A 57,671-nucleotide genomic window follows, 5' to 3' on the forward strand; every position below is an offset into this window, starting at 1 on the left:
TTTTATTACTCTACAATAGCGAGAATATCGTCTTCTCTTAATACGATAAGCTCCTCACCATCAACAACAAACTCATTTCCGGCATACTTACTGTATATAACTTTATCACCAACCTTGACTTTTAATGGTGCTATCTCACCATTTTCAAGAAGTCTTCCTTCACCAACAGCCACAACTTCTCCTTCTGATGGTTTTTCCTTTGCTGTATCAGGGATTATGATTCCTGAGGGTGTTTTTTCCTCAGCTTCTTCAGCTGGTTTTACAACGACTCTATCGTAGAGGGGTTTGATCTTTGCCATCCTCTTTACCTCCTTTGTTATTTATTTATTAAATATTATATAGCTCCAGACAAAAAAATGCAATAAGCTCGCATATAAAATATTAGCGTATCTCAGTCATATTTCTAAAACTCTTCCTGTCTCAGAACTTTGAGAAGCTCCTCCTTAACTTCCTTTATTATCAGCTCATCTGTCAGCTTTTCCTTATCAAAGGTCCTGACATAAAAGGCATCCCTTATTCTCTCACCCTGTGTTACAACCTTTGCTATATGGACAAACAGGTTGAACCTTGTGAAAACCCTGAATATATCAAACAGAAGACCTATCCTGTCCTCACCTGAAACATCAAATATTGTGTATATGTCTGATGTCTCGTTGTCCACCTTAACAAATGTAGGTGGTGGGACAGCTGCAGCTTTGAACCCCCTTTCAGACTTTCTTGACAGATCATCAAGTGTTATCTCTCCCTTTATATAACTGTTAAAAAGATCCTTAAACTGCTCAAATTTCTGGTCCTCAACAACCTCAAGTGTTGATGTTGATATCTGGAGATCAACGATAGTAGCTCCATCCTTCCTTCTGTAACTGTAAACGGAAAGTATGTTTATATTCATATAACTGAGTATCCCAGTGACAACGAGGAGAGGATTTTCAACGGATCTGTCAACAGCTATAATAAGCTCTGAAGCTCCAATCCCATACTTTTTCTCAAAGTAAAACTGAGGTTTTTTTGTTCTGAACATTATCTCTTCCATCTTTATATGTCTGATAATATCATCAATCGGTGTTGATATAAGGTAATACTCTGAGAATCTGTTCATATGGAATCTTGCCCTGTCCTCACCAAGATCTATCTCAAGCATAGCAAAAAGTCTTCTCTTCTTCTCCTCAAGTCTTCTCTTCTGGATCTCCTCAGCTGAGAGACCCTTTTCAAGAACCTCAAGTGCTTTAAAGTAAAGCTCCCACAGAAGAGCATTCTTCCACTCATTCCATATGTTTGGTCCTACAGCGTTTGCATCACACCATGTGAGAACTGTAAGCATCTTTAAAAGCTCTTTATTCTTTATAACCTTAACAAAATCATTTATAACCTTGGGCTCATTCATATTTCTTCTCTGTGATATCTTTGCCATCTCAAGATGGTAAAGGACGAGATAACTGACTATATTTGCATCCCTCTGTGAGTATCCAAATCTTAGCATTATCTCCTTTGCCATTTTTGAACCTAAAACAGAATGGTCAGATTTATGACCTTTTCCTATATCGTGAAGAAAAACAGCCCATATAAGCAGATCCTTTCTTTCAATCTCCTTATAAAGCTCGTACATCATCTTTTTGTGTGGATGGTCAAGCTTTTTAAGGTTCTCAAGCTCCTCAACAGCCTTTATAGCGTGAGCATCAGTTGTGTACTTATGGTATGCATCGTACTGGAAATGGCATCTCTGGTATCCAAACTCAGGTATAAGATCGTCTATAACGTAAAACTCCTGCATCTTCCTTATCGTTTTTGCGAGGTTGTTAACATCACTGAATATTGTTCTCATAAGCTTTTTAACTTCCGGATCGTCCCTGTGTTCCCTCAGTTTTGACTCATTTTTCCTCAGGAGATACTCAAGCTGTGGCGAGAAATCAAGGTTGTACTGCTTAAAGTAAAGGAATGCCCTCAAAACATTCGTATGGTTTCTCTCAAACCTCTCTCTGTTCAGAACATCTATCTCAGTAGCTGTTCTTGAGAAAACAGCATCAATAGGCTCAAAAAGCTGGAACCCATCCTCTTCTGTGATGCCTTTAAGAATCCTTTTTGTTATAGTGTTTATAGACTTAGCATACAGATAGTAAAGTCTCATAAGCTTCTCAACGCTTTCCCTGAGTTTCTCTGAGTCGTAAGGCTTCTCAAGATAACCGAGCCTTTTAACAACCTCTTCCTGAAGAGGTCTCACAAGAACATCACATCTTTTGTTACATATAAGATGCATCTCATTTCTTATCTTGAGTAAGAAATCGTAAGCTCTCATAAGCTCCTGGTACTCTTCCTCAAGTATGATATTTTTCTCAACGAAGTAATGGTAGTTCGGGACATCATCCAGGACCCTTGCTATCCAGTAAACCTCATGGAAATCTCTCAGACCCCCCTCACCTTCCTTTATGTGAGGTTCCATCATGTATATCGTTGATCCTGTCCTCTGATATCTCATCTTTCTTGCTCTTAATGTTGCATTTATATATGCTGTTCTCTTTCCCCTTATAAGCTTCTTAAACTTTTTAATAAGATCATCGTATATATCCCTGTTACCTGTTATAAATCTTCCCTGAAGGAGAGATGTTGCCACAGTTAGATCTTCCTCTGAAAGCTCAAGGAACGTTTTTATATCCCTTGGAGAAAAACCTATATCAACCTTAAGATCAAGTAATGAGTAGTAAAAGCTCTCAATACCCGCTTTAAGTGACTCAAAGTTATCAGACTTGAAAACAAGTGATATATCTATATCTGATTTGAAACATAGCTCCCTTCTTCCGTAACCACCTAAAACGACTATACTGACCTCCTCAAGATCCGGAAATGAGATCTTTGCAAGATCCTTGATAGTCTCATCTGTTATATCTGAAAGCTCCCTTACAGTATCAAGACCTTTTGCACCTGCCCTGTGCTTGTTAATTATCTCCTCCTTTTTTGAGAAGTATCTCTCAAGTATTCTCTTTTTCTCATCAATATAGAGCTTGTCCATACCCCTAACCTCTTCCTATAGCTTTTTTTACATCATCTATTGAGACCTTATAGTAAACAGGTCTTCCATGTGGACATAAGTTAGGACTGTCCGTCTCAAACCATCTTTTAAGTATCAGTTTTGCCTTTTCATCAGATAGAATATCCCCTGACTTTACAGAAAGCTTACATGCTATCTCTCCTATCACATAATCAACAGTTTCTGCATCTTCATCCATCAGTATCCTGAAAAATATATCCAGAGCCTGATCTTCAGAAACAAATACAGGTATCTCCTTTATAACAAGATTGTAACCGTCTATATCAAATGAAAAACCTGATCTCTCAAGTGTACCCTTTTTGTCCTCAATTAATGCCTTCTCAAGTTCGGATATACTGTGTGTTATATTCCTGTTTAAGATCTTTCTTTTTATAAAACCATCCTCCCTCAGATCTTCCATAAGTATCTCATAGTTTATCCTTTCATGGACAACATGCTGATCTATCAGGTAGATATCCCCATCGTAATAAACCACAATAAATGTGTTCTCAACCTGTCCAAGCAGATCAAACACTTTTTCTTTTCCGTAACTACCTTTTCTCTGGGAGACTGTGTAGTCAAATGTAACACCTTTCTTAAATGGAGTTTCTAAAGCCTTCAGTCCTTCTCTAACAAGATTTTTAACAGCCGTATCATTTTTGAACTTTACCTCTATCTTTGCAGGATGAACATTGTGGTCAACAAAGTATGGTGGAAGCTCTATAAAGAGAACATAAAACTTCTCAGAAATTAAAGATTTAATGATCTTTCTCAGCTCCCTGTTTTTTACAGGTCTTTTATTAACATAAACGATACCTTCCTTTTTAAATCTCTCATCTGTGGATATATAACCGTAGATCCTTCCTGTTTCATCTGTATAATCAAGCTCAAGAAGTCTGCCTGAAAGCTCAGGATATATATATGTAATCCTTTTTTTAAGATCAGAAGGGGGAAGATTCATAAGCTCCCTTCCGTTGTGGTAAAGTCTAAAATGTATATCTGTGTTTACAACAGCGTAGTTTATGAAAGTTTTAAGACAGTGAACAAACTCCGTTCTCTCACTTTTTAAAAACTTTTTCCTAACAGGTGTGTTAAAGAATATATCCTTAACCCTTACCTTTGTTCCTACAGGAGCTCCTGTCTCAGTGAAAGATCTGAAAACACCACCTTCTATATAGAGCTCCTTCCCTACAGAAAGATCCTCAGGTCTTGATACAATACTGAACTTGGATACAGAAGAGATACTGTACAAAGCCTCTCCTCTAAAACCGTAGGAGCTTATACTGTAAAGATCATCTTCAGATGATATCTTACTTGTTGTGTACCTTTTTACACAGTCAAGCATATCATCAGGATGTATCCCTTCCCCATTATCAACAACCTGTATCAATCTTTTTCCACCTTTTTCAATAAATATATCTATCCTGTCTGAGCCTGCATCTATTGCGTTCTCAATAAGCTCCTTTAAAACATTTGCAGGTCTTTCTACAACCTCACCTGCAGCGATTTTTCTTATCAGATCTTCAGAAAGGGGCTTTATTCTCCTCATCTACACTTGTCAACCTTTTTTATAAAAATAAATTAAATAATGCATATATAAGATACAGAAAAAAGAAAAAACTACAAGGAGGGTTCAGATGGCTATCAGAAAGTTAGAAAGATCAGAATGGGAAAGTTATTTTGACCAGCTGTCAAAAAAATTAGGTGCGAAGGAAGTCCAGATCGAGATTATCAATGAGGATATAGGCGATCAGGTTGAGACATGGTGGCAGCCATTAACAGGTTTATCTTACGATCCAAAGGATGATGAGTTTGAGGTTGCAGCTGAAAGACATGATCATCTCATACATAAACCTGTTGAGATATACGTTGATGAGGATGTTGATGGTGTCAAGACTGTTGAGGTTATTCAGGAAGATGGAACAAAGCATATAATAAAGTTAAGATCTCCTGAAGCTTTACCTGAGAAGTAAGGGTCTTCCCTTACTTCAGGTATTTTTTAGCCTTCTTAACTTCCTTATCAATAATACTTTTCATTATCTCCTTCATAACCCTGTTAACAACAGGCTTCATCCTTTCCTTAACGGACTCATCCATAACAGCAAGCTCAGGCCACTCCCTCTGGTAACCTTCACCTTTCCATTTTGTGGTTGCATCAATACCCATCTTTCCACCAAAACCAACAAGATCTGTTGAGTGGTCAAGAACATCTATAACACCTTTTTTAATAACAACATCCCTTGCAGGATCAACATTATTTCCCCATATCCAGAGAACATCATCTATACTCTGGACATCAACCCATTCATCAAACACAACTATATTCTTTGTGAACATCATCTGACCCATTCCCCAGAGTGCATCCATAACCTTGTATGCATGTCCGGGATACTGTTTTTTTATTGATACAAAACAGAAGTTGTGGAAGCATCCTGAAACAGGGAGGTTATAATCAACAACCTCAGGAAGATTGAACTTTATAAGAGGCAGGAATATCCTCTCTGTTGCCTTTCCCATCCAACCATCTTCCATAGGCGGTCTTCCAACTATCGTTGTCAGGTAAACAGGATCCTTTCTGTGTGTTACAGCTGTAACATGCATCATAGGATACTTCTCAACAGGTGTGTAAAAACCTGTGTGGTCTCCAAAAGGTCCCTCATCAACAAGAGGCTCTTCAGGATCTATATAACCTTCAATAATAATCTCAGCATCTGCAGGAACTTCAAGATCAACAGTTTCACACCTCACAAGCTCAACACCTTTACCTCTTATTATTCCAGCAAAAAGATACTCATCAACATCCTCAGGTAGAGGAGCAGAGGCGACATATGTAAGAACAGGATCTCCACCTATAGCGATAGCTACAGGTATCTTCTGTCCAAGCTTTTTATACTTCCAGTAATGTTTTGCTCCACCTTTATGTATCTGCCAGTGAACAGCAACTTTATCTCTGTCAAGGATCTGTATCCTGTACATACCAACATTTCTCAGACCATTCTCAGGGTCTTTTGAGATCACCTGTGGGAGAGTTATAAACCTTCCCCCATCTTTAGGCCAGCATTTTAAAACAGGTATCTCAAAAAGATCTATATCATCACCTTTTTTTATGACTTCCTTTACACTGCCTGTTTTTACAGTTTTAGGAAGAGCATCATTCAGTTTCTTAAGTTCAGGTATCCTTTTAAGCTTATCTAAGAATGTGTGTGGAACTTCAGGTTTCAGTATCCTGTAAAGCTTCCAGCCAATATCTTCAAATCTTTCAACACCAAGTGCCATCTTCATTCTTTTTTCACTTCCAAAGGCATTTATAAGAACCGGCATATCAGATCCTTCAACATTCTCAAATAAAAGAGCCTTTCCGCCATCAGGCAGCTTCATAACATTGTCTGCTATCTCTGTTATCTCAAGGACAGGACTGACCCTGTCTTTTATCCTGATGAGCTCTCCATTTTTATCAAGATCCTTTATAAACTCCCTTAAATCTCTGTAAGCCATAACTACCTCTCAATCTTTTATCTATAAAACTTTATAATACACCAAAAAGTTATCCACATTCCAAAAAGATATCCACAGAGCTATCCACATTGTAAGTTATTGATTTTTAAAGATTAATTGAGTTATCCACAGGTGGTTGTGGATAAGTTGTGGATAACTTCCATTTTCCTGTGGATAACTCAGGTAAAATTGTGGATAACTTGGAAAAAGCTGTGGATAACTCGGCAGGTGTCAAAAAGTTATCCACAGGTTTTCAGCCTTTAATATCAACGTTTTTGCATTTTTAAGAATCGTAAGTGTTCTAAATAAAGGATTTTTTCATTTTTGAGTTATCCACATACTATCCACAGGTTATCCACATTTTTTTCACGGTGTAAGTTATTGAAAAATATAAAAATTTTTGAGTTATCCACATATCCACAGCCTATTATTATTTTTATTATCTTTTATTCTGATAAAATATAAAGACAAAAAATAAAGATAAAGAGATAAAGATGGAAAAGGATAAGAATATTCAGAAGCTGGAATCAAAAGATCTATCTGAAAAGGTTGTGTACTATGAGGAAGATGAGATAGACCTTTATGAACTCTGGCTTACCTTAAAGAAAAGGTATAAACTGGTTTTATCTGTAACAGTTTTCTTTATATTATTATCAGCAGTTTATCTATTTTTAACAAAGCCTGTTTACAGGGCAGAATTTATTGTTAAACTTCCCCAGGGATTGACCTCACCGCAGGAGACTAAAAATATTATTGATAATCTTGAAAATCTTAGAAAAGAAAAACGTTATATGGAACTGTCTAACTTGTTAGGTATATCTCAAGAGAAAATTATGGATATTGACTCATTTTCAGCATCAGAAATTAGAAAGAACAAGAATCTAATAAAAGTAATACTGGATGTTTATGATCCAAATATTATAAGCAAGCTGAGTGTTTCTATACTTGAGCATCTAAACAATAACAGATTTGTAAAAGAGAGAATAGAGATAAGAAAAGAAACTCTAAGATTCTCTATAGAAGAAACAAATGAAAAGATAAAAGAGATAGAATCAATTAAAGATCGTATATTGAATGATCTTAAAAATGGGAGGATTAAGGATTTAGGTTTTAATCCTGTTGATATGGACAGAACTGTTTTATCTCTTAAAGAGAAGGTCAAAAATCTTGAGAATCAGTTAAAACTGTTGAGAGGTTATGAGATAGCTGTGGATCCTGTTGTTCCTGAGAAACCTTCAAAACCAAAGAAGGCTCTGATTCTGGCTGTTGCTTCTGTTTCAGGTCTGTTCTTGGGAGTTTTTCTTGCATTTTTTGCTGAATGGATTGAGAACGCCAGAAAAAGAAGGGAAGAGATTTTGTAGTACTATTTCTTCCCTTTTGATACCTTTTCGTAAAACTGTACAAGTTCCTCTTTTACCTTCTGGTGGAACTCAAGGGGTTTCATCTCCGAGACAATCTGAATAACATCATCTATATGGTCAACCGTGTATATATGAAAATCACCTTTTCCAATGCTTTCCAGTACATCATCATCAAGTATGATGTTGTCAAAATTTCTTGATGGAACTATAACACCCTGTCTTCCTGTAAGTCCTATAACTTTACATACCTTGTAAAATCCCTCTATCTTCTCTTTTATCCCACCAACAGGCTGTATATTTCCGTGCTGGTCAATAGATCCTGTTATGGCAAGATCCTGTCTGATCTGTATATCACCTATACTTGACAGGACAGCTATAAGCTCGGCTGCTGATGCACTATCACCCTCAACCTCTCCATACGACTGTTCAAATGTTATGCTACAAGAAAGAGTTAAAGGTGTATCTTTACCATATCTGCTTCCTATATATCCTGATAGAATAAGAACACCTTTATCGTATATAGGACCGCTAAGTTCAACCTCCCTTTCTATAGAGATGATCCCTTTCTCACCGATATATGAACTTGCAGTTATTCTGCTGGGCTTTCCAAATCTGAAACTACCAAGATCGTAAACTGTGAGACCGTTTACCTGACCAACCTTTTTACCTTCTATATCTATTATCAGTATCCCTTCCTTGAAAAGCTCTCTTATCTTCTCCTCTATAAGATTCTCCCTGAATATCTTTTCCTTTATTGTCCTTTTTATGTCATCACCTGTTATAAGATTTCCATCTGATGTGGAGTCTGCCTCCCTTATAATATCGTTTATATGGGAGAAAATAACATTTATCTTTTTCCTGTTACCTGAGAGCTGGATACTGTACTTTATGAGCTGGGAGAGGGCATCTGCTGTAAGATCTTTCATACCTTCTTCTGTTATTATCTTTTTTACTATTTTTGGGAAGGATTCTATAACCTTATCTGTTAGCTTTATAACAGGATCAAACTCAGCCTTAACCTTGAAAAGTCTGTTAAACTCATAATCGTAAACTGAAAGAATGTTGTAAAGTCTGTTATCTCCAACAAGTATTATTGTCACATCAAAGGGAACTGGCTCAGGGAATATACCTACCTGAAATGGGAATACCTCTTCAACAGGATGCTGGGATATATAAACCTTTTTATGAAGTATGCTTCTTTTTAAAGCTTCCCACAGGAATGGGTTTTTTAGGATATCAACAGCTCTAAGGAGAAGATATCCGCCTCTCACTTTTAACAGACTTCCAGCTGTTATACTCATATGGTCAGCATAAAGAATACCCATTTCTGCCTTGTATGCTATATGACCGAAAACGGTCTTGAATGTTGGTATCTCTTCATACTTGTAAGGTGCCCCTTCCGTTTTTGAGTTGTCAACGATAACATTCAGTCTGAAAAGGTTAAACTCCCTCTCAACAGTTCTCTGAAGGAAGAAATCACCTTCAAGTATCTTCCATCTGATAAAAAGATCTATCCTCTCTGCTATCTTCTCTTTTATGTATCTTATAAATCTTAATGCCTGTTTTATATCCCTGTACTTTTCCTCTATTCTGTAAAAAACATTTTCAACTATATACTCAGATACCTTTTTCTTAAGCTCGTTAAGACTGTCTATCAGTGTATGGTCTATCTCCCTCAGCTCTCTGAGATATTTTCTGAATGTCTCATCAAAAAGCTCAACCTTCTTCTCAAACTCTGATTTTATCTCCGGTATTTTAAGGAATTCAGGTGATACCTTTCCCTGGACTATAGGAAGGAACTGGATACCTGCAGGTGTTATCACAAGTGCAAGCCCGTAGCTTTCAGCTTCCTTTTTCAGCTGTTCAAGAATACTTTTTCTCTTTTCCTCAGCTTCCTTTATAAGCTTTACCCTTTCATCCTCAAACTCTTTACTCTCAAACTGTTTTACAACAGCCTCTTTTAGAGTGTCTATACTTCTGTCTAAATCCCTTGAAAGCTTCTTTCCGTATCCTGCAGGAAGAAGGAGGTATTTTGGTCTGTAAGGTTCTTCAAAGTTGTTGTAGTAACAGATATCTTCCGGTGTTTTTTTCTTTTTTGATACCTGCTTTATCTTGTGAAGAGAGTACGTTACCTTTCCTATTCCGTCCGGTCCTGCAACGTAAATGTTGTATCCTTCCTTTTCTGTGGATAGACCTATATTGAAAGCCTTTTCTACCCTTTCCTGTCCAGGAAATAGAGTTTCAGGCTTTACACCTTCTGTCCCTTCTTTTATGGAGACCGTTATCTTTATCTGGTCTGCTTTTATATGTTTTACAGCCATTACTGCTTAATCTCAAATGTTTTTTCGTAAATGTTGTTTCCTTCCTCATCCTGTACAACGACCTTCCATTCTCCTGTCCACTGGGGAAGAATCGTTTTGTAGCTCCATGTTCTGAATACCGGATACCTTATCTCAAGTTCAACCTTTGCCATCTCTTTCTCATTGTAATACCAGACATGGTATATCTTTGTTGGGACTGTATCGGCCTTTATCTTTGTCCAGCAGTAAACCCTTCCAATGTCTGGTGGAAATCTGTCTGATACATCAACAGGCTCTCTGTTTACAACATCTCTGGCGAATTTCATATCTATAACTTCTATCTGTGATGCTTTTGAGATTGTTATTATCATCAAAATTGAAAAAATCAGGGATGGTATCAGTCTCATCTCTCTCCTCTGGGTATTAATTTTCTTTATTAAACTACTGATTTTTTATTATTAATTCAAGAATCAAGGATAAGTGATTTTAAAAATCCTCAAGTTCTGGATTTACAGGTAAACCACCGTATTTTGCACCCTTAACAATAACATGTCTGTTTTTTACCTGAACCCTACCATCTGAAAGCCATTTTATAGCCTGGGGGTATATCCTGTGTTCATAATGGAGTATCCGTTCTGAAAGAGTTTCCTCACTGTCATCAGGCATAACAGGAACGACAGCCTGAACAATTATAGGTCCGCTGTCAAGCTCCTTTGTTACGAAATGAACTGTACATCCAGTAAATTTTGCTCCAAACTCCAAAGCCTGTTTCTGGGCTTTTAATCCCTGGAATGCAGGTATAAGGGATGGATGTATATTTATTATCCTGTTCTCAAAAGTATCAATAAATCCATCTGTTAGTATCCTCATATAACCTGCCAGAACAACAAGATCAGGGTTTTCCTTTTTAATTCTTTCCGCAAGTTTTAGATCATATTCCTCCCTTGTTTTATATAAAGATGGGTCTATAAATTCTGTTTTTATCCCGTATTTTTCTGCTATCTTAAGGCCTTTTGCGTCTTTTTTGTTTGAGATAACCAGGGATATCTTTCCTTTTATTTTTTTTGAGTTTATACCTCTGATTATCGCTTCTAAGTTTGTTCCTCTTCCTGATATAAGAACTACTAGATTCATTGGAAACCTTTATTTTTTGTGTAATTATACCACAGTATCAACCGTTTAATGTCCAGTCGTAGAGGAGATATCTGATCTCTATATCATCCTCTTTTTCTAAAAATTCCTTTTTTATGTCATCTTTTACATACCTTTTTATGAACTTTATTATCTCTTCCTTATCTTTAAAGTAATCCTCATTCCACCTGAAAAGCTCAGATATGAGTACCTTTTTCTCTTCAGGTAGAATTATAACCTCTGGGCTTCTTATGAAATCTCTTGCTGCAGAATCAAGCTTGCTTCTTATATTCCTCTTAGTGAAAAGTCTTAATGGAGGTGAGGAGTTTGTTCCCTTTACAAGAGCAAAAGGAACCCTTTTATCCTTAAATTTCTTCAGGATCTCCCTTATATCGTCAAGAGAGTAATCCTTCCCGTTTATCCTGTATTTTATATTTGTAAAGAAACCTTCTATCTCCTTTACAGAGCCCTGTATGTTAAGTCTTATTATCGCATCTATAACCATCATATTGTAAAGATTTATCCAGAATGCCATCTCTTCCTCTTTAGAGCTGAACCTGAGAATATCCTTGTTTGCAAATTTTGATACTGTGTTCTGTAAAAGCTTGTATTCTGGAGATAGTCGGATGGCATCATAATTAACAGTTCCATTTCTTGTGTATTTATCTATAATTTTTCCTGTGAGACAGAAAAAGTCCTTCTTTATCTCCTCAATATCCTCAACAGGTATATGTTCACCATTAACGTTAAGAATTACATCTCTTCCAAAACTTCTGGTCTCCCATCTTTTCTCATTTTTCTCATACATATCGTATGCGAGATCTATAAAAAGGGCTGCTGTCCATGAAAAATCTTTCGTTCCGTATCCTTTTCCTGTAAATGAGTCAAAGTACTCATAAAATCCAAATCTCATTGGAAGTTCCATTATTGTTATCTCAAGATGTTCAGCCTTCTGTTTGAATTTGTACCTTAAAAGTCCCTGGTACAGCATCCAGTTTATATTTATCCAGACAGGACCTCTCCAGTAGTTGTGTGGGCTGAAATCTTTTTTCCTCTTATCGTAGTTTGGTATGGCAAAACAGTTTTTCTCGCCAAGTCTGCAGAAGCTGAGAGAGTCAAGATGTTCGTATATCTTTAATGCCTGCTGTGTTGATGCTATGCCACCAAATAGAGGCATAAATCCTGCGGCTGTCTCAACCTCAATAAGTTCTTTCTGTACGTAGTCGTAGGCAAAAAATATCTTTTTCTCACTGCTGAAAAGGTTGTCCCTTACAGCTCTTGCTGTCATCAGGAACCATTCTTCAGGTTTTTTGTAGTCCTCCTTTATTATGTCTGCTATCTGGACCAGAGCCTCGTTTGATGCACACAGTATTGAGTTGAACAGAGGGTCTATAACAATGAATGGACATTCCTCAAATATTCTCTTCTCATCGTATCTGTTCTTCCTGAATATATCAACAAGGTATATATACCTTTTGTAATCTATATCCTTAGGTCTCTGCTCTGGATCTATTATCTTGTTGTCCTTCCTCTCAAACTCAGGTATATCAACCTTATCTATATCTATTCTCTCAAGGACAGGATCCCACATGGGAGAGTTATCCATACCTGACTCCCATGGATGCCTTATGTATATAAGGCCGTTATCATCTGGATTTCTCTCAAGGTAGAGATACTCGTGGAGCTTTATAAGCTTTGGGTATATAAATTTTAAAAATGGTATTAGTCTGTCCTTTTCCCTTGCGTTTTCATACATCTTCAGTACAGCATACCCATGTATAGGAGGCATTGTTATTCCAGATGTGAGTATATTATCAGGTGCATAAGGTGATAGGTCTGTTCTCCAGAAATCCGGTTCTGGAAAGTATCTTCCAAGGGCGTTTTTATTAAATACAATCTGTGGGAGCATACCATTTTTCCACTGGGCTTCAAAGAGATGTAGTATCTCCCTTACAGCTCTTTCCATGTTGTATCTTGAGTATCCTATAGCTATGAACCCAGAATCCCAGTTCCACTGGTGGGGGTATAAATGAACAGATGGGACCGTGTACTCACCCATCCAGTTTTTGTCTAAAACCTCTTTTGCTTTTTCTATATAATCCCTTAAGGGCATATTACTGCCTCTATGATTTTTAGATAATATTTACAGCCTTTTCACCTTTTTTAAGTTCACCGATTATGTATGCCTTTTCACCTGATTCAGATATGATCTTTAACGCCTTATCGGCCTCTTTTTCAGGAAGTGCAATTATCATTCCAAGTCCCATGTTGAATGTTCTGAACATCTCCTCATCTGTTATATTCCCTTCCTTCTGTATCCATCTGAATACCGGTGGTATATCCCATCTTCCCCTCTCTATAACAGCTGTGAGACCTTCGTTTATTACCCTTATAAGATTTCCCGGAATCCCTCCTCCTGTTATATGGGCAACGGAGTGTATGTTTACTTTATCGGCAAGTGAGAGGATCGTTTTTACGTAAATCTTTGTTGGTGTTAGAAGCTCCTCTCCTAAGGTCTTTCCAAACTCCTCTATTCTGTCTGTGTATCTGTATTTTTTTATCTCTACAATCTTCCTTACAAGTGAGTACCCGTTGCTGTGAACACCTGAAGAGGGTATTCCTATAAGGATGTCCCCCTCTTCTGTTTTTGAGCCGTCAAGCATATTTTCTCTTTCAACAATTCCTACAGCAAAACCTGCAAGATCGTACTCGCCATCCCTGTACATGCCTGGCATTTCTGCCGTCTCACCGCCAATCAGTGCACATTCTGACTGTTTACATCCTTCTGTAATTCCTTTTACAACATCAACAGCGACATGTGGTTCAAGTTTTCCAGTTGCAAAGTAATCAAGGAAGAAGAGAGGCTTTGAGGTTGTTGTTACAAGATCGTTTACACACATAGCGACAAGATCTATTCCTATTGTGTCGTGTTTGTCAAGCTCCTGAGCTATTTTGAGCTTCGTTCCAACACCGTCTGTGGATGATGTTATCACAGGATTTTTATACTTTGATATCTCAAGAAGGTATGCTGCTGCAAAACCTCCTATGGGGGTTATAACATTACTGTTGAATGTGCTTTTTACAAAGCCTTTTATCTGCTGGACAAATCTGTCTGCCTTCTCTATATCAACACCTGCATCTTTATACGAAATCATGCCTATCTCCTTCATTTTTTTGAACTAAAATATATTATCAGATATTGATTTTTAAAGGTGATTTTATGAAGATTCTTATCACAGGAAGGCCTGGCATAGGAAAGACAACAGTTATTAAAAAGGTTATACAGAAGATCTCTGATAATGTTTGTGGTTTTTACACTGAGGATTACAGGGATAGTAAAGGTAAGAGAAAAGGTTTCAGAATTTTTACAACAGAAGGAAAAACAGAGATACTCGCAGATAAAGAGCTTGTCTCCAAATACAGGGTTGGTTCTTACGGTGTTAATCTTGAAGGTTTTGAGAGATCTGTTATTCCTCTACTTGAGAGATGCTTAGAGGATAAAAACAGGATAATAGTTATTGATGAGATAGGGAAGATGGAGCTTTTCTCAGGTAAATTTGTTGATATTGTAAAAGATATATTTGAGGATGAAAATAGAACGGTTATAGCTACTATACCTTTAAAGGATGTTCATCCTGTTTTGAGATGGATAAAGGATCTTCCTGACAGTGTTGTTATAAATATCAGTCTGAAGAACAGGGATCTCATCCCTGACAGGATAGTTGAGATGGTTCAGAGATCCTCAAGCCAGCGTTTTGATAAGTCATGATACGTTTCTATCCTTCTGTCCCTGAAGAAAGGCCATGTTATTCTGGTCTCATCTATTAATGATAGATCTATCTCATGTATGAGAACTTCCTCTTTTTCTCCAGAAGCTTTTTTTATAACATTTCCGTAAGGATCGGAGATAAAACTTCTCCCCCAGAACTCTATTCCGCCATTACCGTCAGGTGAAGGTTCAAAACCGACCCTGTTTACAGCTGCTATATAACATCCGTTTGCTACAGCGTGACCTCTCTGGACAGTCTCCCATGCGTTGTACTGACTCTCTCCGTAATCTTCTTTCTCCTCAGGAAGCCAGCCTATAGCTGTTGGATAGAATATGATATCTGCCCCTTTCATAGCTGTAAGCCTTGCAGCTTCAGGAAACCACTGATCCCAGCATATAAGTGTTCCTACATTTGCGTATCTTGTTTTGAAAACCTTGTATCCAAGGTCTCCAGGTGTGAAGTAGAACTTTTCATAAAAGTGTGGATCATCAGGTATATGCATCTTTCTGTACTTCCCAAGATAACTTCCGTCAGCATCTAAAACAGCTACAGTATTGTGATATAGACCTTCAGCCCTTTTTTCAAAAAGACTGAGGATGATAACTGATTGGGTATCTTTTGCTATCTTAGAGAATGCTTTTACCGTATCATTGTTCTGATCAATCACCTCAGCGTATCTGAAGTTATCCCAGTCTTCAGTCTGACAGAAGTATACTGTTTTGAAAAGCTCCTGTGTGCAGATTATATCTGCACCGGATTTTCCGGCTTCATAAACATACTCCAGTGTTTTTTCAAGATTCTCCTTTGTATCTTCAACCGATCTGGTCTGTATAAGGGCTATATTTACCTTCAGTTTTTCTACCCCTCTAACACTTTTATTATTACCTTTCTATCCCTTGGCCCATCAAACTCAGCAAAGAATATTCCCTGCCATGTTCCAAGTAAAAGTTTACCATTTTTCACAGGTATGTATAATGAGTTTCCTGTAAGGACGGACTTTATATGGGCAGCTGCATTTCCTTCCACGTGGCTGTACTGGTCTTCCCATGGTATGAGTTTATCAAGTGTTTTTTCTATATCCCATTTAACATCTGGATCAGCATTTTCGTTTATGAATACGCCTGCAGTTGTGTGTGGGACGTATACACAGCAGATCCCTTCATCTATACCGCTCTCATCAATAACCTCCTGCACTGCATCTGTTATATCCTCAAAATGCGTTCTCTTCTGTGTAACAACCTCTATATATTTAAGCATCCTTCTCCTCCTTTTTTAGATAGTATAAAACATCCTGATCTGTAAGGTCATACCATTCCTTATAAGCATCAGCAACAGCGTAAGGGTATCCTGTTCTGTAGTTAAGGCAGACAACAGCGTCAGATTCGCTGATAATCCTGTCTACAGATGATTTTGAGCATGTTGGGACAGCCACTATGATCTTTTCTGGTTTTTTCCTCTTTACCATACTTATCGCTGCGAGCATTGTGTATCCTGATGCAAGGCCGTCATCCACTATAATTACGGTTTTTCCCTTAAGATCAGGAAAAGGTCTGTTTTCTCTAAACTTTCTGTTCCTCTCCCTGAGAACATTTATAGTTTTCTCCTTCTGTTTTTTTATTATATCTTCCGTTATACCTGTCATTCTTACAGCTTCCTCATTTATGAATGTATCACCTTCAACTGTAACGGCACCAAACCCGGCTTCAGGATTCCATGGAAATGTCAGTTTTTTAACAGGTATAAGATCAAACGGTATTTTCAGTTTTTCAGATATCTTTATACCGATTGGGACTCCACCTGATGGTATTGCAAGAACGATACTGTTTTTATCAATAATATCTTTTAAAAATTCTGCAAGTTTCTCTCCTGCCTCGTCCCTGTTTTCAAAGACAAACTCCTTATCTCTCAAGCTTTTGTCTTCATAAAATCTTCCCATCACATTTATAATATTAGTTATTAAACAAGAGAGGTGGTAGATGATAGCTGTTATTCAGAGAGTAAACAGATCGTATGTGGAGGTTGATGGGAAGGTTGTAGGTGAGATAGGAAAGGGTCTCAACATACTTTTAGGTGTTGTAAAAGGTGATACTGAAGAGGATATAGATAAGTTAATCAAGAAAATACCTTTTTTAAGGATATTTGAGGATGAGAACGGCAAAATGAATCTTTCTGTTATTGATATAAAAGGTGAGGCTCTTGTTATATCACAGTTTACACTTGCAGGTAGTGTTAAGAAGGGAAGAAGACCTTCCTTTGATAACGCTGAAGAGCCTGAAAGGGCTAAAGAGCTTTATCAGAGGTTTGTTGAAAGGCTTTCTGAGTATATTCCTGTAAAGACAGGTGTTTTTGCTGCTCATATGAAGGTTTTTATAGAGAATGATGGACCTGTTACATTTATTATTGACTCAAAAGCTCTTTGATAGCTCGTGCAGGGGAATATCTTCTTCAAGCTCCGGGAAGTCTATTATCTTCTTTCCAAATGCTGTCTCAAGCATAGTGTTTCCCCACCAGGAGATATCGTAATGCTTGATATGTTCTCTCATCCTTTGCATCTTCAACTCTTTTTTTGATGAATCTTTTGTAAGGACTCTGTACAGAGCATCTGCACAGCCTTCAATGTCATAAGGATTAACGAGGCAGGCATGATCTCTAAGCTCAGCTGCTGCTCCTGTAAACTCGCTCAGCATGAGAGCTCCTTTATTCTCAATCTGACAGGCTATATACTCCTTTGCTACAAGATTCATCCCATCTTTAATTGAGTTTACCCAGCATATATCTGAAAATCTGTAGTAGTTGATAAGATCCTCAAAGGGCATTCTTCTTGGATAGTAGTATATCGGTGTCCAGTCAGGGGTTCCAAATCTTCCATTTGTTTCACTTATGAGATGTTCAAGCTCAACCTTTAACTGGTCGTATTCAGGAAGTTTTTTTATGTTTGGAGCTACAGCCTGAACGAGAACAACCTTTTTATGGAACTCTGGATATTTCTCAAGAAACCTTTTGTAGGATCTTATCTTCTGTATAAGTCCCTTTGTGTAGTCAAGTCTGTCAATACCGAGGATAACTTTCAGATCTTTAAAAGGGAATCTGCTCTTTTCTGATTTTTCTGAAAGGGAGCTGTAGTAGTTAAAATCAACACTTATCGGGAACACTCCTATCTTTATCTTTTTTCCCTCGTAAAGTATCTCTGTAACAGGTTCTGTTGACAGAATGTTAACACCTTCAACAAGCTCATCTATACAGTCAAGAAAGTTCTTTCTGTCTATAAATGTGTGGAAGCCTATAAGATCGTATCTCAGCATACCTTTTAGTATCTCAACCCTCCAGGGGATCTTAAAGAAAAGTTCTGGATTTGGGAAAGGTATATGAAGAAAAAATGCTGTCTTCCTTTTAAGTCCAAGATTTTCAATATACTGAGGAAGAAGGAAGAAATGGTAATCATGTACCCATACAAGATCCTTCTCTGTGGATATACTTTTTATATACCTTGCAAACTTTCTGTTAACCTCCTGGTAAGCCTTCCAGTATTCAGGTTCAAATCTGCAGAAATACTGGAATGTATGGAACATAGGCCATATTATCCCGTTTGAAAAACCGTTAAAAAAATGGTCTATCTCCCTTTCTGTCAGTGATATAGGGTATAAAAGAAATCCCTCCTTTTTACCTTCCTCAAATATAAGATTTTTCATCTTTGGGGTTATCTTCTCAGAACCTGCCCATCCTATCCAGAGTGCCTTCCTCTTGTGTAATACCTGTTTTAATGCTGTGACAAGCCCTCCAGGTGATATATGAACGGTATACCTTCCGTCCTCTTTTTTTATATGTATAGGCAGAACGGCAGATACAACTATAAGATTTGAGCCTTTTTCCATACTTTCCCTCCCATTTTTAACTTATTTGTAATGAAAAGGAAAGTCAATCTCTCCTCTCTTCCTTCCCTCTAAGAAGAAGCTTTATAGGTGCCTTCTCAAAACCTAAGACAGTTCTAAGGTTGTTCTCAAGAAATCTGAGGAAATGCTCCTTGAATCCTTCAGGATGGTTAACAAAGAGGAGAAAACATGGAGGTTTTCCTTCAAGCTGTGTGGCGTAGTATATCTTTAGAGGTTTTCCATGGTAGGATGGAGGCTGTCTGAGGGAGAGTATCTGTTTTATAGCTCTGTTAAGCTGGCCTGTTCCAACCCTTTTCCAAGACTGGTTGTAAACGTCTGTTATCTCTTTTAAGAGCTGTTTTATTCCTTTTCTGTTCTTTGCAGATGTCATAACAATAGGTGCGTATGGTATGAAGTAGAGTCTCTCCCTTACCTGATTTTTTATTCTGTTTAGGACCTCGCTTTTTGGAGGAACAGTGTCTATCTTGTTTATGACTATAACGGCTGGTTTTGTGTATTTCTGTATGAGATGGGCTATCTTTGTGTCCTGTTCTGTTGCTCCCTGTTGTGCGTCAATAACATGAACGATAACATCAGCCTTTTTTATAGCATCAAGTGTTCTCCCAATACTGAAAAACTCTATCCCGTAATCAACCTTTGATTTCTTTCTAAGTCCTGCTGTATCAAGGAACAGAAATTTCTGGTCTTTCCACTCAAAAAGGGTGTCAACAACATCCCTTGTAGTTCCAGGTATCTCTGAGACTACAGCCCTTTCCTCACCTAATATGGCGTTAAGAAGAGAAGATTTACCTGCATTTGGTTTTCCAACTATAGCCACCTTTATTACATCGGACTTTTCTTCCTTTTCACCAACCTCTTTTGATGCTTCCCTTTCGTACTCAGGTATATCCTGAACAACAGCATCTAAAAGATCGGCAACGCCGTACTTCTGTATGGATGATACAGGGAAGACCTTTTCAAAACCAAGTTCATAAAACTCATAAATAGCCTTTTCCATCTCAGGATTGTCTATCTTGTTTACGGCAACATAAACAGGTTTATCCGTTCTGTGCAGTATTCTTGCTATCTCCTTATCCGCAGGTGTAAGGCCTTCTTTACCGTCAACAACAAGTATAAACGCATCGGACAGTTCAAGCTCCTTTTCTATCTGTTTTCTTATGTATGGGGCAAAGGTGTCCTTATCACTTTCTATATAACCTCCAGTATCCACAACCTCAAATGTTACACCTCTCCATTCTGCTGTAGATACAATCCTGTCCCTTGTAACACCCGGGATATCCTCAACTATAGCCTTTCTCTTTCCTATAATTCTGTTAAAGAGGGAAGACTTTCCTACGTTAGGTCTCCCAACAATCGCAACCCTGTACATACTTTCTCCTTTGAAATTTTTTTATTTTTATATAAAATTTAAAACTGTCAGAGATTTAATTATAATATTAAGGGGTTTTAGATGAGAAAGTTTAAGCTGTCCGTTTTTTACACAATTCTTATTTTCTCATTATCTTTCGCAAATCTAACTGGAGAATTAGAATTTAAGCCAGAGAAAGAAATTATCAATAAAGATGAGAAGGTATGCTTTCATCTTGTGAACAACTCTGATAAGGCTGTCTACCTTCCATCTTCAGCACCATGGGCTGTTTTTGAGGATGAGGACTTTGACAAGATAGTTTTCTCACCAATAGCAGCCCAGAGGATACTGGAGATAAAGCCTTATGAGGAGAAAAAATGGTGCTGGGATCTTAAGGATTTTCAGGGTGAGATAGTTCCATCTGGAGATTACGCTATAAGATTAACTGTGTTTAAAAATGGGGAGAGAGTTTTCCTTGTTTCTAAGATAAAGGTAAAACCTGGTGTTGCGGAAACATCAAAGAAAGAGGAAGAGTGATCTTTTACCCTTTCAGGTGGATTAGTTGAAGAGAGACAGGTTTGTCCTCAATACAGCCGTATTTTCTGCGGCCACATTTATCAGCAGAATCCTGGGTTATATAAGGGATGCTGTTATAGCATTCATTTTTGGAGCAAATCCTTTAACAGATGCCTTTTTTGTTGCCTGGAGACTTCCAAACACATTGAGGCAGCTCATAGGAGAGGGAAGTTTTAACGCTGTATTTATTCCTATCTATACAGAGGAGAAAAAGATATCCGAGGAATCAGCAAATAGATACGCATCCTCACTTTTCACATATTACACACTGTTGATCTCCCTTATTACGGTTTTTGTAATACTGTTTGCTGACTTTTTTGTGAGAATAATAGCTCCCGGGTTTGTTGAGAAGGGGAATTTTGAGGAAGCTGTAAATCTTGTAAGGATGGTTTTTCCCTATCTTATTCTTGTTGGATGGGTTTCCTTTTTTATGGCACTTCTCAATATGAGGGACAGATTTTTTATACCTGCTGTTTCACCTGCTCTACTTAACCTGTCATTTATAATCTCTGCTCTTTTTTTGTCCCAGTATTACGGTATATACGCACTTGCGATTGGAGCTATTTCAGGAGGTATCCTTCAGGTTTTGCTCCAGATTTTATTCGCTTACAGGGAGGGTATAAGGCTCGGCTTTTCTTTCAGATTCCATCAAAGGATAAAGGAAACTTTTAAAAGGATGATTCCTGCCTTCAGCTCATTTGGTGTGAGCCAGTTTGCATTTGTTATAGATACTGTTATCGCGTCATTTCTTGTGGGAGGTTCCGTCTCTTACCTTTACTATGGAAACAGGATATTCCAGCTTCCACTCGGTCTTTTTGCTATAGGTCTTGGGAATGCTCTTTTAGTATCTCTGTCAAGATACTTCTCGGAAAAAGATATGGATGGTTTTTACAGAGATCTTAACAACGGTATCAAGCTTGCTATCTTTATATCAATTCCAGCTACTGTTGGAATGATCGTACTGGGAAAGGAGATCATACAGCTTCTTCTTATGAGAGGAGAGTTCAGAGAAAGCGATACCTTAATGACGTATTATGCTCTTGTTGGATACTCTATCGGTCTTACAGGTTATGCGTTGACCAGACCTTTTAAAAGTGCTTTTTTTGCTGTTGGAGATATGAAAACCCCGTTAAACTCAACTGTTTTTGGTCTTGGTGTGAGTATAATTTTTGCCGTTTTACTTGGGTTTCTTATGAAATGGGGCGTTTTTGGCCTTGCAACAGCCTCATCAATAGGTGGAATGGCTGGACTTTTTTACCTTTATAAAAGATCTGATTTTAAGATTAACAGAAATGATATTGTGATAACGATGATAAAGGTTGTTACATCCTCACTTTTTATGGCCTTTGCTGTTTATATATTTAAAGAGGCTGTACCTTCTATCATCATTCAGGTTTTTGGAGGTGTTCTTGTAGGGATTGTCGTTTACTTTTTATCTTCTTACATTCTCAGGGAAAGCAGTTTTATCTTTTTTATTAAAACGATTGGAAAAAAACTTTAATATTAATTATCATTAATAGTTGAAACGAAATATTTTTATATACTACCGTAGAATAGAAAAATTTAAACTATAAACTGATTAATAATGGGAAAGATATCCAAAAAAATCTTTATTCTTATATTTGTTCTGATAGGTCTGATTCTCATAAATAATGTCTTTCTTTTTTTCATGATGAACAATATAAAAAAGTCAAGTGAGGTTATAAATCTATCCGGAAAGATAAGGGGGAATATACAGAGAATAGTTAAACTTTCCTTAACGGAATCACCACCTGAAAAGCTGATAGATATAGTTGATTTTTATATGAGAAATCTTGTTGAGAAGGAGAAATATCTGTATCTTCCGTTCTCTTCAGGACATTCTGAGGCAGGTAAACTGAAGAAATGCTGGGAAGATGTTAAAGAGCTTATATATGATGGAGCTGATCCAGAGAGGTTGATAGGTGTTTCTGAGAGATGCTGGTATATGGCAAATGAGATTACGTATAGGTATCAGAAACTATCAGAGGAGAATATCAGTTATTTCATCGTGATCTTCAGTATAAACGGTATTATTACATTTCTTGTGCTGGGAATACTTGTCATTATCGCTAAAAAAGAGGTTAAAGGAAAGCTTGAGTTCCAGGCTCATTATGATCCACTTACAAAGGTACTTAACAGAAGATCATTTATAGCGATATACAACTCAATTATAAACAGAAATGATATATTCCCTGCATCATTAATGATAATGGATATAGACGATTTTAAAAAGATAAATGACACGTACGGTCATAATGTTGGTGATAAGGTTCTAAAAAAGATAGTTGATGTTATAAAAAGCAATATCAGAAAAAAGGACCTTTTTGTAAGATGGGGTGGAGAGGAGTTTATAATATTTTTCCCTGAAACTGATATCGATCAGGCCAGGGTTGTTGCAGAAAAGATAAGAAGACTGATAGAGAATATAAAATTTGAGGAGAACTTTAATGTTACTGTAAGTATAGGAATAACAGAGCTGAAAAAAGGAGAGTTTCTTGTTGAGGTTATAAAAAGGGCCGATAGAGCCCTTTATAGAGCGAAGAAGAATAATAAAAACAGGGTTGAGATCGTTATTGACTGATTCTGCACTCTTTAAGCAGCTGTTTCACGTCACCTTCCATAAGTATCCTTATTATATTTGTTGAACCTGGTATGCTTCCAACATATCCTATTAGCGTTATAACTATCTCATCAGTTCTGTAATCCTCTGTGTATGCCTTTCCTATGAACTCACACAGCATCCTGTCTGTATCTTTTTCCTCCTTAATTATCATATAGGGTTTTACTCCCCAGACAATATTGAGTCTTCTGAGGGTTTTTTCGTCATGTGTTAGAGCAAGAACAGGACATTTAGGTCTGAACTTCGCTACATTTCTTACAGTTCTGCCTGTTTTTGTGAAAACGGCTATGGCTTTTCCGTTCAGATTTTTTGCAAGAGAGTTACTTGCGTAAGCTACAGAAAGAGAAGGGTCTGTAGGTGCATGCTCTTTTTCTGTAAAGAATGGATACACTTTTTCCGTTTCACAGATTGTTCTCTCCATAACTTTAACAGCCTCTAAAGGATACTTCCCTACTGTTGTTTCATCTGAGAGCATAACAGCATCTGTTCCATCAAGAACAGCATTTGCTATATCTGAAACCTCAGCCCTTGTAGGCCTTGGAGATGATACCATTGATGTCAGCATCTGTGTCGCCGTTATGACAGGTTTTCCCTTCTCGTTAGCTTTCTTTATTATCATCTTCTGGAGAACAGGAACCTTTTCCATATCTATCTCAACACCGAGGTCTCCCCTTGCCACCATTATTCCGTCTGCCTCTTCTATTATCCGGTCTATATTCTCAATAGCTTCATGCTTCTCTATCTTTGCAAATAAAGGTGTATCTCCTCCGTAGGATCTTATTATCTCCTTTGCCTGTATCACATCTTCAGCTGTTTTAACAAAAGATAGAGCTATAAGATCAATATCTTCCTCTATGGCAAACTTGATATCCTTTTTGTCCTTTTCAGTTATTGATGGTATGTTAAGCCTTACATTTGGGAAGTTAACCCCTTTCTTTGAAGAAACCATCCCACCTACGATAACCTTTGCTGTTATTCCCTCATCGTCTTTGTCAACAACCTGAAGCCTTATTGATCCATCAGATATGTATATATAACTACCCTTCTCAAGCTGATCTAAAACCTCAGGATAGTTTATGCTTATTCTTTCTTTGTTTCCTATAACCTCTTCTTTTACTATCCTTATCCTGTCTTCAAAATGGAGGTAAAAAGGTTCCTCAACAACACCAATTCTTATCTTTGGTCCTGAAAGATCCTGAAGAACAGCGATAGGTTTTCCAAGTTTTTCGGATATGCTCCTTACTTTTTTCAGATTCTGTAGATGTGTTTCGTGATCCCCATGTGAGAAGTTGAATCTGAAAACATCAACTCCAGAGAGGATAAGCTTCTCTATCATCTCTTCGGAGCTTGTTGCAGGACCGAGTGTGGCAACTATTTTTGTCCTTCTCATTCTTTACCTCTTTATATGTTATTGAAAATATAACAATAATCATATATATTCTTAATATTCGTCATTATATTTATAACACAAAATAAACAAGGAGAGGTTGTTACATTGCTTAAAAGCAATGATGTAAAAAGGAGAAATACTTACCAGAGGAAGATTATTCTTGATATCCTGAGATCTACAAACATTCATCCTACAGCAGACTGGATTTATGAGCAGGCCAGAAAGGAAATCCCTAATATAAGCCTCGGAACTGTATACAGAAATCTGAAGATACTTAAAGAGAGCGGACAGATTATTGAGATTAACGACGGAAAGCAGAGTAGATTTGATGGAAGGATTGATGAACACTATCACTTCAAGTGTATATCCTGCGAAAGGATCTTTGATGTTGAAAAGGAAGATATCTCAGGACTGAAAGTAAACAGCAAAAAGTTTACAGTTCATAGAATTGATATCCTCATAACAGGTGTATGTAACCTGTGTAATGGAGACAACTGATAGATGAAAAAGATAGTCAGTCCTATAAACAGCAGGCCTGACAGACTTCCTCCTGGTCAGCACTGGACAAACAAGTTGCATGTCCTTGGCATATCAGACCCTCCTGATACAGATCTTTCACATTACAGACTGAGAATATTCGGTGAGGTTGAGGAAGAGATTGTTCTTACATGGGAAGATATACTTGACCTTGAGAAAGTAAATCTTATAGCTGACTTTCACTGTGTGACAAGATGGAGCTGCCCTGATGTCTCATGGACAGGATTTCAGTCTTTAGAGATAAAAAAACTGGTAAAGATAAAAGATACAGCTAAGGCTGTTATGATACACTCACTGGACGGTTATACAACAAACATCCCTCTGGAATACTTTTTTGATGAAGATGTTATATTTGCATACAGGCTTTTTGATAAACCTCTCCCTGCCGATCATGGATTTCCGCTGAGACTCGTTGTTCCGAAACTTTATGCATGGAAAAGTGCAAAACATGTTTCAGGAATAGAGTTTTTAAGTGAGAACAGACCTGGTTTCTGGGAACAGAGAGGATACCATATTCTTGGTGATCCATGGAAAGAACAGAGATACTCAGTTTGAAAACTTTGGAAGCGGTAAAGGAAGAACTTTTTAATCTTATATCCATCCCAAGTCACAGAGAGTTCAGCAAGATCCTGGAATATCTTGAGAAAAGACTTGATTATATACAATTTGAGAAACAGCCTGTAAAGGATAAGGACTACAATCTTATAAGTATAGACCCATCAAGGCCGGTTCTTATAAACACACATGTTGATACAGTTCCACCTATCAGGATGAAGAATCCTTTTAAACCTGTTGAGATAGATGGGAAGATATACGGGAGAGGTGCAGCTGATACAAAAGGTCTTATAGCTTCACTTATAGTGGCCCTTGATCTTTTCAGGGATAGATATCCGGATAGAGAGATACCTGTATCTTTGGCCTTTACTGTAGATGAAGAGCAGAACTCAGCCCTCGGTTCTGAAGTTCTTGTTAATAATCTGGAAGGTATTGATTATGCCGTAGTTCTTGAACCTACTTACGGAAAGATATGTGTAAAACAGATGGGAACTGTAGAGTTTAAGCTTAAAGTTAAGTCAGATTCATACCATGCATCTGAGTTTGAAAGGGCGGATAATCCCGTTAAAAAAGTATTTTCAGCCATTAAGAGGATAGAATCAAGGCTTGGAAGAGAGGTAAATATACTCAGTTTCAGATCAGGATGGGAGCATTACGCAACACCGGATGAAGCTGAGGTTCTTGCTGAGATAAAGGTTTATGAAGGTGAAAAGGCAGATCAACTTGAAAAGTTAATAAAGGGAACTGTTGAAAAGGAACTTGATGTAAATTACAAAGGTATTGATAAAGAAGACTTTATATCATTTCCAGAAGGGTTTATCTTCAGAAAGCTGTGTCAGGCGTACAGGGCAGTAATAGGAAAAGAGCCTCAAACAGGTGTTATGCCTTCCTGGACAGATGCTGCGAACTTCAAAAAAGCTGGGATAGAGTGTGTTATATTTGGATTTGGAAGCCTTGCTGACTGTCATACGGAAAGGGAATACATAACGGTAGAGGAGCTTAAATCCAATACAGCTGTCCTTTACTCCCTTCTTACCATTCTCAGCCAGTCACGGTAGCTTTCCTCTATCTTGAAGCCGTATTTTTTGTAAAACTCTATAGCTTTCCTGTTTTTTCTTCCGACCCACAATCCTATCTCTTTTTTTCCTTTTTCTTTAAGATGTTTTAATGCCTCTTCAAGAAGAGTTTTTCCTATACCTTTTCCCCAGAACTTTTTTCTTACAGCAAGTTCGTGAATCTCTCCAACATCACGTCCGTAAAGATCTTTCCAGTTTGCATCTGCAACAACAAATCCTGCGATCTCTCCGTTATAAAATGCAACTTTGAATAAGGTGGAATGGTTCTTAAGCCAGTTTATATACCTTTTGGCACTTTTATAAGATGGCTCTCCATACTCCGGTAGATCAAGATATGCCTCAAAAAGTGCATTTATAAGCTCTTTTTTATAACTGTCACTGTAATTTTTAAGCTTTACCTTATCTTTTTCTTGAAAATTTCCCTTTTTTTCCATAATTTCTATTAATATTCGCTGTTTTTATATAAATTTGCCTTTATACAGTATTTTTAATATAATGATAACCTGAATAATTCAACAATTTTATAAAAAATTCGCAAAAAATCAGAATAGCTCTAAATTTTCTAATAATTAGCTTTTTAGGAGGTAGTATATATGAGATATAGAAGCTATACGGTAAAAAATTTCAGAACAATACCCCAGGTTGAGAAATATCTAACGGAAAAACAGAAATTTGATATAGAGGTTGTAGGTCAGGTATTTCCTTTTAAGGTTAATAACTACGTGATAGATCAGCTTATAAACTGGGAGGATCCTCTGAACGATCCTATTTTCAGACTTACATTTCCTCAAAAGGATATGCTCTTCCCTGAACATTATGAACTGATAGCAAGACTTTTAAAAAATGGAGAGCCCCAGGAGAAGATCAGAGAAGAGGCAAACAGAATAAGAATGGAGCTTAATCCCCATCCTGCAGGACAGAAGTATAACGTCCCAGAGGTTGATGGTATAAAACTACACGGAGCTCAGCACAAGTATAAAGAAACAATACTTTTCTTCCCAAAACAGGGACAGACCTGCCATGCTTACTGTTCATTCTGTTTCAGATGGCCACAGTTTGTAGGTATAAATGAGCTTAAGTTTGCTATGAAAGAGGTTGATGTTCTTATTGAGTATATAAAGAGAAACCCTGAGATAACAGATATTCTTTTCACAGGTGGTGATCCTCTCATAATGAAAACATCAGTTCTGAAAAGCTATATACAGCCTGTTCTTGAGGCCAATATACCACATCTGAAGACGATAAGAATAGGGACAAAATCATTAGGATTCTGGCCTTACAGATTTACTGAGGATGAAGATGCCCAGGAACTTCTTGATCTCTTCAGACAGATAGTTGATAGGGGATACCATCTTGCATTTATGGCACATTTCAACCATTACAAGGAGCTCAGAACCGATGTTGTAAGGGAAGCTGTTGATAAAATTCTTGAAACAGGAGCTGTGATAAGAACTCAGTCTCCTGTTCTGAGACATATAAATGACAGCTCTGAAGTATGGGCTACAATGTGGAAAGAGCAGGTAAGTATGGGGATGATACCTTACTATATGTTTATGGCGAGGGATACAGGAGCCCAGCATTACTTTGGAGTACCACTTGTGAGAGCATGGAATATATTTAGAGATGCATACAAGAAAACGAGCGGACTTGCAAGAACTGTTAAAGGACCTTCAATGTCTGCAACACCTGGGAAGGTGAGAATACTTGGTGTTTCTGAGATATTTGGTGAGAAGGTTATGGTTCTTGATTTCTTACAGGGTAGAAATCCTGACTGGGTAGGAAAGCCTTTCTTTGCAAAGTATGATGAGAACGCCATGTGGCTTGACGAACTTGAGCCAGTAGAAGGTGAGGAGTTTTTCTACGAGAAAGAGCTTAGAGAAATGTTAAAATTAGAAGAAGAAAAAGTTTAGTAGAGGTAAGAACTTGGAACATAGAGGAATTATAATCTTAGATTTTGGTTCACAGTACACACAGCTTATAGCAAGAAGGATAAGGGAGTTACATATATTCAGTGAGATACTCCCTTTTAATGCATCTGTAGAAGAGATAATGAGTCATAATCCTAAAGGAATTATATTCTCAGGTGGTCCTGCATCTGTTTACCATCCTGACGCACCAAAACCTGATGAGAGGGTTTTTGATCTTGGACTTCCCATACTGGGAATATGCTACGGTCTACAGCTCATAACTCACCATTTTGGCGGTGAGGTTGTTAAGGCTGAGAGACACGAGTACGGAAGGGCTGAGCTTGAGATACTGGATCATTCTGATCTTTTCAAGGATATACCAAATGAGATACATGTCTGGATGTCTCACGGTGATAGGGTTACAAAGCTCCCTGAAGGTTTTGAGCCTATAGCAAGAACCTATAACGCACCTTTTGCAGCTATAAGAAACAGAGAAAAGAAGATATGGGGTGTACAGTTCCATCCGGAGGTTGCACATACATACCTTGGTAAGGATATACTTAAAAATTTTGCTGTTCAGATCTGTGGTTGCAGTCAGGACTGGACGATGGGAAGCTTCCTTATGGAAAAGGAAGTTGAGATAAGAAAGATGGTTGGAGATAAAAAGGCTATATGTGCCCTTTCGGGAGGAGTGGACTCATCAGTCGCTGCAGTTCTTGTTCACAACGCAATAGGGGATAATCTCACATGTATCTTTGTTGATAACGGACTTTTAAGAAAAGGTGAGAGGGAAAAGGTAGAGAAAACATTCAGGGATCATTTCCATATTCCTCTTATCGTTGTTGATGCGAGGGAGAGATTTTTAGAGGCTTTAAAAGGTGTTACAGATCCTGAACAGAAAAGAAAGATAATAGGAAATCTTTTTATTGAGATATTTGAGGAAGAGGCAAAAAAGATACCTGATGTTGAGTTCCTCGTTCAGGGGACACTTTACCCTGATGTTATTGAGAGTGTTTCTGTAAAAGGTCCATCAGCAGTTATAAAGACACACCATAATGTAGGTGGACTTCCTGAAAAGATGAATCTGAAGCTTATTGAGCCTTTAAGAGAGCTTTTCAAGGATGAGGTTAGAGAGCTTGGTAAAGAGCTCGGTCTTCCAGATGAGATCATTTACAGACAGCCTTTCCCCGGACCTGGTCTTGCTATAAGGATAATAGGTGAGGTAAATAAGGAAGATCTTGAGATACTCAGGGAGGCTGATGCTATAGTTGTTGAGGAGGTTAAAAAGGCTGGTCTTTACAGACAGCTCTGGCAGTCATTTGCCGTTCTTCTCCCTGTTCTTACTGTTGGGGTTATGGGAGATTACAGAACGTATGAAAAGGTTATAGCTGTGAGAGCAGTCGAATCAACAGATGGTATGACAGCAGACTGGGCGAGACTTCCTTACGATCTCCTTGACAGAATTATGAGAAGAATTATAAATGAAGTAAAGGGTGTTAACAGGGTTGTTTATGATATTACATCAAAGCCACCTGGAACTATAGAGTGGGAGTGATGAAAAGGGTTTTAAAGGGAAATATCAGGTTTACAAAGCCTGTTGTTGAGAAGCTTCTTGATATACATTATGTTGTTGAGAACGAGGGAAGGGAGATCTTAAAGCACAGATTTTTAATCCTCTCCTATGATGAGTTTGACAAAGATCTAAAAAAGATAATAGATGAGATAGATGAGAATATAAAGCTTGCTGTTGTTGAACAGGTTGCCCTTGTTAACTTTGGTGATGAGGATATACACAGGAATCTTGAGACAGAGATATTTTATGATGATAAATGGATTGAGAAACACAATCCTGACTACATCAATTTTGAGGACTGGATCATCCAGTTTATAGACAGGGCTATATTTGAAGGAAAGAGATGTAAGGAATGAATCTGTTTATAACAGGTATAGGTTCAGGTCTCGGAAAAGCTTTAGTAAAGGTTTTTCTTGAAGAGGGATACAGTGTTTACGCCCTCAGCAGACATCTTCCTGAAGAGTTCAGAGGAAAGATAAGATTTTCATACTGCGATCTTCTCTCCCTTGAAAGTATCTATCCTGCTGTTGACAGTATATTAAATACTGTTAAAAGTATTGATTTTGTCATACTGAATGCAGGTCTTTTAACTGAGCTTAAGGATATACATGACACACCGATCTATGAGATGAACCGGATGATGGATATTAATGTCTGGGCTAACAAGGTGATACTTGATTATTTCATAGATAAAAACATAAAAGTAAATCAGATTGTAGCAATATCCTCAGGAGCATCAGTTAACGGAAATAGAGGATGGCACGGCTACTCAATATCAAAGGCTGCTCTTAATATGCTTATAAAACTTTACTCAAGGGAGATGGAAGAGACACATCTTATATCACTTGCACCTGGGCTTATACTTACGCCAATGCTTGAAAAGTTTGTCCTTTCAGCAGATGAGAAAAAATTCCCATCAGTCAAAAGGATAAAAGAGTCACCAAAGATGAGTCCTGAAGAGGCTGCTCACAGGATTTACAGACTTTTACCTGAACTCAGAAGGTTTCAGTCAGGTTCGTACATAGATATCAGAAAGATATAGCCCTTCTGGTCAAATCACTTCCTCACCCTATAATTAAAAATAAAGAGAGTACGGTATGGAAGATATTACAGGGAAAATTTTAGAAACAGACAGGGAAGCTTACAGGATTTTAAAGGAAGCTGAGGAAAAGTATGAGGAGATAGTTAAAAAGGCTGAGGAGGATAGTGAAAAGATACTCCAGAATTACAGAAATAAGATAGAAAAACAGAAAACAGAGCTTGAAAAAAGGTTTTTAGAGGAGATAGAAAGGGAAAGATCGGAGAAAGAGAGGGAACTGGAGGGAAAATTAAAGAAAATAAGAGAGGATTTTAAAAAAAACAGGGAGAAGATAGTATCAGAGATCCTTGGGATTATACAGGATGAGATATGCAGATAGCTAAACTACACAGATCTGTTTATATATCTTCAAAATCAAGAACATTAAAATCAAAGATACTCAGACCTGAATTTTTTGAACAGCTTTTAAGCTCAAAAACTGTTGGTGATATAAAAAGTTTCCTTCAGGGTACAGATTACGGAAGTTTTATCGGTGGTTTTGAGGATAGTGATATTTATGAAGGTCTTGAAGATTATTTTTATGATCTTTTCATAAAGGTTACAACAGGCTTAGGGAGGAGAGAGAAAGAACTTCTTTACCTTTTTTTTATAAAGAGGAGGGATATCATTAAACTGAAAGGTGAGATAAGAAAGGGAAAGGATTATGAGTTAAGATTGAGAAAGATAGATCTTTCCTATATAAAACAGCTAAAAGAGTCAGTAGGAAAGCTTCCAGTTTCAGAAAGGAGGGAGGCTAAATTTATTATTGGAAGCTTTTACGATTTACAGAATCTTATAACAGCTGTAAAACTGAGGATCATTTACAGATCACAGCCAGAGGATGTATATCCGTTTATACTTCCATTTGGTTATAAAACAGGATACAGACTGATATCTGAGATCCTATCATCAAGCTCTTTATCAGATGTATCACGTATACTGAAAGATATAATCGGGGAGTTCTCAGACTTTGTCTCTTTTAGAAAGGCAGTTTACAGATACCATATAGATCAGATAAATAAAGTCTGGTATGGATATCCATTTAAGTTCTCAATTCCTTTCGCCCTTTTAAGACTTAAGGAGATAGAGATAAAAAATATAAAGGCTGTTTATGAGGGGAAAAAGTTCAGGATGCCAGATGAAGAGATAAAAAAGATGCTTGTAGGTGTGTAAGTATGCTTTTCCCTGAAAAAATGCTTTATGTAAGGGTTAAGATTCCAAAGGATAAGGTTGATGAGGAGATACAGAATATAGGGAAGGCTTCAGTTTTGCATATTGATCAGAGGAAGGGGAAGAGGGTTTATCTTGAGGAGGAGAAAAGGGTAAGTTACCTTTACAACCTTTCTGAGAAGTGTATAGATATACTCAGGCTAAAAAAGGAGGAGAAGGTAATTGTAAGCAGACCTTTATCACTGGAAGATATAGAAAGGGAGCTTATGGTCATAAGTTCTGAGATAGACACTATCTCAAATCTTGATAAGGAGGTTGGAAGGGAGATACAGATACTTGAAAAGGTCCGTATGGTTGAAAGATCTCTCTCAGATACTCTCAATCTGATAAAACTTGCACAGGAACTGAAGATCATAAAAATATCAGCCGGTATTATACCTGTTGAGAATCTTGAGCCTGCCGTTTTATCTGTTAAGGAGTATGGAGGTTTTGCTGTATCAAAGGTAGTTTCTGAGGGTAGCTGTGTTATTGTTATTCTGTATACAGAGGATATAAAAGATCATATAGACAGAATCCTTGATAAAAACAGGGTTGAGGTTCTTCCTGTAGAGTACTTCTCCAAGAAGAAGGAGGATGAGATATCTGGGAAGTTGAAGAAACTTGAGGAAAAAAGGAGGGTTATCTCCCAGAAGTATGGAAGGGATATACTTGTTATAAATGCGGTCTTGAAAAGTCTTGAAAAGATTTACAGGGTTAAAGAGAGTCTGGATCTTGAGAATGAGTATTTCATACTTTATGGATGGATCCCTTACAGAAAGAGGGATCTTTTTTTAAGAGCTGTTAGATACTCAAAAGTTGATCTGTTCCCTGCGGGAGAAGATGCACCAGTTCTTCTGAGAACACCTAAGATCTTTAAACCATTTGAGAGGCTTATTGAGAACTTTTCATATCCCAAGTATGGTGAGATAAATCCAACAATACCTTTCGGTGTTACATTTCTTCTCCTCTTTGGGATAATGTTTGGTGATGTTGGACACGGCTTTACACTTTCAGCTGTTGGATATTTTCTCAGGAAGAGATATAAGGATGCCGGAGAGATATTCATACTTACAGGTTTCAGCTCTGCATTTTTTGGCTTTCTGTACGGCTCTTTTTTCGGTTTCCACGGAGTTATACCTTCAATTCTCTTTCCACCTATAGAGAACATAGAGAGGATACTCACACTGAGCATAGCTGTGGGAATTATGGTTATAACTGCAGGATTTATACTTAATATGATCTCTCTTGTAAAAAGGAAAAAGTTTATTGCCCTTATCACAGGTGAGGGAGGTCTTCTATGGTTTCTTATATACTGGTATCTGATAGGAATTTTTGTGAAAGGTCTTGTTTTTAATACTGATATTAAGTACGATCTTGTAGCACTTGGTTTTCTCCTTTTTATCTCATTTATCATCATACTTTACAGAACAAAAACAGTTACAGGATCAATAATAGATACATTGAGAGAGCTTTTAGAGTACTTCACAAACACGATATCCTTTATAAGACTCGGTGCCTTTGCCCTTGCCCATTCAGCACTCTTTCTTGCTGTTTTTACAGTTGCAAAGCTTATAGAGACTGAGAGGGGAGGAGGGTTTCTGTACTGGCTTGTTATAGTTGGTGGGAATATCTTTATAATCGTTCTTGAAGGTATAATCGTTGCGATACAGACATTGAGACTTGAGTATTACGAGTTTTTTAAAAGGTTTTACGTTGGGGGAGGGATTCCATACAGACCTTTCTCTCTTCCTTGACTTGTTTTGGTTTATGTAACTATCTTTATGATAGAAGGAGGATGAGGTGGGAAGATATCTGAAAATACTTTTTCTGGCTCTTTTACCTGCTTTTGCATTTGCAGATGAAGGTCTCGCTTATATAGCAGCAGCCCTTGCTGTTGGGCTTTCAAGTCTTGCTGCAGGAATAGCTGTTGGTCTTGTTGGTGCTGCAGCTATGGGAACAATAGGTGAGAAGCCTGAGCTTTCAGGGAGAGCCCTTATATTTATTGGACTTGCTGAAGGTATAGCGATATACGGTCTTATAATAGCTATACTTATACTTGGAACGATAGAATGAGGATTTTTGTTTTAGGAAATCAGGATGAGATTGTAGGTTTTTCACTTGCAGGTGTTGATACCCTTGAAGTAAGTGATGAAAAGGATTTTATTGAAAAGATGGACAGTCTGTTATCATCAGATGATGTTGGCATTATAGCCGTTGTAGACAGGTATTTTGATACTTTTCAGGATAACTTTTCAGAAAGGGTCAGAAAGAAGGCTGTTCCATCTGTAGTTTTTATACCTTCTATAGATGGCATTCACATAAAAAAAGATCTAAAAGGATTTTTGGCCGGTGTTCTCGGAATCAGACTTTGAAAGCTTTTTGCAGACAGTTATCTATAAATCTAAACTACAGGCAGAAAAGAAGATAAAAAAGGCTGAGGATGTATACAGGGAAAAGATAGAAGAGGCTCGCAGGGAGGGAGAAAAACTGTTTGAAAGTGAGATAGAGAGTTTCAAGGAGTATCTTGAAACTGAAAAAACAAGAAGGATCCTTGAGATACAGATGTTAGTAAGAAGGAGGGAAAATGAGGAGATAGGGAAGATAATACAGGAAGTGAAAAGGGATATCAGGAGTATTCTGGAAGAGAGATTTGAAGATTATCTGGTATGTTTCAGCAGATGGCTTAAAAAAAGATTTAAAGAAGGTACGGTGCACACTCCAGAAAGATGGTCTCATCTCTTTAAGGGTTTTGATCTGAGGATAGATGAGAAAGAGAAGGTTGTCTTTGAGAAAGACCAGGTTTATATCTCATTCTCAGCTGATGATATATTCAGAATGTATGAGGAAAAGATAGATGCTTTAGTTCTTAAATACATTAAAGGATGAGTTATGGCAAGGATATCTTACATCTCTGGATCGGTTGTTAAAGCAAAATTAGAGGGAGAGAGACCTTCACTTCTTGAGATGGTGTATGTTGGTAAGGATAAGCTTATTGGAGAGGTTATATCTGTCTCGGAAGATGAGGCTGTTGTTCAGGTTTACGAGAATACAGAGGGAATCTCACTTGGTGAGGATATAACCTTTTCAGGTGAGATGCTCTCAGCTGTTTTATCTCCCGGACTGTTAGGAAAAGCCTTTGATGGCATACAGAGACCTCTTAACAGACTTGGAAGAAAGATAAAAAAAGGGGAGAGGTATTTCCCTGTTGATAGGGATAAAAGATGGCGGTTTTTTCCTTCTGTAAAGGAAGGTGAGTATATATTTTACGGTCAGGAGATAGGCTATGTTGAGGAAGGATCTTTTATACACAGGATACTCTCAACAGGTGAAGGCAGGGCTGTTTATGTTGCTGGTGAAGGAGATTACACAGTTGAGGATACGGTTGTAAAGCTTGAGAACGGAACTGAGATAAAGATGTTAAGGGAGCATCCTTTAAGGGTTCCCCTGAGATTTAAAAAAAGGCTTAAGCCAGATATACCAATGATTACAGGACAGAGGATAATTGATTTCCTCTTTCCTATAGCAAAAGGTGGAACAGCATCAATCCCTGGAGGTTTCGGGACAGGAAAGACGGTTTTGCAGCAGACACTTGCAAAATGGAGTGATGCTGATCTTATCGTTTATATAGGATGTGGGGAGAGGGGAAATGAGATGACGGAAGTTCTTAATGAGTTTCCACAGCTTGAGGATCCATATACCGGAAAAAAGCTCATTGAAAGGACAGTGCTCATAGCAAACACATCAGATATGCCTGTTTCTGCAAGGGAGGCATCTATATACCTTGGTATAACAATAGCCGAGTATTTCAGGGATATGGGTTACCATGTAGCATTGATGGCAGACTCAACATCAAGATGGGCTGAGGCTATAAGGGAGCTTTCTGCAAGAATAAATGAGATCCCTGCTGAGGAGGGATTTCCTGCAGATCTCGCCTCAAAGATAGCTTCCGTTTATGAGAGGGCAGGATATGTTGAGGCATTTTCAGGAAAGAAGGGGTCAATAACAGTTATAGGTGCTGTATCTCCACCTGGTGGTGATTTTTCAGAGCCTGTTACAAGACATACAAGAAGATTTACGACTGTTTTCTGGGCTCTTGATAAGGAGCTTGCAAGCTCAAGATTTTATCCCGCTATAAACTATATGCTCAGCTACAGTGGGTATGTTGATACTGTGAGAAGATGGTGGGAGGAGAGATCACCTGAATGGTTTGATCTCAGAGAATGGATGATAAAGATCCTTCAGGAGGATGATAAACTCCAGAGAATAGTAAAACTGCTTGGCTCTGAGTCACTCCCTGAGGATAAAAGGCTTGTTGTTGAGATAGCATATCTGATAAAAGAGATCTTCCTGCAGCAGAATGCTTTTGATCCTGTTGATGCCCACTCATCACCTGAAAAACAGATAAAGATTGCAGAGATACTCAGGCTCGTTCATGATCTCTGGATAAAGGCTTTTGAAGAAAAAAAGATACCTGTAAAGATACTTAAGGATCAGCCTGAGATACAGGAGTTTTTAAGATCTAAGTATGAGGTAGGTAATGACAGGATTGAAGAGTACGACAGACTGATGGAAAGGATAAAAGAGAGATACCACCATCTCATTCTCAGTTATGGAGAGTAGATATGCTTATTGAGTATAAGGGAGGTATTTCCATTAAAGGAAATATCCTCTTTTTTAAGACTGTTGAAGGTGTAAGATATGGAGAAAAGGTTGTTATAAGAACTGATAATAGGGATATAACAGGAAAGGTCTCGGTTTTGACAGAGGACATAACAGTTATAGAGATCTTAGGAGAGAGCTCCGGGATAAACCCACAGGATGTAAGGGTCAGATTTACAGGAGAGCCTTTCAAAATACCTGTTTCAGAAGGTATGCTCGGGAGGATACTTGATCCATTTGGAAACCCTTTAGATGAACTTGGAAGTATAATCCCTGAGGCATTTCTTGATATATCCGGTGAGGCTTACAACCCTTCAAAAAGGTTATACCCTGAGGAGATAATCTACACGGGGATATCATCAATAGATGGTCTTAACACACTTGTTAAGGGACAGAAACTTCCCGTTTTTGCCGTTTCCGGTGTTCCTACAGATCAGCTTGTTGCCCAGATTGTCCGCCAGATAAAAACAGGTTCGGAAAATAGAGCTACAGTCCTTTGTGCTGTTGGGGTTAAATACGAGACTGCAAACTATCTTATTGAGGATATAACGTCAGGAGGAAACTTTCCAAAAACGGCTGTTTTTTTAAATCTTGCTGATGAGCCGCCTGTAAACAGTCTTATATCCGTAAGATCAGCCCTTACACTGAGTGAGTTTCTCGCCTTTGAGAAAGGTTATGATGTTGTTGTTGTTATATACGATATGACAAATTACTGTGATGCTTTAAGGGAGATATCATCAAAAAGAGGTGAGATCCCCGGAAGAAAGGGATATCCGGGATATATGTACAGCGATCTTGCATCAATCTATGAGAGGGCAGGTGTTCTTAAGGGAATGAAAGGCTCTGTTACACAGATACCTGTTCTCACAATGCCTGATGATGATATAACACACCCTATACCTGATCTTACAGGTTATATAACTGAAGGACAGATAGTTCTTGATAGAAGCCTGCACCAGAGAGGTGTTTACCCACCTGTAAATGTACTCCCTTCACTTTCAAGGCTTATGAACAGGGCTGTTGATGATCTGCACAAAAGGTGGGCAAACCAGATATACTCAGCCTATGCTAAAGCTAAAAGGGTTGAGATGCTTGCCTCTATCGTTGGGGAAACAGAGATAAGCGAGATAGAGAGAACCTATCTTGATTTTGGAAGGAGATTTGAGGAGTTGTTTATAAAACAGGGGAGATACGAGGATAGAACACTTGAAGAGACTTTAAGTATAGGATGGGATCTTCTTAAATTACTTCCTGAGTCAGAGCTTGTAAGACTCAAAAAGGAGGATATAGAGAGGTTTATAAAGTGATAAGGTACACAAAAAACAAGACTGATCTTCTTGAGCTTAAAAAGGAGCTATCAATAATAAAAGATGGGAAGGATATACTGGAGCAGAAAAGGGATATCCTTCTGAAGGAGATACTCTCAATAATAGATCAGGTTGAGGCTTACAGAAAAAGGTTAAATGAGGTTGTTCAGAAAAGCTACAACCTTCTTATAAAGGCATATATGGAAGCCGGGAAGGATTATGTTCTCAGAGAATCAAAGATATCAGTTTTTAAAGGGGATCTTAAGATATATGAGAAGAGTTTTATGGGAATTCCCATTCCTGAGGTGAAGTATAAAGTTTACAGAGTAAAAACACCTCTTAACCCTGTGTCTGAGTATATATTTGTTGATCTTGCAAGGAACTCATTTATGGAAGCTGTAAGGCTTATACTTGAGGTTGCATCCACTGAGATAAAAGCGTGGAAGCTTGCAGAGGAGCTTAAAAAAACAGTTGTGAGGGTTAATGCCCTTGAACATTTTTATATACCTGAGTATGAGAAAGCTGTAAAGGAGATAAGTGATTCCCTTGAGGAAATGGAAAGGGAGCTTTTGATCCTGATAAAAAATTTAGGATCTGAGGAGTTAACATTTTAATAAATACTTCCTAAAAGGGTGTTAAAATATTATATTTAGTATTTGATTTTAATTATTAAGAGGTCTGTTGCTATGGAAAATTTTCAGTCAGAGTTTGAGAAACTACTTGAAGAAAGTCAGGATATTCCATATTACTCAAAGGGTGAAAGAGTTACAGGTGTTATTGTAAGAATACAGGATGATTACGCCTTTGTTGATGTTGGACAGAAGACAGAGGTGGTGATAGATAAAAATGAGATAAACGGTCTTTCTGAAGGTGATCAGATAACAGCTGTTTATCTTGGAAGGAGAAATAAAGACGGATATCTGGTTATATCAAGGAGACCTCTTATATTCTCTGAAGCTCTCCAGAGGGTTGAGGATGCTTTCTCAAAGGGAGAGAAGATAGGAGCAAAACTTGATAAAAAGATAAATAAAGGTTTCCTTGTTGATTTAGGAGGGGTAAAAGCCTTCCTTCCATATTCTGAGTCCGGGCTTAGAAGGGATGAGGAGCTACCACCACCTGAGTTTGATGTTTATATCCTCAGAATTGACAGGGATAGAAAGCCACCAGGCATAGTTGTATCAAGGAAAAAGGTTCTGGATGAGGAGATAAAGAGAAAGAGAGATGAGATATTCAGCCTGCTTGAGGAAGGAAAGCAGGTGAGGGGAAGGGTTGAGAAGGTTCAGGAAAATGGTGCTGTTCTCTCACTTGAAAGGATAGTTTTTGGATTTCTTCCAAGATCACTTTACTCATGGGACAGGGACAGAAGTATATCAGAGCTTTCTGTAGGTGATGAGATAGACCTGGTAGTAAAATCAATAGACAGGGAAAACCAGAAGATCATATTTTCAAAAAGGGATCTTGAGCCTGATCCATGGAAAACGTTTGATAAAGAGGTTGGCGATCAGATAGAGGTTGAGATAAAGGATATAAACGATTTTGGGCTTATCGTTAAAACGGGAGCTTTAGAAGGGTTTATACACAAATCTGAGACATCCCATTTAAGACCTGAAAATTACAAAAACAGTTTCAGAAAAGGTCAGAAGGTAAAGGCAAAGATAATAGAGCTTGACAGGGAAAACAGAAGACTGAAGCTGAGTATAAAGGCTCTTCATCCTCATCCTGTTGATAAGTTTTTAGAGGAGAATCCCGAGGGCTCAGTTGTTGAAGGTAAGATAAAGGAGATAAGAAACAAGATAGCTTTTGTTGATCTTGGAAAGGATGTTGAAGGTGTGATACATCTTGAGGATGCAACGTGGAATCCTAAGATAAAAAATATTGGACAGGTTCTGAAAGGGAAAAGGCTCAGAGAGTTCAAGGTTTTAGGAAGGGAAAAGGATAAGGTAAGACTCGGTATAAAGCAGTTCAGGGATAATCCATGGGAAGAGTTTTTCAGCAAACATTCTGTCGGAGATGTAATAAAGGCAAAGGTGAAGAAGCTTATTGATAGAGGAGCATTTGTTGATATAAATGAGGATGTTGAAGGTTTTATCCCATTATCTGAGATATCAAAGGAGAAGATAGAGATACCAAGTGATAAGCTCTCACTCGGACAGGAGATTGAGGCAAAGATAATAAAGATAAAAGGTCATGATATAATTCTCAGTATAAAAGCCCTTGAGAAGGACAAAGAGAAAAAAGAGATAGAAGAAGTTATGAGAAAGGTAAAACCAAAAGGGGAAGGGCTTGCAACCTTAGGTGAACTGTTGAAAGAGAAACTTAAGGGAGAAAATAAGGCTTGATATTAGATATACTCCTTCTCGTTCTGGGGCTGGGGATAATCCTTGTAGCCGCAGAACTTTTCACAAATGGAATAGAAACGATAGGTCACAGACTCCAGTTCTCACAGAACTTTACTGGAAGTGTTCTTGCTGCTGTTGGAACAGCCCTTCCTGAATCTATACTTCCTGTTATAGCCATAATATTTTTTGCGGACAATGCAGGTCACGAGATAGGTATAGGTGCTATACTTGGAGCTCCTTTTATGCTCTCAACACTTGCCATCCCTCTGATAGGTCTGACAGTCCTTTTAAGATACTTTATTAAAAAGGGTGATCTATCACTAAACCTTGAAGAGGTAGGTCTGAGAAGGGATATCGTATTTTTCCTTTTTGCTTACTCTGTTGCGCTTTTTATAGTTCCTTATGAGATATACATACTGAAGGTTTTTACAGCTTTCTTCCTTCTTTCACTGTATGTTCTTTATGTTTATCTCACGTTGAGAGGTGAAAGTGAGGATATGGAGGAGACAGAACATCTATATTTCGCACCTAAGAACCCACATCCACATATATTGATAGCTGTTGTCCAGTCAGTTTTTGCACTTGTTATAATGGTAATTGGAGCTCATCTTTTTGTTCATGGTATAGAACATATAAGTACAGCGTTTGGATTTTCTCCTTTGCTATTTTCACTTCTCCTTGCTCCAGTTGCAACAGAGCTTCCTGAGAAGGTAAACAGTGTTCTCTGGGTTTTCAGGGGAAAGGATACACTTGCAGTTGGGAATGTTAGCGGTGCTATGGTTTTCCAGAGTACAATCCCTGTGAGTTTTGGTATTATATTTACAGACTGGAATATTGAAGGGCTCGCACTTGTTTCGGGAGTTTTTGCTATTATCGCAGGATTTCTGGTTCTGGTTCTTTCGTACGTGAATAAAAAACTTGTACCTTTTGGATTTTCCCTTGGTATGATTTTTTATGTAACATACTTTTACCTAACTGTAACATCAATGGGGTAGGAAGATGGATATAGACAAAGAGATACAGATCCTTTCAGATAAGATAAAGATTCTAAGGCAGGAGCTTAAGAAAGGCAACAGATCCGTTTTAAAAGAGCTTGTTGAAAGCAGAAAGAAGTTTAAGAAGCTGGCAAGAGAAAAACAGAAAAAGCTTTCTGCATGGGAAAGGGTACAGCTTGCAAGACATCCGAAAAGACCTCACACGATAGATTATATAAAAAATATATTCACGGACTTTGTTGAGCTGCATGGGGATAGAAGGTTTGGTGATGATAAGGCGATAATAGCAGGTTTTGCGTTTTTTGAAGGGATACCTGTTGCTGTTATCGGACACGAGAAGGGGAAGGACACAAAGGAGAAGATAGAGAGAAACTTCGGTATGCCCCATCCTGAAGGTTACAGAAAAGCTATAAGGATAATGAAACTTGCTGAGAAGTTTAGAAGACCTGTTCTCACGTTTATAGATACGCCTGGAGCATATCCCGGTATAGGGGCTGAAGAGAGAGGTCAGTCTCAGGCTATAGCTGAGAGTATTATGGTAATGGGTAGTCTGAAAACACCTATTATAGCAACTGTTATAGGGGAAGGTGGAAGTGGTGGAGCTCTTGCTTTAGGTGTTGCAGATAAGGTTCTGATGCTTGAGAACTCAATATACTCTGTTATATCACCTGAAGGATGTGCGGCTATACTTTTCAAATCGCAGGAAAAAGCTCCTGAAGCAGCTGAAAGTTTAAAGATAACAGCTAAGGATCTTAAGGAGCTTGGTATTATAGACTGTATTGTTCCTGAGCCCCTTGGTGGAGCACATCTACAGCCTGAAAAGATGTACAGGCTTATGAAAAGGGCTATAAGATCTACACTCAGAATGTTGATGGATAAGGATCCTGAAAAGCTTGTTGAGGAGAGACAGTCTAAGTTTTACTCTATGGGTAAGTTTGTGGAAAAATGAAGATAGTTGTATGGCAGACAGCCTTTTTAGGTGATCTTATTCTGACTACGCCTCTCATAAAATCATTAAAAAATCTGTATCCGGAATCCCAGATCCATCTTATATCAAAACCTTTTGGTAAGGATGTTTTTAAAGGAAATCCATACCTTGATGAGCTTATAGTATTTGATAAGAAGAGAGATTCAACGATCTCCCTTATAAAGAGATTGAGGAGAGAAGGTTACGATATAGCGATCTCACCTCACAGATCACACAGAGCATCCTATGTTCTTTTTTTATCAGGTATAAAAAAAAGGATAGGCTTTGATAGGGCTGGATTTTCTTTTCTGTACACAGATAAAGTTCCACACAGGTTTGATGGAACACATGAGATAAAGAGAAATCTTTCACTTTTAAAAAAGCTTGAAAGTTATGATAAAGGTAAGATAGACAGCTTACCTGAGCTTTTTCTCTCTGAGGAAGAGGACAGATTTTTTGAGAGTTTTGGACTTGAGGATAAAAAATATATAACGATTGCTCCAGGATCTAAATGGGAAACGAAAAGATGGACTGAAGAGGGCTTTTCAGAGCTTATAGATGAGCTTGTAAAGATGGGAGAGAGCGTTGTTATAATAGGCGGTAAGGAGGATGTTCAGGTCTCAAAAAGGATAGTGGACAGATTAAGCCATAAGAGTAATGTTATTGATCTTACAGGAAGTACATCACTGAGGGAGAGCTTCTCTGTAGTCAAACACTCAAAACTGCTTATATCAAACGATTCAGCACCAGTTCATATAGCTGTCTCCTTTAATACACCTGTTGTTGATATTTACGGTCCAACTGTAAGGGAGTTCGGTTTTTACCCCTACAGAAACGGGGTGGTGGTTGAGGCTGAAGGTGTGGTATGCAGACCTTGTGGACTTCACGGACACAGAAAATGTCCTACAGGAACATTTGAGTGTATGAAAAAGATAACCCCACAAAAAGTTTTAAAAGCTGTTAAAAGGTTTTTATAGGTTGGGAGCTTCCTTTTCTATAATGGTTGCTATATCCGACATCTCCTTACCTAAAAGGTAAACAAAATCATCAATAGTGACTATACCTGTCAGGTTTCCATCATTATCAACCACCGGAAATCTTCTCACACCAACATCTTTAACCCTTTCAAGAGCCTCAAATATACCTTCATCCTCTTTTAGTGTTACAGGATTTTCTGTCATTATGTTTTTGACAGGTATCTCAGCAGGCTGATCATTTCCAAGAACCCTTATAGCTATATCCCTGTCTGTTACAATACCAACAGGTCTGTTGTTCTCAACTATAACTACAGATCCAACATTCTTATCCCTCATAAGTTTTGCTACATCTTTTACAGGGGTGTCAGGTGATGCTGTAATGACCTCTTTTCTTGCAACATTTTTTATACCCATCTTTGCCTCCCTCCAGTTTTATACTTTTAATTTATAATATTTAAATCATTTAACAATCTATTTAAGGGATGATATGGGAGATATTAAAGAAGAGATAAAAGATCTTGCAGAAAGTATAAAAGATCAGATTGTACAGTGGAGAAGACGGATACATATGTATCCTGAGATCTCATCTGAGGAGTACAGAACTTCTGAGTTTGTAGCTGAAAAACTTGAGGAGTTTGGTGTTGATAAGGTTATAAGAAATTTCGGTGGTACAACGGCTGTTGTAGGTATCATAAAAGGTCAGGAAGATATAACGGTAGCTTTAAGGGCTGATATGGATGCTCTTCCTATGGAAGAGAAAACAGGTAAAGAGTACAGCTCAAAGATAAAAGGTGTTATGCATTCATGTGGACATGATGCCCACACAGCCATGCTTCTCGGTGCTGCAAAAGTTCTTGTTCAGATTAAGGATAAGCTAAAAGGGAATGTAAAACTTATATTTCAGCCATGTGAGGAGAGACAGGACTGTAGGGGAGCGAGAACGCTTGTCCAGAAAGGTGTTTTAAAAGATCCTGATGTCTCTGCTATATTCGGTTTACATGTTTTCCCTGAGCTTCCTGCAGGTGTTTTTGGTACGAAAGAGGGACATTTTTTAGCTTCTTCTGATGTTTTCAGGATAAAGATAATAGGAAAAGGAACACACGCCTCAAGACCCCATAAAGGTGTTGATCCTGTTCTTGTATCGGCACAGGTTATAAATGCTCTTCACCATATTGTAAGCAGAAAGGTTGATCCCCTTCATCCTGCTGTTCTTACAATAGGTAAGATAAAAGGTGGCTTTGCTGAGAATATAATACCTGAAGTTGTTGAGATGGAAGGGACTGTTAGAACGTTAAGTCTTGATCTGAGGGATATGATCCCTGTTTGGATTGAGGATACTATAAAAGGTGTGACATCGGCTTATGGAGCAAGATATGAGTTTTCTTTTAAGGAAGGAAACCCACCTGTTATAAATGACAGACTTACAACAAGATTTACATTTTCTATGCTTAAGGATCTTTTTGGTGATGATAGGGTTGTTGAGCTTGAAAATCCAACAATGGGTGGTGAGGACTTCTCAGAGTATCTTATGAAAGTTCCCGGAACATTTATAAGGCTTGGTATAAGAAATGAGAAAAAAGGGATAACAGCACCACTTCACAGCCCTTTATTTGATGTTGATGAGGATGTTCTTCCTGATGGATCTTCCGCACTGGCCTATCTCGCTTATAGATGGCTTGAGGAACATTCTTAATAAGATAAAAGCCATTTCCAGAGAGGTTTTATATATATTTTGTAACCGTCTATTTCAATCTCTTTTTCTCTATCTGAGGTTACTAAATAGGCCTTTTTCAGGTTTAGATATCTCATACCTTCTATTAGTGAATTTATCTCTCTCTGAAATGTTTTCCTCTCAGATATATCATAGCTGACATTTATCAGAAGCCTTTCAGCAGGTATATAAAAATCAACCTCTTTTTTCTCTTTAAAGTAGTATATCTCAGGATATTTTCTCCTCAGATGGAGAAAAACAGAGTTCTCATACAGTTTTGAGTAATCGGGGGAAAAAGAGGTGTTGTATATATAATTAAATCCATTATCTATAATAAAAACCTTTTTAGGATTTCTCTGTTCTTCTTTTACAGAACTTCTAAATATGGAAGTTGTAAAAAGAGTATAAGCATCACTTAAATATTCAAAATATTCAAATAAAGTATCTTTAGATAGTTTATAACCCATAGATTTAAAATCGTTGTACAACTTGCTTATACTTATCAAAGTCGCCGGATTAGAGAAAATATATTTAATAAGCAGCTTTAGTAATGAAAGATTTTTGATACCATACCTTTCAATAACATCCCTGTAAACGATCAGATCCACATAATCTCTTAAAGTTCTTACTATAACATCCTCATTTTCTTCCAGGGCGATTTCAGGAAAACCACCCTGAAGCAGATAGTTCTCAAGATTCTTCTTTATAAAGGAGATACTCTTTGATGAATAAAGATTTATCTGAATATCTCTGAATTTTAAATACTCTTTAAAACTCAATGGAAATATCTCATAGGTTATAGTTCTTCCTCTTAAAGAGGTTGCTATCTCTTTTGAAAGTAATTTAGATGAAGAGCCTGTTAAAAAGATATTTGCATTTAGGCTGTCATAGATTCTTCTAACAAACTTTTCCCAGTGTTTAACCTCTTGAATCTCATCAAAAAAGATATAGATCTTTTCATCCCTCTTTTCTGGGAAAAGCTCAAAGTAAGCCTCTATAATCTCATTTAGATTTCTGTAACTCAGTCCGGTAAGTCTTTCATCCTCAAAACTGATATAAATAATATTCCTGTTTAAACCTTTTTTTCTGAGTTTACTGATTATCTGATAAAGTATGTACGTCTTTCCACTTCTCCTTACTCCAATTAATGAGATTATTTTTTTTGAATTGATAGGAATGTTATAATCCCTTTCTATAAAATTAAGATCCCTTTCCTGGAAGTCTGTTATCAGTTTTTTGAAAAGTTCTGTCATTTTATCATCCTTCATAAGGATAAATATAAATAATTTTATCCTTGTTAACAAGACTAAAATCCAATCAAAAAGAAAAGATTTTTGGAAAGAATAATGCGGAATAATATAGATCAGTCTGTTATATATATTTAACGGCCTTCTTAAATGGACTTATGTAAAGAGTTGATTTTTTTAAATATAACCTTATCATTAAGGTAAGTACTAAATTTTGTAGTAGGAGTTTAAGATGAAAAGGAATTTGGTTGTGGCTGTTTTGTGTTTTTCTATTTATACAGGATTGTCTATGGCCCATGAAGATGTGGGCGACACAAATGAAATGGAAACTCAGATGCATAAAAGTCATTTCTCACAAAAAGGGATGGGTATGCATGGAGGAATGGGAATGATGCAGATTATGATGATGGATCCTGAGATTAAAAAAATAATGATGAAACATATGAGAGAATGTAAAAAGCAGGTCATGAAAAAAATGATGGGTGATCAAATGGTTTTAAAAAGAATGATAAGGATGCTTGTTATGAATAAAGATACAGAAAAAGAGATTCTGAAAGAAAATCCTGATCTAAAAGAAGAGATCAAAAGTATGCTGAAATAGATCAGGATCTATAGATCTGTTTAAATGACGAAATAACCAGTATTTCCAAATAAAAGTTTAAGAGGTTTGCTATGAGATTAAATAGAAGGGATCTATTAAAACTATCCGCTTCTTCTTTTGCACTTGGTTTATTAGGTAAACCGGTTCCTCTGTTTGCAGCAAGCAGAGGATTTCATATAGCTGATAGAAAGGAAACAGATACCACAGTGGAGTATGAGATAGTAATTAAAAAAGAAAGGATACCCATTGGAGATAAAAAAGGTACAGCATTTTTATTTAATGATAACTTCCCTGCACCATTAATAAGGTTAAAAGAGGGTAAACAGGCTGTTATAAAAGTATTTAATGAAACTGATGAATCCACATCAATACACTGGCATGGCTTAATATTACCTAACGATATGGATGGTGTTCCTGGTGTTACATACAGAGGAATTCTCCCTAAAAGCAGTTTTGTTTACAGCTTTCCTGTAATTCAGAGTGGTACATACTGGTACCACAGCCATACAGGTCTGCAAGAACAACAGGGACATTACGGCCCATTAATAATAGACCCTAAAGATCCGGAGCCGTTTGAATACGACAGGGATTATGTTGTTCAGCTTTCTGACTGGACATATGAGGATCCTGACGAAGTATTACTTCATCTAAAAAAATGGGATGGATATTACAACTACCAGAAAAGAACTGTTTTTGATTTATATGAGGATATAAAGGAAAAAGGATTCCAGAATACATTAAGAGAAAGGTTAATGTGGGCTAAAATGAGAATGAATCCAAGGGATATTTCTGATATTACAGCATCAACCTTCATTTATCTAATAAATGGTCTGACTAAGGAGGAAAATCCAACATTCATTTTTAAAAAAGGTGAGAGAGTAAGACTCAGATTTATAAATGCTGCAGCATCTACATATTTTGACGTGAGAATACCCGGTCTAAAGATGAGAGTTGTACAGGCAGATGGTCAGAGTATAGAGCCTGTTGATATTGATGAGTTTAGAATCGCTATCGCAGAGACATACGATGTCATAGTTCAGCCTGAAGAAAATATACCTTACACAATTTTTGCGGAAACAATGGATAGAAGTGGATATACAAGGGCAACACTCTCTCCGGATAGAGGACTTCAGGCTCCTATTCCTAAAAGAAGGCCTCCTTCCACAAGGGGAATGAAAGCGATGGGAATGTCACACAGTATGAAATCAAAGGGGTTGTGTGGTGAATGCGAACTGATCTCAGATCCTACAAGGGAGATATTTGGAGCAGATGCAGCCATGATACAGAAAAGTCCAATATGCAGAATTGATGATCCTGGAGTTGGATTTGAAGGTGTGGATCATAAAGTTTTAACGTATGCAGATTTAAGAAGTATAGAACCATTTGAAAGGAGAAAACCAACAAGACAGATAGATATCCATCTTGTAGGAAATATGGAAAGATACATATGGAAGATGTACTCATACGACGGAAAAAGATGGAGTTCTGAGTTTCACCAACTGATTAAAGCAAGATATAACGAAAGGATTAGAATCGTTTTTATAAATCACACAATGATGGATCATCCCATCCATCTACACGGGATGTGGATGTATCTTCAGAATAACAGTGGGGAGTACAGCCCAAGAAAGCATACGGTAAATATAAAGCCTGCAGAAAAACTGTGTGTTGAGATAGATAATGATGCTTTAGGAAACTGGGCATTTCACTGTCATATTATGTATCACATGCACACAGGTATGTTTAGAGTTTTACAGGTGTGTAAATAGTGGAGGATAAAAATGTTTAAAAGATTATTAATATCAATAGGATTAATCTCTTTTTTATATGGAGTATCTAATGCAGAACCTTCAGAAGATTGCGACTTTTATCCTGTAAAAAAGATGAAGCCTTTGTACTATGGCCAGATATTATTTGACAGGCTTGAGTATGATGATAGTAAGAGATTAAACTATGAGGTTACATCGTGGTATGGCGGGGATTATCAAAGATTCTGGATAGAGGTTGAGGGAGAGAATAATTTTGAAAAAGAGGAAGGAGATTTAGAAAGATTAGATGTACTTTATGGAAAACTTTTTTCCCCTTTCTGGGATATTAGAGCAGGCGTAGGTTATAGAAGCTCTTACGGTGACGGAACAAAGGACAGAAAATCATTTGTTGTAGGGTTAAAAGGTCTTGCTCCTTACTGGTTTGAGGTGGATACAAACATGAGGTTTACAACTGAAGGTGAGCTTTATGGAGATGTTGAGGCGGAGTATGATCTTTTATTCACCCAGAGATTAGTTTTTCAACCACGAATAGATACGACATTCTCTTTTTCTGATATACCTGAGATAGGTGTTTATAATGGGATCAATAATATAAATTTAAGTTTCAGATTGAGATACGAACTGAAAAGGGAGTTTGCCCCTTACATAGGATTTTCTTACAACAGTTTTTTTGGAGACATTAAAGATAGAAATGGTAAAGATCATGATTTAACTGCGTTCTTCGGAGTGAGGGTCTGGTTTTAAGGTTGTTTACTAATTTTACACACAATTGAAAAACTCTCTTTTTGTGATAAAATATTATTTTGCATTTTATCCAGACAGATTAAGGAGGTAAAAGTATGTTTGCGGTTATAAAAACAGGAGGAAAGCAGTACAGGGTTGAGCCTGGCATGCTTTTAAAGGTTGAGAAACTTCCAGCAGATGTTGGAGAAACTGTAGAGATAGAAGCATCCTTAATAAAGGATGATCAGGGGAATATCAAGACTGAAGGAAAGGTTGAGGCTGAAGTTGTAGAACATGGAAAACACAAAAAGGTTCTCGTATTCCATTTTAAGAGAAAGAAAAACTACAAAAAGTTAAATGGACACAGACAGCCTTACACATTAATTAAGATTAAAGATATCAAGGCTTAAAAGGAGGATTAAGATATGGCTTCAAAGAAAAGTGGTGGTTCAGCTAAGAACGGTAGGGATTCATTCAGTAAACGTCTTGGTGTGAAAAGGTATGACGGACAGGTTGTGAAAGCTGGAAATATACTTGTCAGACAGAGGGGAACAAAGATATACCCTGGAAAGAATGTTGGACTTGGTAATGACTACACACTTTTCGCACTTATAGACGGAAAGGTTAAGTTTGAAACATCTAAAGGAAAGAAAGTAGTAAGCGTATATCCACTTGATGCATAAAAAGCAGGCTTTTTGCCTGCTTTAAAAATGTAATCTCTCCCTTTTATGTGTGTATATAACACTCAGTACAGTTCCAACTATCAGAGAAAAAGTAACGACAGAACTTCCCCCGTAACTTAAGAATGGGAGTGTTATCCCAACAACAGGTGCCAGACCTACAGTCATGGCTATATTTATAAAAGCCTGAACAGTTATAAGACCTCCAGCTCCGTAACAGATATACTTACCACCGTAATACTTTATCTTACTTCCAAGGTACAGAATCCTCAGTCCAAGAATAAGGTAGGCTGTAAGAATGGTTATAGATACGACAAATCCCCATTCCTCACCTATCGTTGCAAATATAAAATCTGTATGCTGCTCAGGCAGGAAGAAAAGCTTTGACTGTGTTCCCTGAAGGTATCCTTTCCCGAATATATAACCTGAACCTATCGCTATCTTTGACTGGAGTATATGGTATGCTGTTCCGAAAGGATCGGCTTCAGGATTTAGAAAGGCAAGTATCCTTTTTTTCTGGTAGTCCTTAAGATGTTCCCATATGAAAGGTGCGCTGAGTACCAGAACGGAAAGTGTTGCGATTATATACTTCTTGTTCAGATTCGCAAGGAAAAGTATTATAACAACAGGTATAAGAACGGTTATCGCTGTTCCAAGATCAGGCTGTTTCAGAATGAGAATAAAAGGTATTGTAGATAGAACAAATATCTTCAGTCCTTCAATGAAAGAAACCCTCTTACTGTTTTCAAGTATGTAGGCAACCATCAGTATGATTATAAATTTCATCATCTCTGAAGGCTGGATCATAAAAAAACCAAGTTTTATCCATCTTTTTGCGCCCAGGATCGTTGTTCCAAAGAATATAACAGCTATAAGGAGCAATATTCCGGTGATATAGAGGTAGGGAGCTGCATTGAGTAACTTTCTGTAGTCTAAAGAGGGAAATATTAGAATTATAAATGTACCTATTAAGGCGTAAACAGCCTGTTTTATATAAAGTGATGAGTACTCATGGAATGTGGCACTGTATATGTTTATAACACTCCATGTGAGGAGACCGAGGACTGTAAACAGTATAACAGGATCGTATCTGCTGAAAAATGTCTTAATGTTTTTCATTTATAAGTCCTTCTTTATAAAGTTTCATTATAATGGATTTTGTTATGGGAACCGCTGTTTTACTACCTCCTATACCATGTTCCACAAAAACAGAGAGGGCAAATCTTGGTTTTTTGTATGGAAAAAACGCAACATACCATGCGTGGTTCTGTAAATCCCATCTGTCTATCTTTTTGTTTTTTTCAGGCTTTCTGAAAACCTGTGCTGTTCCCGTTTTTCCTGCATTTTTTACAGGGAGATCTGACAGTTTTCTTGCCGTCCCTTTCTTCCCATAAACAACGAGATACAAACCCTTTTTTATGACTTTGATATAATCCTTCTTTATATCAAGAACCCTGATAAGTTCAGGCTTTGTTTCAACAAGTTCCTGAAGATCCATATCAAAATAACTTTTAAGAAGTTTTGGCTTATAGACCTTCCCGCCGTTGGCTATAGGTGATATGATCTTTATACCGTCAAAGGGTGTGATAGCGAGAAATCCCTGTCCTATACTGTAGTTTACAGTATCCCCAAGAAACCAGGGCTCTCCTATTGCAGACATCTTCCATTCAGGAACGGGAACCCTTGATCTTCTCTTTTCAATCTCAGGATTTAGCTTCTCACCGAGTCCAAAAAGTGAGGCATAGTAGGATATCTTTGTAGCCCCAAGATCAAGACCTATCTGGTAAAAATATGTATCACACGACATCTCAAGAGCCTGTCTGACATCAATACTGCCACACCCTGAAGGATCCCAGTTTCTGTAAACCCAGTTTCCTATCTCAAAGGATCCACCGCTGTATATTTTCTGGTATGGTGACACAACCCCTTCCTGAAGGGCTGCAAGGCCTACAATTATCTTAAATATTGATCCTGGAGGGTATATACCGCTTAAAGCTTTATTGAATAATGGTTTATACTTGTTTTTAATTAGCTTATTCCACTCTTTTTTAGTCAGGCCGTCTGAGAACTTCTGTATGTTGTAAAGGGGATAACTTAGAAGGGCAAGAATCTCATAGTTCTGTGGATTTACAATAATCACAGCTCCAGATTTCTGTCCTGAGTTTTTAAAGGCCTCATAGGCTATCTTCTGTATTCTTGCATCAATTGTAAGATATATATCGTTACCCCTTTTTGGTTGTATCTCCCACAGAACCTTTTTCAGTCTTCCAAGTGCATCAACAACAACAGCTTTTACACCGTACTTACCTCTCAGATACCTGTCGTAGATCTTCTCAACACCCTGTTTTCCTATAAGCATATCAGGTGATAGTGATGGATCTTCCCTCAGATCCTTCTCAGATGGATAACCTACATAACCGAGTAGGTGGGGCATATACTTTGCGTACTCTGTGTAAACCCTTTTAGGCTGAACCTCAATAAAAAGACCATTAAATAGGTATGAGTAGTTAAAGAAAATCTTTATACTTTTTTCAGATAGATCTTTTTTTATTATAACCTTTCTGGCAAAGCCTTTTTTTATTCTCTCTTCGGTCTTTTCGTCTAAATCTATCCCGAGTATCTTCTTCAGATTCTTTTTCAGTTCAGGAAGATTCTTTTTTACTATGTATGGAAAGACATACAGGTTGTAGGAAGGCTCATCATAAGCAAGTAGAATACCGTTCCTGTCGTATATCTTTCCTCGTGGGGGATTTAATGTTATAAGTCTGAGATGGTTCTTTTCAGAAAGCTCCCTGTAGTATGTACCCTTAAGGATCTGCAGGTACACAAGTCTCCCTGCTAAGATCAGGAATACCAGTAAGAAAGCTATCACTAAAAGATTAAATCTGTCTATTCTCATTTATTATCTGCACTATATAGAATATTAAGAAGTTTAAAAAAACATATGCAAAAAATGAGACATTTATATAAAAGATGCCAGTTTTCAGAAATGTCAGTAGTATTTTAACAGTTATATCCATAACGGATAACAGTATTATAAGTATAGATCTTATGAAAATATCACCAAGGAAAAATCTGTTCTTTACGCTAAATGTTGCCAGTGTTAAAAGAAGTTTACTGATAAGGTTAAAAGCTGTAGGAACGGGGTTTAACATATCCTGAAGGATACCAACAAATATGGAAAACTTCAGTGAATCTTTCAGACCGTGGTTAAGTGTATAAAGGATTATGAGGATCACAAGAAAGTCAGGGGTAAAGTTCATAACTGAGAGATTCTTTATAACTATAGAAGACTGAAGTATAAGCAGTACCAAAGCTAAGATGTATATTCTCATCTCTTTTTACTTTTTTCCCTCTTTGTTATAACAACAACATACTCAACAGAAAGGGGATTTATATCAAGTTTTATATCAACATTTTTGAAGAAGTCACCTTCCTCGTAGTTTATACTTTTAATCTTTCCTATAGGGATTCCGGGGGGATAGTTTTTACCTACATCTGTAGTCTCAATAATATCACCTATCCTTATATCCTGTTGAGGTTTGACGTACTTTAATACGCCTGATTTGAGATCTTTACCCTGAAAAAAGACGAGCTCCCTTGTTTTCCTTGTTCTTGCAGGTATCCTGAAATTTTTGTCTGATACTAACAGAACGGAAGAGCTGAAAGGACCTACACTGTACACAATACCGAGAAGGTATCCGTCAGATACAACAAGATCACCTTTTTTTATACCGCTTTTCTTCCCAAGATTTATGATAAGAAAGTTTGACCAGTTATCAGGGGAAAAGCCTATAACTTTCCCTGTCAGTAGCCTGTATTTTTTAAATCTCTTTTTGAAATTTGCTATGGAGGAAAGCCTCTGGTTCTCAATCTCATACTGTTTTAAAAGTGTTATCTCACCTTTTAATCTTTCTATCTCTTTCTTCAGCTCTTTATTTTCTCTGTAAAGTCTGTAGTTATCCTCAACAGATCTTATAACAGAGGAGAATGTTTCATAAACGCCGTCTACAGCTTTCAGAAATGGATGAAAGACTGTGAGGACGGCCCCTTTGGAGTTTGGTATAAGAAAAAGGTAAACAACGCTTATAGATAAAACAATAACAACAAAAAGGGTTACCCTTTTAAATCCTTTTTTTTTAAACATCCTTTTTACTGGAATGATACACGTTTAATAAGTTCAATATCGTTTAAGGCCTCACCAATACCCCTTGCAACAGCTGTTAGAGGGTCATCACAGTAGTAAACAGGAAGGTTTGTTTCTTCTTTAAGTCTTAGATCCATACCGTAAAGTAAAGATCCACCTCCAGCAAGTACAATCCCCCTTTCAACGATATCAGCGGCAAGCTCGGGAGGTGTTCTCTCAAGGGCATTTCTTACAGCATTTATAATACTTGTTATAACATCCTCTATAGCTATTCTTATCTCTTCCCCTGTTATTGTCACACTTCTCGGCATACCTGTCATATCCCTTCCCCTTATCTCCATTGTCTCCTTGTCCCTTTCAGTTGGGTAGGCAGATCCTATCTGAACCTTAACCCTCTCCGCTGTCTGTTCACCTATAAGAATGTGATGAGATCTTTTAAGATGCTGAATTATAGCCTTGTTTACCTCATCCCCTGCTATTCTTATTGATGTTGAAAGAACAAGACCTGAAAGAGATATAACTGCTATCTCTGAAGTTCCTCCACCTATATCAACGATCATATTTCCACCTGGGGCTGATATAGGAAGGCCTGCACCTATAGCTGCTGCCATAGGTTCTGCAATAAGGAAAACATCCCTTGCTCCAGCCTGTCTTGCTGCATCTATAACAGCTCTTTTTTCAACGGTTGTTATCCCGGACGGAACACCAACTATAATTCTTGGTCTCGGTTTTAAGAATTTTGTTAATGGAAGATTCTTATGAACTTTTCTTATAAAGTACTTGAGCATCTCCTGCGTAACATCAAAGTCAGCTATAACACCATCTTTTAGAGGTCTTACAACTTCTATATTTTCAGGTGTTTTACCTATCATTGCCTTAGCTTCTTCACCAACGGCTATTACCTTTCCTGTTGTTTTCTCAATAGAGACTATAGAAGGTTCTGAGAAAACGATACCTTTTCCCTTGACAAAAACAAGGGTGTTTGCCGTCCCAAGATCAATTCCGATATCATTTGAGAAAAATCCAAGAATGGAATTTAGAAACATATTCCCTCCAGTAAAAAAGATAAATTAGAAAATATATTATAAACTATTATTAAAAAGAATTTTCTCAAGATGGAGGTTAGTATGTTTAAAGGCTCAATCGTTGCACTGATAACACCTTTTAAGGATGGTGCTATAGATAGGAAATCTCTTAAAAGACTTATAGATTTCCATGTTGAAAAGGGAACTGATGGGATTGTTATAGCAGGAACTACAGGTGAGTCGGCAACACTGACTTTCAGCGAACATGAAGATCTTATAAAGATGGCCGTTGAGTTTGCAGACAAAAGAATTCCGATAATTGCCGGAACAGGGGCAAATGCAACACATGAGGCTATTGCATTAACAAAATCGGCAGAAAAGGCAGGTGCGGATGGCTCTCTCCAGATAGTTCCCTATTACAACAAACCGACTCAGGAAGGAATTTACCAGCATTTTAAGGCGATAGCAGAAGAAACTTCCATTCCCCTTATACTTTACAACATACCTTCAAGGACAGGTGTTGATATGCTTCCTGAAACATTCGCAAGACTTTACTCAGACTTCCCAAATGTTATAGGTATAAAGGAGGCAACAGGTAATGTTGCAAGAGTTTCTGAGATGATATCGCTCACAAATCCTGATGTTGTTATTCTATCAGGTGATGATGCCCTGACGCTCCCTATGATGGCTGTTGGAGCTAAAGGTGTTATATCAGTTGCAAACAACCTTGTCCCTGAAGATATAGCAACAATGTGCAGACTTGCCCTTGAAGGAAGATTTGAGGAGGCAAGGCAGATACATGATAGATACTGGAAGCTCTTTAAGACATTATTTATTGAGACAAATCCTATACCTGTAAAAACTGCAGCCTACCTTATGGGGCTTATTGATGATATTGAGATGAGACTTCCCCTCTATTACATGAAACCTGAAAATGAGGAAAAGCTTAAATCGGTTCTAAAGGATTACGGTCTTATAAGGTAGATTTGCAAAATTTCAAAAAATTTTTTAAAGAAAAGTTCTGAAACACCGGTACTTAAACCGTTTTCTTTGGTATAATTTTTGCTTTATATTTTCAGACTTAAAAATTTGCTGGAGGATTTTTTTGAGAGTAGGTATTGTTGGAACGGGAAATATGGGATCTAAGTATATTAAAAAATTTGAGATTCTCGGTTACGATGCTGTCCTTATAGATAAAGAACAGTCAAGACTGAAAGATTTTCCTGAGAGATTCAAAAAGTATACAGATATAGATGAGGCATTAAAAAATGAGAATATAGATTTCCTCTTTGTTGCAACAGACCCTGTTTCTCACATACCGATAGCAAAAAAGGCACTTGAAAGGGGGATAAATGTTATGGTGGAAAAGCCCCCTTCAATAAAACCTTCAGAACTTGAGGATGCTATAAATTTTGCATATAAGAACAACGCTGTTTTAGAGGTCTCGGAGATAGAGCTCAGATCAAACAGTATAAGAAATCTTGATATAGGGAGCTCTGTTGATCAGGTTCAGGCATACAGACTAAACCTTGGAAGAGGTTATATAAACCCATTTTACGATCTTGCGTGGCATGATCTTTATATATTCAGCTATCTTTTTGGTGAGTTTAGTATAAAGAGTGTGAAAGATAAAGGAGATATCTTTGATATATATGGTGAGACTGA

At 37.5% G+C, this 57,671-nt stretch carries 58 protein-coding genes (1 of these 58 running past the window's edge); 35 read left to right on the plus strand and 23 right to left on the minus strand.

From position 1 onward, the window contains the following. Positions 1–5 precede the first annotated feature (5 nt). The 3 genes from groES to mutL form a co-directional block, all read right to left on the minus strand. On the minus strand, positions 6–299 hold the full coding sequence (gene groES, locus PERMA_RS00005) for a co-chaperone GroES (RefSeq protein WP_015898996.1): 294 nt from the start codon (positions 297–299) through the stop codon (positions 6–8). A 104-nt stretch (positions 300–403) separates the two neighbouring features. Next, entirely contained in the window at positions 404–3,004 is a 2,601-nt protein-coding gene (glnD, locus tag PERMA_RS00010) for a [protein-PII] uridylyltransferase (protein WP_012676256.1), read from the minus strand. Positions 3,005–3,008: 4 nt separating this feature from the next. After that, a complete protein-coding gene (gene mutL / locus PERMA_RS00015; RefSeq protein ID WP_012675454.1) occupies positions 3,009–4,571 on the minus strand; it encodes a DNA mismatch repair endonuclease MutL in 1,563 nt (520 codons plus the stop codon). A gap of 88 nt (positions 4,572–4,659) precedes the next feature. Between mutL and PERMA_RS00020 the strand changes: the two genes are divergently transcribed. Beyond that, entirely contained in the window at positions 4,660–4,995 is a 336-nt protein-coding gene (locus PERMA_RS00020) for a DUF5335 domain-containing protein (RefSeq protein ID WP_012675384.1), read from the plus strand. 10 nt (positions 4,996–5,005) lie between these two features. Here the strand turns inward: PERMA_RS00020 and PERMA_RS00025 are convergent, their stop codons facing one another. Beyond that, positions 5,006–6,517, minus strand: coding sequence for a menaquinone biosynthesis decarboxylase (locus PERMA_RS00025; protein ID WP_012676487.1), 1,512 nt, complete (start codon positions 6,515–6,517; stop codon positions 5,006–5,008). A gap of 494 nt (positions 6,518–7,011) precedes the next feature. Between PERMA_RS00025 and PERMA_RS00030 the strand changes: the two genes are divergently transcribed. Continuing rightward, a complete protein-coding gene (locus PERMA_RS00030; protein WP_012676790.1) occupies positions 7,012–7,878 on the plus strand; it encodes a Wzz/FepE/Etk N-terminal domain-containing protein in 867 nt (288 codons plus the stop codon). Between the two features lie 2 nt (positions 7,879–7,880). Here the strand turns inward: PERMA_RS00030 and PERMA_RS00035 are convergent, their stop codons facing one another. The 5 genes from PERMA_RS00035 to purM all read right to left on the minus strand — a co-directional run bounded on the left by PERMA_RS00035 (position 7,881) and on the right by purM (position 14,464). Further along, positions 7,881–10,199 (minus strand): Lon protease family protein, encoded by a 2,319-nt coding sequence (locus PERMA_RS00035; protein WP_012675706.1) that lies wholly within the window; start codon positions 10,197–10,199, stop codon positions 7,881–7,883. Further along, positions 10,199–10,585, minus strand: coding sequence for a DUF2914 domain-containing protein (locus tag PERMA_RS00040; RefSeq protein WP_012676601.1), 387 nt, complete (start codon positions 10,583–10,585; stop codon positions 10,199–10,201). Before PERMA_RS00040 ends, PERMA_RS00035 begins: the two co-directional genes overlap by 1 nt. Positions 10,586–10,664: 79 nt before the next feature. Continuing rightward, positions 10,665–11,312 (minus strand): phosphoribosylglycinamide formyltransferase, encoded by a 648-nt coding sequence (purN, locus tag PERMA_RS00045; RefSeq protein ID WP_012675876.1) that lies wholly within the window; start codon positions 11,310–11,312, stop codon positions 10,665–10,667. 37 nt (positions 11,313–11,349) lie between these two features. Continuing rightward, positions 11,350–13,422 (minus strand): MGH1-like glycoside hydrolase domain-containing protein, encoded by a 2,073-nt coding sequence (locus PERMA_RS10415; protein WP_012676844.1) that lies wholly within the window; start codon positions 13,420–13,422, stop codon positions 11,350–11,352. Between the two features lie 19 nt (positions 13,423–13,441). Then, positions 13,442–14,464 (minus strand): phosphoribosylformylglycinamidine cyclo-ligase, encoded by a 1,023-nt coding sequence (purM, locus tag PERMA_RS00055; protein WP_012676194.1) that lies wholly within the window; start codon positions 14,462–14,464, stop codon positions 13,442–13,444. A gap of 65 nt (positions 14,465–14,529) precedes the next feature. Between purM and PERMA_RS00060 the strand changes: the two genes are divergently transcribed. After that, positions 14,530–15,078: an NTPase gene (locus tag PERMA_RS00060; RefSeq protein ID WP_012675911.1), complete on the plus strand. Its 549-nt coding sequence runs from the start codon at positions 14,530–14,532 to the stop codon at positions 15,076–15,078. On the opposite strand, the gene PERMA_RS00065 is transcribed toward PERMA_RS00060, so the two are convergent. The 3 genes from PERMA_RS00065 to PERMA_RS00075 are packed head-to-tail and all read right to left on the minus strand — an operon-like array spanning position 15,042 to position 16,988. After that, positions 15,042–15,932 (minus strand): nitrilase-related carbon-nitrogen hydrolase, encoded by an 891-nt coding sequence (locus tag PERMA_RS00065; protein WP_041530846.1) that lies wholly within the window; start codon positions 15,930–15,932, stop codon positions 15,042–15,044. The genes PERMA_RS00060 and PERMA_RS00065 overlap by 37 nt on opposite strands. A 5-nt stretch (positions 15,933–15,937) precedes the next feature. Further along, positions 15,938–16,336 carry a secondary thiamine-phosphate synthase enzyme YjbQ gene (locus tag PERMA_RS00070; protein ID WP_012676552.1) on the minus strand — a complete coding sequence of 133 codons (399 nt, stop codon included), beginning with the start codon at positions 16,334–16,336 and terminating at the stop codon, positions 15,938–15,940. Further along, the gene (locus PERMA_RS00075; protein WP_049756053.1) at positions 16,329–16,988 is read right to left on the minus strand and encodes a phosphoribosyltransferase; all 660 of its coding nucleotides are present in this window, start codon (positions 16,986–16,988) and stop codon (positions 16,329–16,331) included. The genes PERMA_RS00070 and PERMA_RS00075 overlap by 8 nt, the downstream gene beginning before the upstream one ends. Before the next feature lie 67 nt (positions 16,989–17,055). Between PERMA_RS00075 and dtd the strand changes: the two genes are divergently transcribed. Then, positions 17,056–17,499 carry a D-aminoacyl-tRNA deacylase gene (gene dtd, locus PERMA_RS00080; protein WP_012675443.1) on the plus strand — a complete coding sequence of 148 codons (444 nt, stop codon included), beginning with the start codon at positions 17,056–17,058 and terminating at the stop codon, positions 17,497–17,499. Here the strand turns inward: dtd and PERMA_RS00085 are convergent. Both PERMA_RS00085 and der read right to left on the minus strand, forming a co-directional pair. Then, on the minus strand, positions 17,485–18,951 hold the full coding sequence (locus PERMA_RS00085) for an alpha,alpha-trehalose-phosphate synthase (UDP-forming) (RefSeq protein ID WP_012676747.1): 1,467 nt from the start codon (positions 18,949–18,951) through the stop codon (positions 17,485–17,487). The genes dtd and PERMA_RS00085 overlap by 15 nt on opposite strands. A gap of 43 nt (positions 18,952–18,994) precedes the next feature. Further along, positions 18,995–20,338, minus strand: a complete 1,344-nt coding sequence (der, locus tag PERMA_RS00090) for a ribosome biogenesis GTPase Der (RefSeq protein WP_012676167.1) — start codon at positions 20,336–20,338, stop codon at positions 18,995–18,997. Between the two features lie 81 nt (positions 20,339–20,419). Here der and PERMA_RS00095 point away from each other — a divergent pair, with 81 nt between their 5' ends. The 3 genes from PERMA_RS00095 to PERMA_RS10420 all read left to right on the plus strand — a co-directional run bounded on the left by PERMA_RS00095 (position 20,420) and on the right by PERMA_RS10420 (position 23,495). After that, a complete protein-coding gene (locus PERMA_RS00095; RefSeq protein WP_012676744.1) occupies positions 20,420–20,854 on the plus strand; it encodes a hypothetical protein in 435 nt (144 codons plus the stop codon). Between the two features lie 25 nt (positions 20,855–20,879). Continuing rightward, positions 20,880–22,394, plus strand: coding sequence for a murein biosynthesis integral membrane protein MurJ (gene murJ, locus PERMA_RS00100; protein WP_012676651.1), 1,515 nt, complete (start codon positions 20,880–20,882; stop codon positions 22,392–22,394). An 84-nt stretch (positions 22,395–22,478) separates the two neighbouring features. Next, positions 22,479–23,495: a GGDEF domain-containing protein gene (locus PERMA_RS10420; RefSeq protein ID WP_012675902.1), complete on the plus strand. Its 1,017-nt coding sequence runs from the start codon at positions 22,479–22,481 to the stop codon at positions 23,493–23,495. On the opposite strand, the gene pyk is transcribed toward PERMA_RS10420, so the two are convergent. Further along, entirely contained in the window at positions 23,485–24,924 is a 1,440-nt protein-coding gene (gene pyk, locus PERMA_RS00110; RefSeq protein WP_012675623.1) for a pyruvate kinase, read from the minus strand. The genes PERMA_RS10420 and pyk overlap by 11 nt on opposite strands. A 105-nt stretch (positions 24,925–25,029) precedes the next feature. Here pyk and PERMA_RS00115 point away from each other — a divergent pair, with 105 nt between their 5' ends. From PERMA_RS00115 to PERMA_RS00125, 3 genes are read left to right on the plus strand one after another with little or no spacing between them, the layout of a single operon-like run. Next, positions 25,030–25,422, plus strand: coding sequence for a Fur family transcriptional regulator (locus tag PERMA_RS00115; protein ID WP_012676336.1), 393 nt, complete (start codon positions 25,030–25,032; stop codon positions 25,420–25,422). 3 nt (positions 25,423–25,425) lie between these two features. Then, positions 25,426–26,016, plus strand: a complete 591-nt coding sequence (locus tag PERMA_RS00120) for a sulfite oxidase-like oxidoreductase (protein WP_012676974.1) — start codon at positions 25,426–25,428, stop codon at positions 26,014–26,016. Continuing rightward, entirely contained in the window at positions 25,989–27,074 is a 1,086-nt protein-coding gene (locus PERMA_RS00125; protein WP_049756054.1) for a M20 family metallopeptidase, read from the plus strand. The genes PERMA_RS00120 and PERMA_RS00125 overlap by 28 nt, the downstream gene beginning before the upstream one ends. On the opposite strand, the gene PERMA_RS00130 is transcribed toward PERMA_RS00125, so the two are convergent. After that, positions 27,038–27,526 carry a GNAT family N-acetyltransferase gene (locus PERMA_RS00130; RefSeq protein WP_012676654.1) on the minus strand — a complete coding sequence of 163 codons (489 nt, stop codon included), beginning with the start codon at positions 27,524–27,526 and terminating at the stop codon, positions 27,038–27,040. The genes PERMA_RS00125 and PERMA_RS00130 overlap by 37 nt on opposite strands. Positions 27,527–27,685: 159 nt before the next feature. Between PERMA_RS00130 and PERMA_RS00135 the strand changes: the two genes are divergently transcribed. The 17 genes from PERMA_RS00135 (at position 27,686) to waaF (ending at position 44,103) form a co-directional block, all read left to right on the plus strand. After that, the gene (locus PERMA_RS00135) at positions 27,686–29,002 is read left to right on the plus strand and encodes a KamA family radical SAM protein (RefSeq protein ID WP_012676875.1); all 1,317 of its coding nucleotides are present in this window, start codon (positions 27,686–27,688) and stop codon (positions 29,000–29,002) included. Between the two features lie 13 nt (positions 29,003–29,015). Beyond that, entirely contained in the window at positions 29,016–30,554 is a 1,539-nt protein-coding gene (guaA, locus tag PERMA_RS00140; protein ID WP_012675545.1) for a glutamine-hydrolyzing GMP synthase, read from the plus strand. Next, entirely contained in the window at positions 30,554–30,928 is a 375-nt protein-coding gene (locus tag PERMA_RS00145) for a hypothetical protein (protein ID WP_012676290.1), read from the plus strand. The genes guaA and PERMA_RS00145 overlap by 1 nt, the downstream gene beginning before the upstream one ends. Then, entirely contained in the window at positions 30,925–31,614 is a 690-nt protein-coding gene (locus tag PERMA_RS00150) for an SDR family NAD(P)-dependent oxidoreductase (RefSeq protein WP_012676279.1), read from the plus strand. The genes PERMA_RS00145 and PERMA_RS00150 overlap by 4 nt, the downstream gene beginning before the upstream one ends. Positions 31,615–31,669: 55 nt before the next feature. After that, positions 31,670–31,990 carry a hypothetical protein gene (locus PERMA_RS00155; protein ID WP_012675432.1) on the plus strand — a complete coding sequence of 107 codons (321 nt, stop codon included), beginning with the start codon at positions 31,670–31,672 and terminating at the stop codon, positions 31,988–31,990. After that, complete coding sequence (locus PERMA_RS00160; protein WP_012676524.1) at positions 31,981–32,823, plus strand: V0D/AC39 family V-type ATPase subunit; 843 nt, start codon at positions 31,981–31,983, stop codon at positions 32,821–32,823. The genes PERMA_RS00155 and PERMA_RS00160 overlap by 10 nt, the downstream gene beginning before the upstream one ends. A 2-nt stretch (positions 32,824–32,825) precedes the next feature. Continuing rightward, complete coding sequence (locus tag PERMA_RS00165; protein ID WP_012675643.1) at positions 32,826–34,613, plus strand: V-type ATP synthase subunit I; 1,788 nt, start codon at positions 32,826–32,828, stop codon at positions 34,611–34,613. 46 nt (positions 34,614–34,659) lie between these two features. Continuing rightward, positions 34,660–34,932, plus strand: a complete 273-nt coding sequence (locus PERMA_RS00170; protein WP_012675830.1) for an ATP synthase subunit C — start codon at positions 34,660–34,662, stop codon at positions 34,930–34,932. Then, positions 34,929–35,231, plus strand: a complete 303-nt coding sequence (locus tag PERMA_RS00175) for a V-type ATP synthase subunit F (protein WP_012676435.1) — start codon at positions 34,929–34,931, stop codon at positions 35,229–35,231. The genes PERMA_RS00170 and PERMA_RS00175 overlap by 4 nt, the downstream gene beginning before the upstream one ends. Next, on the plus strand, positions 35,209–35,745 hold the full coding sequence (locus tag PERMA_RS00180; protein ID WP_148206387.1) for a hypothetical protein: 537 nt from the start codon (positions 35,209–35,211) through the stop codon (positions 35,743–35,745). The genes PERMA_RS00175 and PERMA_RS00180 overlap by 23 nt, the downstream gene beginning before the upstream one ends. 3 nt (positions 35,746–35,748) lie before the next feature. Beyond that, positions 35,749–37,479 carry a V-type ATP synthase subunit A gene (locus PERMA_RS00185; RefSeq protein ID WP_012676220.1) on the plus strand — a complete coding sequence of 577 codons (1,731 nt, stop codon included), beginning with the start codon at positions 35,749–35,751 and terminating at the stop codon, positions 37,477–37,479. 2 nt (positions 37,480–37,481) lie between these two features. Next, positions 37,482–38,825 carry a V-type ATP synthase subunit B gene (locus tag PERMA_RS00190; protein ID WP_012676396.1) on the plus strand — a complete coding sequence of 448 codons (1,344 nt, stop codon included), beginning with the start codon at positions 37,482–37,484 and terminating at the stop codon, positions 38,823–38,825. Further along, a complete protein-coding gene (locus tag PERMA_RS00195; protein ID WP_015898846.1) occupies positions 38,822–39,439 on the plus strand; it encodes a V-type ATP synthase subunit D in 618 nt (205 codons plus the stop codon). Before PERMA_RS00190 ends, PERMA_RS00195 begins: the two co-directional genes overlap by 4 nt. Positions 39,440–39,511: 72 nt before the next feature. Next, positions 39,512–41,164 (plus strand): S1 RNA-binding domain-containing protein, encoded by a 1,653-nt coding sequence (locus PERMA_RS00200; RefSeq protein WP_012676834.1) that lies wholly within the window; start codon positions 39,512–39,514, stop codon positions 41,162–41,164. Then, entirely contained in the window at positions 41,161–42,159 is a 999-nt protein-coding gene (locus PERMA_RS00205; protein WP_012675882.1) for a sodium:calcium antiporter, read from the plus strand. The genes PERMA_RS00200 and PERMA_RS00205 overlap by 4 nt, the downstream gene beginning before the upstream one ends. 4 nt (positions 42,160–42,163) lie before the next feature. Further along, positions 42,164–43,108 carry an acetyl-CoA carboxylase carboxyltransferase subunit alpha gene (locus PERMA_RS00210; RefSeq protein ID WP_012675597.1) on the plus strand — a complete coding sequence of 315 codons (945 nt, stop codon included), beginning with the start codon at positions 42,164–42,166 and terminating at the stop codon, positions 43,106–43,108. After that, positions 43,105–44,103 (plus strand): lipopolysaccharide heptosyltransferase II, encoded by a 999-nt coding sequence (gene waaF, locus PERMA_RS00215; RefSeq protein ID WP_012676317.1) that lies wholly within the window; start codon positions 43,105–43,107, stop codon positions 44,101–44,103. The genes PERMA_RS00210 and waaF overlap by 4 nt, the downstream gene beginning before the upstream one ends. Here waaF and PERMA_RS00220 read toward each other — a convergent pair. Further along, on the minus strand, positions 44,098–44,517 hold the full coding sequence (locus tag PERMA_RS00220) for a CBS domain-containing protein (protein ID WP_012676489.1): 420 nt from the start codon (positions 44,515–44,517) through the stop codon (positions 44,098–44,100). The two genes, waaF and PERMA_RS00220, sit on opposite strands and share 6 nt — an antisense overlap. Before the next feature lie 73 nt (positions 44,518–44,590). Here PERMA_RS00220 and PERMA_RS00225 point away from each other — a divergent pair, with 73 nt between their 5' ends. Continuing rightward, a complete protein-coding gene (locus tag PERMA_RS00225) occupies positions 44,591–45,796 on the plus strand; it encodes a M20 metallopeptidase family protein (RefSeq protein ID WP_015898929.1) in 1,206 nt (401 codons plus the stop codon). Here the strand turns inward: PERMA_RS00225 and PERMA_RS00230 are convergent. After that, positions 45,793–47,067, minus strand: a complete 1,275-nt coding sequence (locus tag PERMA_RS00230; RefSeq protein ID WP_012675491.1) for an ATP-binding protein — start codon at positions 47,065–47,067, stop codon at positions 45,793–45,795. The genes PERMA_RS00225 and PERMA_RS00230 overlap by 4 nt on opposite strands. A 226-nt stretch (positions 47,068–47,293) precedes the next feature. Here PERMA_RS00230 and PERMA_RS00235 point away from each other — a divergent pair, with 226 nt between their 5' ends. From PERMA_RS00235 to rpmA, 5 genes are all read left to right on the plus strand, one after another. Continuing rightward, positions 47,294–47,662 (plus strand): hypothetical protein, encoded by a 369-nt coding sequence (locus PERMA_RS00235; protein WP_041530847.1) that lies wholly within the window; start codon positions 47,294–47,296, stop codon positions 47,660–47,662. Positions 47,663–47,733: 71 nt separating this feature from the next. Next, positions 47,734–49,431, plus strand: coding sequence for a copper resistance system multicopper oxidase (locus tag PERMA_RS00240; protein ID WP_012675937.1), 1,698 nt, complete (start codon positions 47,734–47,736; stop codon positions 49,429–49,431). Between the two features lie 12 nt (positions 49,432–49,443). Beyond that, complete coding sequence (locus PERMA_RS00245) at positions 49,444–50,175, plus strand: copper resistance protein B (protein WP_012676859.1); 732 nt, start codon at positions 49,444–49,446, stop codon at positions 50,173–50,175. Between the two features lie 95 nt (positions 50,176–50,270). Then, entirely contained in the window at positions 50,271–50,564 is a 294-nt protein-coding gene (rplU, locus tag PERMA_RS00250) for a 50S ribosomal protein L21 (protein ID WP_012676185.1), read from the plus strand. A gap of 15 nt (positions 50,565–50,579) precedes the next feature. Continuing rightward, positions 50,580–50,837, plus strand: a complete 258-nt coding sequence (gene rpmA, locus PERMA_RS00255) for a 50S ribosomal protein L27 (protein WP_015898935.1) — start codon at positions 50,580–50,582, stop codon at positions 50,835–50,837. Positions 50,838–50,858: 21 nt separating this feature from the next. Here the strand turns inward: rpmA and rodA are convergent, their stop codons facing one another. From rodA to PERMA_RS00280, 5 genes are read right to left on the minus strand one after another with little or no spacing between them, the layout of a single operon-like run. Then, positions 50,859–51,953, minus strand: coding sequence for a rod shape-determining protein RodA (gene rodA / locus PERMA_RS00260; protein ID WP_012676501.1), 1,095 nt, complete (start codon positions 51,951–51,953; stop codon positions 50,859–50,861). After that, positions 51,940–53,733, minus strand: coding sequence for a penicillin-binding protein 2 (gene mrdA / locus PERMA_RS00265; RefSeq protein ID WP_012675638.1), 1,794 nt, complete (start codon positions 53,731–53,733; stop codon positions 51,940–51,942). The genes rodA and mrdA overlap by 14 nt, the downstream gene beginning before the upstream one ends. Continuing rightward, positions 53,714–54,169: a rod shape-determining protein MreD gene (gene mreD / locus PERMA_RS00270; RefSeq protein ID WP_041530848.1), complete on the minus strand. Its 456-nt coding sequence runs from the start codon at positions 54,167–54,169 to the stop codon at positions 53,714–53,716. Before mreD ends, mrdA begins: the two co-directional genes overlap by 20 nt. Continuing rightward, the gene (mreC, locus tag PERMA_RS00275) at positions 54,166–54,981 is read right to left on the minus strand and encodes a rod shape-determining protein MreC (RefSeq protein WP_012675920.1); all 816 of its coding nucleotides are present in this window, start codon (positions 54,979–54,981) and stop codon (positions 54,166–54,168) included. Before mreC ends, mreD begins: the two co-directional genes overlap by 4 nt. A 5-nt stretch (positions 54,982–54,986) precedes the next feature. Beyond that, positions 54,987–56,027, minus strand: coding sequence for a rod shape-determining protein (locus tag PERMA_RS00280; protein WP_012675395.1), 1,041 nt, complete (start codon positions 56,025–56,027; stop codon positions 54,987–54,989). Between the two features lie 81 nt (positions 56,028–56,108). On the opposite strand from PERMA_RS00280, the gene dapA reads away from it, so the two are divergent. Both dapA and PERMA_RS00290 read left to right on the plus strand, forming a co-directional pair. Continuing rightward, positions 56,109–56,990, plus strand: coding sequence for a 4-hydroxy-tetrahydrodipicolinate synthase (gene dapA, locus PERMA_RS00285; RefSeq protein WP_012675960.1), 882 nt, complete (start codon positions 56,109–56,111; stop codon positions 56,988–56,990). A 121-nt stretch (positions 56,991–57,111) separates the two neighbouring features. Next, a protein-coding gene (locus tag PERMA_RS00290; protein WP_012675678.1) for a Gfo/Idh/MocA family protein crosses the window boundary here: on the plus strand, positions 57,112–57,671 show its 5' portion. The gene runs 256 nt beyond the window's last position; only the first 560 of its 816 coding nucleotides appear in the window; it begins with the start codon at positions 57,112–57,114; the stop codon falls past the right edge of the window.

The sequence above is a fragment of the Persephonella marina EX-H1 genome (assembly GCF_000021565.1).
Taxonomy (GTDB): domain Bacteria; phylum Aquificota; class Aquificia; order Aquificales; family Hydrogenothermaceae; genus Persephonella; species Persephonella marina.

Bases quoted from the DNA above. Each gene is read 5' to 3' on its own strand.
- groES (WP_015898996.1), bottom strand. From the start codon at position 299: ATGGCAAAGATCAAACCCCTCTACGATAGAGTCGTTGTAAAACCAGCT.
- glnD (WP_012676256.1), bottom strand. From the start codon at position 3,004: ATGGACAAGCTCTATATTGATGAGAAAAAGAGAATACTTGAGAGATAC.
- mutL (WP_012675454.1), bottom strand. From the start codon at position 4,571: ATGAGGAGAATAAAGCCCCTTTCTGAAGATCTGATAAGAAAAATCGCT.
- PERMA_RS00020 (WP_012675384.1), top strand. From the start codon at position 4,660: ATGGCTATCAGAAAGTTAGAAAGATCAGAATGGGAAAGTTATTTTGAC.
- PERMA_RS00025 (WP_012676487.1), bottom strand. From the start codon at position 6,517: ATGGCTTACAGAGATTTAAGGGAGTTTATAAAGGATCTTGATAAAAAT.
- PERMA_RS00030 (WP_012676790.1), top strand. From the start codon at position 7,012: ATGGAAAAGGATAAGAATATTCAGAAGCTGGAATCAAAAGATCTATCT.
- PERMA_RS00035 (WP_012675706.1), bottom strand. From the start codon at position 10,199: ATGGCTGTAAAACATATAAAAGCAGACCAGATAAAGATAACGGTCTCC.
- PERMA_RS00040 (WP_012676601.1), bottom strand. From the start codon at position 10,585: ATGAGACTGATACCATCCCTGATTTTTTCAATTTTGATGATAATAACA.
- purN (WP_012675876.1), bottom strand. From the start codon at position 11,312: ATGAATCTAGTAGTTCTTATATCAGGAAGAGGAACAAACTTAGAAGCG.
- PERMA_RS10415 (WP_012676844.1), bottom strand. From the start codon at position 13,422: ATGCCCTTAAGGGATTATATAGAAAAAGCAAAAGAGGTTTTAGACAAA.
- purM (WP_012676194.1), bottom strand. From the start codon at position 14,464: ATGATTTCGTATAAAGATGCAGGTGTTGATATAGAGAAGGCAGACAGA.
- PERMA_RS00060 (WP_012675911.1), top strand. From the start codon at position 14,530: ATGAAGATTCTTATCACAGGAAGGCCTGGCATAGGAAAGACAACAGTT.
- PERMA_RS00070 (WP_012676552.1), bottom strand. From the start codon at position 16,336: ATGCTTAAATATATAGAGGTTGTTACACAGAAGAGAACGCATTTTGAG.
- dtd (WP_012675443.1), top strand. From the start codon at position 17,056: ATGATAGCTGTTATTCAGAGAGTAAACAGATCGTATGTGGAGGTTGAT.
- PERMA_RS00085 (WP_012676747.1), bottom strand. From the start codon at position 18,951: ATGGAAAAAGGCTCAAATCTTATAGTTGTATCTGCCGTTCTGCCTATA.
- der (WP_012676167.1), bottom strand. From the start codon at position 20,338: ATGTACAGGGTTGCGATTGTTGGGAGACCTAACGTAGGAAAGTCTTCC.
- PERMA_RS00095 (WP_012676744.1), top strand. From the start codon at position 20,420: ATGAGAAAGTTTAAGCTGTCCGTTTTTTACACAATTCTTATTTTCTCA.
- PERMA_RS10420 (WP_012675902.1), top strand. From the start codon at position 22,479: ATGGGAAAGATATCCAAAAAAATCTTTATTCTTATATTTGTTCTGATA.
- pyk (WP_012675623.1), bottom strand. From the start codon at position 24,924: ATGAGAAGGACAAAAATAGTTGCCACACTCGGTCCTGCAACAAGCTCC.
- PERMA_RS00120 (WP_012676974.1), top strand. From the start codon at position 25,426: ATGAAAAAGATAGTCAGTCCTATAAACAGCAGGCCTGACAGACTTCCT.
- PERMA_RS00125 (WP_049756054.1), top strand. From the start codon at position 25,989: ATGGAAAGAACAGAGATACTCAGTTTGAAAACTTTGGAAGCGGTAAAG.
- PERMA_RS00130 (WP_012676654.1), bottom strand. From the start codon at position 27,526: ATGGAAAAAAAGGGAAATTTTCAAGAAAAAGATAAGGTAAAGCTTAAA.
- PERMA_RS00135 (WP_012676875.1), top strand. From the start codon at position 27,686: ATGAGATATAGAAGCTATACGGTAAAAAATTTCAGAACAATACCCCAG.
- PERMA_RS00145 (WP_012676290.1), top strand. From the start codon at position 30,554: ATGAAAAGGGTTTTAAAGGGAAATATCAGGTTTACAAAGCCTGTTGTT.
- PERMA_RS00150 (WP_012676279.1), top strand. From the start codon at position 30,925: ATGAATCTGTTTATAACAGGTATAGGTTCAGGTCTCGGAAAAGCTTTA.
- PERMA_RS00155 (WP_012675432.1), top strand. From the start codon at position 31,670: ATGGAAGATATTACAGGGAAAATTTTAGAAACAGACAGGGAAGCTTAC.
- PERMA_RS00160 (WP_012676524.1), top strand. From the start codon at position 31,981: ATGCAGATAGCTAAACTACACAGATCTGTTTATATATCTTCAAAATCA.
- PERMA_RS00165 (WP_012675643.1), top strand. From the start codon at position 32,826: ATGCTTTTCCCTGAAAAAATGCTTTATGTAAGGGTTAAGATTCCAAAG.
- PERMA_RS00175 (WP_012676435.1), top strand. From the start codon at position 34,929: ATGAGGATTTTTGTTTTAGGAAATCAGGATGAGATTGTAGGTTTTTCA.
- PERMA_RS00185 (WP_012676220.1), top strand. From the start codon at position 35,749: ATGGCAAGGATATCTTACATCTCTGGATCGGTTGTTAAAGCAAAATTA.
- PERMA_RS00190 (WP_012676396.1), top strand. From the start codon at position 37,482: ATGCTTATTGAGTATAAGGGAGGTATTTCCATTAAAGGAAATATCCTC.
- PERMA_RS00200 (WP_012676834.1), top strand. From the start codon at position 39,512: ATGGAAAATTTTCAGTCAGAGTTTGAGAAACTACTTGAAGAAAGTCAG.
- PERMA_RS00210 (WP_012675597.1), top strand. From the start codon at position 42,164: ATGGATATAGACAAAGAGATACAGATCCTTTCAGATAAGATAAAGATT.
- waaF (WP_012676317.1), top strand. From the start codon at position 43,105: ATGAAGATAGTTGTATGGCAGACAGCCTTTTTAGGTGATCTTATTCTG.
- PERMA_RS00220 (WP_012676489.1), bottom strand. From the start codon at position 44,517: ATGGGTATAAAAAATGTTGCAAGAAAAGAGGTCATTACAGCATCACCT.
- PERMA_RS00225 (WP_015898929.1), top strand. From the start codon at position 44,591: ATGGGAGATATTAAAGAAGAGATAAAAGATCTTGCAGAAAGTATAAAA.
- PERMA_RS00230 (WP_012675491.1), bottom strand. From the start codon at position 47,067: ATGACAGAACTTTTCAAAAAACTGATAACAGACTTCCAGGAAAGGGAT.
- PERMA_RS00235 (WP_041530847.1), top strand. From the start codon at position 47,294: ATGAAAAGGAATTTGGTTGTGGCTGTTTTGTGTTTTTCTATTTATACA.
- PERMA_RS00240 (WP_012675937.1), top strand. From the start codon at position 47,734: ATGAGATTAAATAGAAGGGATCTATTAAAACTATCCGCTTCTTCTTTT.
- PERMA_RS00245 (WP_012676859.1), top strand. From the start codon at position 49,444: ATGTTTAAAAGATTATTAATATCAATAGGATTAATCTCTTTTTTATAT.
- rplU (WP_012676185.1), top strand. From the start codon at position 50,271: ATGTTTGCGGTTATAAAAACAGGAGGAAAGCAGTACAGGGTTGAGCCT.
- rpmA (WP_015898935.1), top strand. From the start codon at position 50,580: ATGGCTTCAAAGAAAAGTGGTGGTTCAGCTAAGAACGGTAGGGATTCA.
- rodA (WP_012676501.1), bottom strand. From the start codon at position 51,953: ATGAAAAACATTAAGACATTTTTCAGCAGATACGATCCTGTTATACTG.
- mrdA (WP_012675638.1), bottom strand. From the start codon at position 53,733: ATGAGAATAGACAGATTTAATCTTTTAGTGATAGCTTTCTTACTGGTA.
- mreD (WP_041530848.1), bottom strand. From the start codon at position 54,169: ATGAGAATATACATCTTAGCTTTGGTACTGCTTATACTTCAGTCTTCT.
- mreC (WP_012675920.1), bottom strand. From the start codon at position 54,981: ATGTTTAAAAAAAAAGGATTTAAAAGGGTAACCCTTTTTGTTGTTATT.
- PERMA_RS00280 (WP_012675395.1), bottom strand. From the start codon at position 56,027: ATGTTTCTAAATTCCATTCTTGGATTTTTCTCAAATGATATCGGAATT.
- dapA (WP_012675960.1), top strand. From the start codon at position 56,109: ATGTTTAAAGGCTCAATCGTTGCACTGATAACACCTTTTAAGGATGGT.